Here is a 57,671-nt window from a genome sequence, read left to right on the forward strand (position 1 = left end):
TGGTTTTATCCACAGTCAGGGTGGCGACCACTTCGGTTTCGGTGTCGTTCACGACTACCGAAGCATCGCCGCCGATCACTAGGTTCTCGAAGGATTTGCCGTCAACGGTGGCGGTATCGATGCCCATGGGCACGGTTTCGCCGTCTTTATAGACGTCGTCGCCTTGAGCAGCGCGCTCGTAAGGAACGCTCAACTCGCCAGCCTTGATAACCACGACTGCGCCGTTTTTGAGGGTCACGGTGAGGTCATGGTCGAGTTTTTGGCTGACCGAAACGGTGAATTTCTGTGCTTGGTTCTCGAAGACTGGACCGTCGCCAGTGATCGAAACAGTCACCTTGTCACCTTCGCCGGTCGGCTGATCGGTAACGGTGGTGGTGTGTTCTTTTGGATCGAGGGTCAGTTTTTCAAACTGCTCCACGCCCATGCCTTCAACGCCTACCAGCTTATTAACCAGCGCTGGCTGGCCGCCGGTGAACACGTCATTGGTGGTTTGAACCACGGCAGTGCCGGTGGTTTCGCCGGCCTTAACGTTAATTTTGGTGCCGTCGCTCAGGGTGAAGGTCAGCGGGCCGTGGCTCTCCATCGGCAGGCCGGCTTTGTTGGTCAGCGTGACGGTGTAGGTCACGTCGCCGCCTTCGGTGACGGTGGTTTTATCCACAGTCAGGGTGGCAACCACTTCGGTTTCGGTGTCGTTGATCTGCACCTCGGCGCTGTCGCCGATCACCAGGTTTTCAAAGGTCTTGCCGTCTACCGAGGCGTCGGTGATGCCCAGTTCCACGGTTTCGCCGTCTTTGTAAACGTCGTCGCCCTGCACGGGCAGGGTGTAGGTGGTTTGGGTTTCGCCGGCCTTGATGACGACGCTTTCGCCGTTGCTCAGTTTGACGGTGAGGTCGTGGTCGAGTTTTTGGTCGACTTTGATGGTGAAGGTCGGGGCGGCGTTTTCCAGGACATCGCCGGCGCCTTCGATGGTGACGGTCACGGTGTCTGGGGTGTCGGTGATGGTGGTCACCGCCGGGGTCGGGTTGGGCGCCAGGTCTTCGAAGTTGCCGCCGGTGGTGCCGGTGATGGTGGTTTCGACGGTACTGCCGTTGACGTAGACGTCATTGGCCGGCGTCGGGAAGCTTACGGTGCCGGTGGTTTGGCCCGCTTCGATGGTGATGACCGCGCCGTTGGACAGGGTCACGGTCATCGCGGTGCCGGCCGGGTTGGTCAGGGTCGCGGTGTAGGTGATCGAACCGCCTTCGGCCACGGTATTGGTGGCGGTCAGGGTCAGGCCGGTGGTGTCTTTGGAGTCGGTGATGGTGGTCACCGCTGGCGTCGGGTTGGGCACCAGGTTTTCGAAGTTGCCGCCGGTGGCACCGGTGATGGTGGTGGTGACGGTGCTGCCGTTGTTGTAGACGTCGTTCGGCGCGGTCGGCACGTTGACGGTGCCGGTGGTCTGGCCCGCGTCGATGGTGATGGTGGTGCCGTTGGACAGCGTGACGGTGACCGGCGTCTGAGCCGGGTTGGTCAGGGTCGCGGTATAGGTGATCGCGCCGCCTTCAGTAATAGAAGGGTTCGACGTCAGGGTCACGGTGGTGGTGTCGATGGTGTCGGTGACTTGGGTCACGGCCGGTGTCGGGTCGACGGTCAGCACCAGGCCGCCGCCGCCGGTGGTGCCGGTCACGGTGACGGTGATCTGGCCCGGGTCGATGTAAACGCTGTCGTTCGGCGCCAGCGGCACATTGACGCTGCCGGTGGTTTGGCCGGCCGGGATGACGATGACCGAGCCGTTGGACAGGGTGATGACCAAGTTGGTGGTCGGTGCCTGCGTCACGTTGGCGGTGTAGACGAGTACGCCACCGGCTTCAGTGATGGTCGGCGTGGCGCTGAGGGTCAGGGTCGAGTCGCGCGGCACCAGGGTGTTGCTGGTGTCGGTGGGCTGGCCGCCGAGGATCTGGTTGGTCGCTGCTGCACCGTTACCCAGGCCTTCGGTAGGGAAGCCGATGGTGGGGTCAACCCGGCCTGCGGTGGCATCCAGCACCACGAAGCTGTGGCCGCCGCCTGCCGCACCGCTGTTGCCCGTGCCGGTGTTGCCGGCCGCGGTGGCTTCCAGGTCAGTGGTCGGGTCGACACCCGCGACGATGGCTTGCTGCAGTTCTTCAACTGACGGCGCCGATTGCGCAGTGGCCTGGGCCAGGTCGGTGGTGGAGTCCGGCGCGGTGCCGCTCCACTGGGTGTCACGGCCCAGGTCGAGGGTGCGGCCGTCGGCCAGCTCGAGCGTGGCGGCACCGGACAGGCCGGTGTCTACCTGGTCGCCTGCAAAGAGGCGATCACCTTCAATCAGTACACGCCGAATGCCCTCGGGGGACACAACGAAAACTTGGCCAACAATGCTTTTGACGATGGCAACAACACTGCTCATTGAAGATTCTCCAGGTACCGTTCAGTAGACGTCCATGTGCCTGATGAGCATTGGCCCGATCAGACTGGATGTAAGTTCAAAATGTTTTGACGCTTCTATTCGTCAATTATTTGGCTATATTTTTTAGAAATTAACTTTATGCCAAACTATTGACCTTCTGGGTGCCATCCTAAACAATCGCCCCAGTAATGTCACATTGATATTTACGCGGCGACCTGTCCTACAGTGTGTGATCCAGTTCCGATTTTGAACTTTCCGACATACGGTCATTACGGTTGCTATTTTCCGAGACAGCGCCCCATGGAGCTGTGATTTGAGACAAGAAAGTCCTAGGAATCTTTAACATGCGTTCGCACTTGTTCAAGGCAATACCGTTCGTCCTCGCAGCCGGCTTCGTACAGGCCCAAAGCCTGCCCCAAGCGATGCAGCAAGCGCTGGATGTCCACCCGGAAATCCAGGCTGGCGTAAACAGTCGCCTGGCGGCTGACTATCAGTTGAAAGCAGCCAAGGGCGGCTACCTGCCCAAGGTTGACCTGCTGGCCGGTTATGGCCGCGAAGGCACCGACAGCCCGGGTTCCCGTGCCGGTAGCCCGCGCAACGACTGGGAGACGCTCAACCGCAGTGAGTCGAGCCTGCGCCTGTCGCAAATGGTTTTTGACGGTTTTGCGACGTCCAGCGAAGTGGGGCGTCAACAAGCCAACGTGAACTCGCGCGCCTACTCGTTGCTCGGTTCGTCCGAACGTACGGGTTTGACCGTAGCCCAGGTTTACCTGGATGTCCTGACCCGCCGCGAATTCGTGCGCCTGGCTGAAGACAACCTGAGCAACCACGAACGCGTCTACGACCAGATCAAGCTGCGCACCCAGCGCGGTGTTGGCAGCCGCGCCGACCTCGACCAGGCCGAAGCGCGCCTGGCCCAGGCCCGCAACAACCTGATTACCGAACAGACCAACCTGGCCGATGCCCAGACCAACTACCTGAGCGCAGTCGGCCAGTTGCCCGATCAGCTGGAGCGCCCGGCACCGTTCATGGCGTTGCTGCCGGCGAACCTGGATGAAGCCCGCCGCCAGATGCTGGAAAACAGCCCGATCCTGCGCTCGGCCGAGTCTGACATCGTCGCCGCCGAGAAGCAGTACGAAGCCGCCAAGTCGACCTTCTACCCGCGCTTCGACGCTGAGCTGGGCCGCACCGCCGACAACAACCTGGACGGCACCGAAGGGCACAACAACGAATGGCAGGCCATGCTGCGCATGCGCTTCAACCTGTTCGCCGGTGGTAGCAACAAGGCTGACCTGGAATCGAAGTCCTACCAGTCCAACCAGGCCCTGGATATCCGCAACAACGCCTTGCGCGTGTTGAACGAAGAGCTGGGCCTGGCCTGGAACGCGCTGGAAAACGCCAACGCCCAGGTGCCGATTGCCCAGCAGTATGTGGACTACAGTACAAGCGTTCGCACCGCTTACCAGAAGCAGTTCAGCCTCGGTGAGCGAACCCTGCTCGACTTGCTCGATAGTGAGAACGAACTGTTCACCGCTTCGCGCCGCTTGGCCGAAATCAAAAACACACAGTTATTTACTCAATATCGAATCAAGGCGACCATGGGCGAGTTGCTCAAGAGCCAGGGAGTGGTCGCGCCGATGGCCTCCGTCGTACAGAACGACGTGAAGCCCAAGGTGCAATTGCCTGGGATGAATTGAGTAGAACCTCATTGTCCAATCGGTAGAGAGTGTCCAGCGTGGAATCAGAAGTTAGTCGAGTTCATCTCAGTCATGATCCACGCACGCTGCACGACGATCCGTTACTGGATGGTCTGATGGCGTTGTGCACACTGCATCAGAAGCCTGCCAGCGCGGCGATGCTGACCACCGGTCTGCCATTGCCCGCGCAGCGCCTGAGCGTCGAGTTGCTGCCCCGCGCAGCTGCCCGCGCCGGCCTGCAGGGGCGGGTGTTGCAACGCAAGCTGGAGCAGATCCCCGAAATCGCCATGCCGGCCCTCCTGTTGCTCAAGGAAGGTCGCAGCGCCGTGCTCGTCGGCTGGGACGGCGACAATGCGCGCCTGCTGCTCAGCGAGAGCGATGGCGGCGAAGTCAGCGTCAACCGCGAAAAACTGGCTGACGACTACAGCGGCCAAGTGTTCTTCGCCCAACCCCAACACAAATTCGACGTGAACCACGGCACGCTGATCCCGCGCGCGCGCTCTTGGTTCCGCGACACCTTGAAGCGCTCGCGCTGGCTGTATGCCGATGCGATCGCCGCCAGTTTCCTGATTAACGTCATCGCCATGGCCGCCCCGCTGTTCGTGATGAACGTCTACGACCGCGTGGTGCCCAACCAGGCCGCTGCGACCCTGTGGGTGCTGGCCATCGGCATCACCGGCGCCTATATCTTCGACCTGATCCTCAAGAGCCTGCGCAGCCTGTGCCTGGACCTGGCGGGCAAGAAGACCGACCTGATTATCTCGGCCACGCTGTTTGAACGCATCGTCGGCATGTCGATGAAGTTCCGCCCGGCGCGGGTCGGCAGCTTTGCCCAGAACATCCATGAGTTCCAGAGCCTGCGCGACTTCCTCGCCTCGCTGACCCTGGCCAGCCTGATCGATTTGCCGTTCACCCTGCTGATCTTCATGGTCATCGGCATTCTCGGCGGGCACTTGGTGTGGATTCCGGTGCTGGCCTTCCCGATTGCCCTGGGCATCGGCTACGCCTTGCAGAAACCGCTGATGGCGACTATGGAGCGCACCATGGCCCTGGCCTCGGAGCGCCAGTCGAGCCTGATCGAAACCCTCGCCGGGCTGGACGCGGTAAAGGTCAACAACGCCGAAAGCGAACGCCAGTACCAGTGGGAACAGACCATCGGCACCCTCAGCCGCCTCGAATTGCGCGTGAAGATGCTCTCGGGCCTGGCGATGAACATCACCCTGCTGATCCAGCAACTGGCTGGCGTCATCATGATCGTCTTCGGTGTGTACCAGATCATCGACGGCCACCTCAGCATGGGCGGCCTGATCGCCTGCTACATGCTTAGTGGCCGGGCGCTGAGCCCGCTGGCCTCGCTGTCCGGGCTGCTGACCCGCTACCAGCAGGCCAAGGTGACCATGGTCTCGGTCGACCAGATGATGGAACTGCCCCAGGAGCGCAATTTCGAAGAGCGCCCCCTGAGCCGCAAAACGGTGCAGGGCGCCATCGAATGCCGCCAGCTCAACTTCACCTACCCGAACCAGCAGAACGCTGCGCTCAAGAACATCAACCTGGTCATCAAGCCCGGCGAGAAAGTCGGCATCATCGGCCGCAGCGGCTCGGGCAAAAGCTCCCTGGCCAAGTTGCTGGTGGGCCTTTACCAGCCTGACGATGGGGCTTTGCTGGTGGACGGCGTGGACATCCGCCAGATCGACATCAGCGAGCTGCGCCACAACATCGGCTACGTGCCGCAAGACATCCAACTGCTGGCCGGCACCCTGCGCGATAACCTGGTGTCCGGCGCCCGCTATGTAGAAGACGAACTCGTCTTGCAAGCCGCCGAACTGGCCGGCGTGCACGAATTCGCCCGCCTTCACCCGCAGGGCTACGAGCTGCAAGTGGGCGAGCGCGGGCAGAACCTCTCGGGCGGGCAGCGGCAAAACGTCGCCCTGGCCCGGGCGTTGCTGCTCAACCCGCCGATCCTGCTGCTCGACGAACCCACCAGCGCCATGGACAACACCGGCGAAGAACGCTTGAAGCAACGCCTGCAAGCGGTGGTGGAAAACAAAACCGTGGTGCTGGTCACGCACCGTGCCTCCCTGCTGTCGCTGGTCGATCGCCTGTTGGTGATCGACCGTGGGCAAATTCTCGCCGACGGCCCTAAAGCCGTTGTGATGGAAGCGTTGAAGAAGGGGCAGATCAGTGTTGCTTAAGTCCGGTTGGAAAGATTCGATTCTGCGTTACTTCAAAGGCTCCGATTCCCTGCAAGGCCAGCCGCTGCCGGAGGTCAACAAGGCGTTGATCGAAGACGCCCCGCGCGTGGTGCGCCTGACCATCTACGGCATCATCGGCTTCTTCCTGTTCATGCTGCTGTGGGCCAATTTCGCGGTGATCGACGAAGTGACCCGCGGCGACGGCAAGGCGATTCCCTCGTCCAAGCTGCAAAAAATCCAGAACCTGGAGGGCGGCATCGTCGCCGAGCTGTTCGTCAAGGAAGGGCAGATCGTCGAAGCCGGCGCGCCGCTGATTCGCCTCGATGACACCCGGTTCGTCTCCAACGTCGGCGAGACCGAGGCCGATCGCCTGGCCATGCTGCTGCGGGTGGAGCGCCTGAGCGCGGAGGTCGAGGACCGCCCGCTGAGCTTCCCCGAAGACGTGATGAAAGCTGTGCCGGTGCAGGCCGACAACGAAAAATCCCTGTACGAAAGCCGCCGCCAGCAACTGCTCGACGAGGTCGGCGGGTTGCAGGAGCAGTTGATCCAGCGTCAGCAGGAGCTGCGTGAGTTCAGCTCCAAACAGGCGCAATACCGCCAGCAACTGAACCTGCAACGCCAGGAAATCAACATGTCCGAGCCGTTGGTGGCTCAGGGCGCGGTATCGCCGGTGGAAGTGCTGCGCCTCAAACGCGCCGAAGTCGAAACCCGTGGCCAGTTGGACGCCACCACCCTGGCGATCCCCCGCGCCGAATCGGCGATCAAGGAAGTGCAGCGCAAGATCGACGAAACGCGCGGCAAGTTTCGCAGCGAAGCCTTGGGCCAACTCAACGAGGCGCGCACCGACCTGAGCAAGGCCAGCGCCACCGGCAAGGCTTTGGAGGACCGCGTCAGCCGAACCCTGGTGACCTCGCCGGTACGCGGCATCGTCAAGCAGCTGCTGGTCAATACCATCGGCGGCGTGATTCAGCCGGGCAGCGACCTGGTGGAAATCGTGCCCCTGGACGACACCCTGCTGGTGGAAGCGAAAATCCGCCCGCAGGACATCGCCTTCCTGCACCCGGGCCAAGAGGCGGTCGTGAAGTTCACCGCCTACGACTACACCATCTACGGCGGCCTCAAGGCCAAGTTGGTGCAGATCGGCGCCGACACCATCACCGACGAAGACAAGAAAACCACCTACTACATGATTACCCTGCGCACCGAGCGCAGCCACCTGGGCACTGACGACAAGCCGCTGATTATCATCCCCGGCATGGTGGCCACGGTGGACATCATCACCGGCAAGAAAAGCGTCTTGAGCTACCTGCTCAAACCAATCATCCGCGCCCGCGCCGAGGCCTTGCACGAGCGCTGATGGGGCATTGGAGCGGCGCCCTAGCGGTGGGTGCTGGGTTTGGGGGCGGGGTGGGTAGGGAGGCGTCGGTTCGACTGCGCGGCGGTGGTGCCAGGTTCACGAGGGTTGGGACGGGCCCTTGGCCTTGAGCACCTTGACCACTTCCGTGACCAGGTTCACCACGATCACCCGTTCCTCGGTGGGCAGGCTCTGAATCAGTTCGTTGACGCTCTGTGAGTGGCTGTGGGCATCATTGGCACTGGCGCGTACCAGGTCGCTCAGCGAACACTCCAGCACTTCCGACATCTGTTGCAGGCGCGTCAAGGAGATGGAGATCACTCCGTTTTCCATGCGGCTGATGGTTTCCTTCTCCACTCCAATGGCCTCGGCCATGTAGGCCTGTGTCAGGCCCTTGGCCTTACGGCGAAACGCAATGGTTGCCCCGACTCTATGTGCCACCGTGCGTTCTTTCATGCGTGTTTAACCTCTTGCGTCATCATCCTTATCGTTAAGCGACAGTTTCCGGGCTTACTCCGTTCAAACGAATGATGTAATACGACTATGGTATTGATGCCTTGCGTCATGCTTTATTTGATTCAGATCAAAAAACAGCCGTAGGATTGGCGACATATTAGATAGTGGCCTTTAAATGGCTCCAGCTTTTCGACCATGGGATTTCATCTGCATGCTGACCCATTTGAAGATACGAACAGGGATGCTCTGGGTGTTGGCGCTGTTCGTCTGCGCGTTGCTGGTTTCCTCCCTGACCAGTTGGCGCAGCTCCATGAACAGCGATGCGCAGATCGAACGCCTGCATGAGGTCGGCGTTACCCAGAACAGCCGGGTGCACCTGGCCTACCTGCGTTTGCTGCGCTCACGGGTGGGAATGGCGGGTGCTTTCCTGGAGGCACGCGCCGGCGACAGCGAGAAGGCCGCCGCCAGCCTGCAGCGGGCCAAAACCTTGTTCGAGGAAGCGCTGGTGTTTTTCGAGGCGTTCAGCGCCCAGGAAAAAAAGCACCCGTCGGCCCTAGACATCGCCGCCCTGCAGCAGGCCTTTGCGGTGTATCGCAGCACCCTGAATGAACAGATGCAGGCCCTCAAGGACGGCTCCGAGGAGCGCTACATCGCGGTCAACCTCAAGGCCCGCGCCGCCAACGACAGCTTCGACACCGCCCTGACGGCATTCGAGCAGGCCCTGGATGCGCAAACCGTCGCGATCATGGACGAGGCGCACACGCGCTACAGCGTGGCCCAGGTCCAGGCCGTGGTGTTGCTGCTGATTGCCGGGTTGCTGGCGGCCGGTTGCTGGTGGTTTATCGCCACCCGGGTGCTGCGCCCGCTGCGCGAGGCCGGGCGCCATTTCGAGGAAATCGCCGCCGGGGATTTGCGCCACCCCATCGACGCCCAGTCGAACAATGAAATCGGCCAACTGTTCAACGGCTTACAGCAGATGCAGGCCAGCCAGCGCCAGACCATCGAACAAATCAGCCATTGCGCCCATCAGTTGGCCAGCTCTGCCGAACAACTGAGCCGGGTCACGGTGGAAAGCAATCGCGGCCTGCACCAACAGCACAACGAACTGGAGCAGGCCGCCACCGCCGTGACCCAGATGACGGCGGCGGTGGAGGAGGTGGCGCGTAATGCCGTTTCGACCTCCGAAGCCTCCAGCGCCACCAACCAATTGGCCGGGGAGAGCCGGCGCCAGGTGCAAACCAGCCTCGACGAAGTCGATGCCATGAGCCGCGAGATCAAGACCAGTTCCGACCTGGTGCAAGACCTGGCGGTCCAGACCCGGGATATCGGCCGGGTGCTGGAAGTGATCCGCAGCATTTCCGACCAAACCAACCTGCTGGCCCTCAACGCCGCCATCGAGGCCGCCCGTGCCGGCGATGCCGGACGTGGTTTCGCGGTGGTGGCCGACGAGGTGCGCACCCTGGCTTATCGCACCCAGGAATCGACCCAGGAAATCGAGCAGATGATTGCCGGTATCCAGACCGGCACCCACCAGGCCGTGGAGGCCATGGACGCCAGCACCCGCCGCGCCGGCACCACGTTGCTGGCCACGGAAGCCGCGGGCCAGAGCCTGGAAGAAATCTTCCTGGCGGTGAGCCAGATCACCGAACGCAACCTAGTGATCGCCAGTGCCACGGAGGAGCAGGCCAAGGTTGCCCATGAGGTGGACCGCAACCTGCTCAACATCCGCGAGCTATCGACCGTGGCGGCCGAAGGGGCCCACCAGACCAGTTCCGCCAGCGGCGAATTGTCGCGCCTGGCGTCGGAGTTGAGCGCCATGGTCAGGCATTTCAAGACCTGACCCGGCGGCTGCCACACAGGGCAGTGCAACCGGTATGCAATCCCAGGGGATGGGGCCCGGCGTAAAGATAAAAACAACAGTTGTCAGCAGGACGCACCCATGTCGAACCTCCAAGATCTCTCGCACATCTTCATCCAGACGTTGGAGCAGAGCATTGATAGCGTGGTGGTCATCGATCAGCGCAATCAGGTCATTCTGTTCAACGCCGCTGCTGAAAAGCTCTGGGGCTACCGTCGCGACGAGGTGCTGGGCCACAACGTCAGCCTGTTGGTGCCGCAACTGATCCGCGCCGATCACGACAGCTACATCGACAAAAACCGCGTGACGGGCATCAACCGGATTGTCGGCACCAGCCGCGTCGTGCTGATCGAGCGCAACGACGGCGGGCGGCGCTGGGGCGCGATGTCGATCTCCAAGGTCGAGACGCCCGGGCAACAGCTCTATACCGCGTTTATCAAAGACATCACCGACCAGCATGAGGAGCGCGAGAGGCTGTTTCTGCTGTCGTTGGTGGTCGATACCACGCAAAACGCCATCATCCTCACCGACAATCAATTTCGCATTGTTTACATCAACGAGGGCTTTACCCGCCTGTTTGGCCACGAGGCCGAGCAGGTGCGCGGCAAAAGCCCCTGCCAGGTGATTGCCCCGGACCTCGACCCGCTGGCGCAGACCGCCCTGCATGAGGCCCTGACCCGTGGCCAATCCCACCAATCCCAAGTGGTGGGCTACCACCTCGACGGTTCGCGGGTGTGGTGCGACGTCACCTCCCATCCGGTGTGCGATGCCCAGGGTGTGCTGCTTAACAGCGTCAGCGTCCTCAACGATGTGACCCACTCGCGGATGCCCGAGGTTTTGCGCCACAAAATGCTCGAAGCCATGGTCCAGGAGGCGTGCCTGGAATCATTGATGAGCCTGGCGTGCCGGGAGGTCGAGCGCATCGCTCCGGACGTGATCGCCACGGTGCTCAGTATCGATGCCCAGGGCGCGCTGCATACCCTGGCGGCACCGAGCCTGCCTGCCAGTTACGGTGCGGCCTTGGAAGGGCTGGCCATTGGTCCGGCCATTGGCTCGTGCGGGGCCGCCGCATTTCGCGGCGAAGCCGTGATGGTCAGCGATATTGCCAGCCACCCGAACTGGGAAGACTTCCGCGACCTGGCCCTCCCGCTGGGGTTACGGGCCTGTTGGTCGACGCCGATAAAATCCAGCTCGGGGCGCGTGCTCGGCACTTTTGCCTTCTATTACCGGCAACCCGGCGAGCCCAGCGAGCTGCATCGCTTGCTGGTCAACGCCAGCATTCAGTTGTGTGCCTTGGCCCTGGAGCGTGAAGAGTCGCGCGCCCACATCCGGCAACTGGCCTTCTACGACGAATTGACCGGCCTGCCCAATCGCAACCTGTTGTACGCCCGGGCCGACCAGGCCATCGCCGAGGCGGGGCGCAACCATACGCAGCTGACCGTCCTGTTCGTGGACCTGGACCGCTTCAAGCAGGTCAACGATTCACTGGGGCATGCGGCCGGGGATGAATTCCTGCGCATCACCGCCCGGCGTTTGAGCGAACAGCGCCGCCAGGTAGACATTGTCAGCCGGTTATCGGGCGATGAGTTTGTGCTGGTACTCCCGCGGTGCGGGCCACAGCAGGCAGTGGCGGTGATCGAAGAGCTGCGCAAGAGCCTGGCGACGCCTTGCCAGATCGCCGGCGTGGTGCTGACCCCCTCGGCCAGCATCGGCGCCAGCCTGTTTCCCGAGGACGGGCGCACCATGGCCACGCTCTTGCATCGCGCGGATATGGCCATGTTCCAGGCCAAGACCCGCGCACGCGGCAGTGTGAGTTTTTTCAGCGAGGGGCTGGACCAACTCGCCCGGGGGCGGCTCAACCTGGAAACCGCGCTGCGCCAGGCCATCAAGCAGAAAACCTTTTTCCTCATGTATCAGCCCCAGATCGACCTGCGCACCGGGGCCCTGTACGGCGTCGAAGCCCTGGCCCGCTGGCATCACGCGCAACTGGGGCATATCTCGCCCACCTGTTTTATCCCCCTGGCCGAAGAATGCGGGTTGATCGGCGAGTTCGGGCAGTGGGCGCTGCGCGAGGCGTGCCAGCAGTTGGCGGCCTGGCGGCGCGAAGGGTTGGCGGTGCCCTGTGTCTCGGTGAACCTGTCGCCGACCAACTTCCACAACCGGCAGTTGCCCATGCTGATCGGCGAAATCCTCGCCCAGCATGGGCTCACGGTGGCCGACCTGACCCTGGAAATCACCGAAAGCGTGGTGATGGACAGCAACCCCGATACCCTCACCACCATCAATGAGGTCCACGCCATGGGCATTTGCCTGGCGATGGACGATTTCGGCACCGGCTATTCGAGCCTCAGCTACTTGCGGCGTATCCCGATTCAAGAGCTCAAGCTTGACCGCAGTTTCGTCCACGACCTGGAGCACGACACCACCAGCCAGGCCCTCAGCGAAGCGGTGATCCGTATTGGCGAAAGCCTCAAGTTGCGTGTGGTGGCCGAAGGCGTCGAAACCGCAGCCCAACAACGGGTGCTCCAGCAGCAGGGCTACCAGGTGGCCCAGGGCTACCTGATCTCCCGGCCCCTGCTGGCCGAGGCATTCGGCCCTTGGCTGCAAAGCCGACGGCTGGCGCTGACCGAGGGCGACACGGTGCCTGGTTAGGCAAGCTGCTAGCATTGCGCCTGGCTCAATCTTCAACTTTTGTGAGTGCTTGGCATGCAGCTTCCCGATCTGAACCTACTTGTCGCCCTCGACGCCTTGCTCGACGAGGGCAGCGTGGTGGGCGCCGCGCGGCGCATGAACCTCAGCCCGGCGGCGATGAGCCGCACCCTGACGCGGATTCGCGAAGCGGTGGGCGACCCGATCCTGGTGCGCGCCGGGCGTGGCCTGGTGCCCACGCCCAAGGCCCTGGAACTGCACAACCAGGTGCGCGCCGTGGTGGAGCAGGCGGCGCGGGTGTTCCGCTCGGCCGACCAGGTAGACCTGCGCACCCTGCGTCGGCGCTTCAACATCCGCGCCAATGACTTTTTCGTCGGCGTGTACGGCGGGCGCCTGTTCGCCGCCATGGACCGCGAGGCGCCCCATTGCGAACTGCGCTTCGTGCCCGAGGGCGACGCTGACGACGAGGCGCTGCGCGAAGGGCGCATCGACCTGCGCATCAGCAACTCCCGCCCGCAAACCCCGGAAGTGAAGGTGCAGAACCTGTTCTCCACTACCTTCGTCGGCTTGGCCCGGGAAGATCACCCGCTGTTCGACGGGGAAATCACCGCCGAGCGTTTTGCCGGGTTTGCCCATATCAGCATGTCGCGGCGCGGCATCGCCCGCGGGCCCATCGACACCGCGCTCAACGAAATGGGCCTGGAACGGCGGGTGGCGGTGATCGCGCCGAGCTTCCACGCGGCGATGTTCGCCTTGCCCGACTCGGACCTGATCCTGCCGGTGCCCAAGGAAACCATTTCCAGCGTCACCCGCCTGGGCCTGCGCCTGTGCGCCTTCGACCTGCCGATCCCGTTATCGACCCTGATGCTGACCCAGGCCTGGCATCCGCGCTACGACAAAGACCCGGCCCACAAATGGCTGCGCGAAACCCTCAAGTCCACCTGCGATGAAACCTGGTCGCAGGCGCAGCCAAGGTGAGAAAAGCCTTCACCCACCATGGGAACGGGACCTAAGGCCAGCCCCCACCCCTTGTGGGAGCGGGCCCCGCCCGCGATGAGGCCGGGGCAGGCGATGCACCTGCGGCGGATGGAATACCGCCATCGCGAGCAGGCTCGCTCCCACAGTGGAAAGTGAATACCTGCCACAAATCCCACCCACACCACAGTGGAAAGTGAATACCTGCCATAAATCCCACCCACACCACAGTTGAACTGTGGGAGCGGGCCCGGCCCGCGATGAGGCCGGGGCAGGCGATGCACCTGCGGCGGCTGGAATGCCCCCATCGCGAGCAGGCTCGCTCCCACAGTGGAAAGTGAATACCTGTCACAACTCTCACCCACACCACAGTTGAACTGTGGGAGCGGGCCCGGCCCGCGATGAGGCCGGGGCAGGCGATGCACCTGCGGCGGCTGGAATGCCGCCATCGCGGGCAAGCCCGCTCCCACAGGGTTCATTTGTTACACCGCGGTCATTGTTCCCACAGGGATAGTGTTTAAACCGTTCTGCGCAATTGCTGCGCGGCACGCACTTATAAGCTGCCAATAAGTCAGTTTTCGTCAGCTATCAGCGTTCTTAAACTGCTCCGGTATTTCTCAACCGGAGTTGTGCTGCTTATGAGTTCCCTTGCTGTCGCCGCGCCTGCTGCTGTTGCGGCACCCGCCAAGCCGGCAGCCGCGGCGCCGCCGGTGTTCGGGCCGCGGATCATCATCGGTTTGGTGGGTGTGTTGCTGGCGGTGCTGGTGTCGGGCCTTAACGAGATGGTCACCAAGGTTGCCCTGGCCGATATCCGTGGTGCGTTGTACATCGGTTACGACGAAGGCACCTGGCTGGTGGCCTGCTACACGGCCACGTCCGTGGCGGCCATGGCCTTCGCACCCTGGTGCTCGGTGACGTTCTCCCTGCGCCGTTTCACCCTCGCGGCCATGGGCCTGTTCACCGTGCTGGGCGTGCTGTGCCCCTTTGCCCCCAACTACGAAAGCCTGTTGCTGCTGCGCACTGTGCAAGGCCTGGCCGGTGGCGCGCTGCCGCCGATGCTGATGACCGTGGCCCTGCGTTTTTTGCCCGCCAACGTCAAGCTCTATGGCCTGGCCGGTTATGCCCTGACCGCCACCTTCGGCCCCAGCCTGGGCACGCCGCTGGCGGCGCTGTGGACCGAATACGTCGGGTGGCAGTGGGCGTTCTGGCAGATCGTCGCGCCGTGCCTGTTGGCCATGGCGGCGGTGGCCTACGGCTTGCCCCAAGACCCGCTGCGCCCGGAGCGCTTCAAGCAATTCAACTGGCGCGGCCTGCTGCTGGGGTTCCCGGCGATCTGCATGTTGGTGATCGGCCTGTTGCAGGGCAATCGCCTGGATTGGTTCGAGTCAGGCCTGATCTGCACCTTGCTCGGCGGCGGGGCCCTGCTGTTGGTGCTGTTTCTGGTCAACGAATGGTCGCAACCGATCCCGTTTTTCAAGTTGCAGATGCTGGGGGTGCGCAACCTGTCGTTCTCCCTGCTGACCCTGGCCGGGGTGCTGATGGTGCTGCTGGCGGTCATCCTGATTCCGTCGGCCTACCTGGCCCAGGTCCAGGGCTATCGGCCCTTGCAAACGGCGCCGGTGATGCTGGTGATGGCGCTGCCGCAATTGATCGCGCTGCCGCTGGTGGCGGCCCTGTGCAACCAGCGCCGGGTCGATTGCCGCTGGGTGCTGGGGATTGGCCTGGGGATGCTGGCGCTGTCCTGCGCCGGCGGCACTCAACTGACCTCGGCCTGGATCCGCGACGACTTCTACGTGCTGCAACTGTTGCAGATCTTCGGCCAGCCCATGGCCGTGCTGCCGCTGCTGATGCTCTCCACCGGCAGCATCACGCCCATGGAAGGGCCCTACGCCTCGGCCTGGTTCAACACGGTCAAGGGCCTGGCGGCCGTGGTCGCCACCGGGGTGCTGGACGCCCTGACCACCGCGCGCCTGCACTTTCACTCCACCCACCTGGTGGACCGCCTCGGCAACTCGCCGTGGGTCGAAGGCAACCCTGCCGACCTTGCCCGGCGCCTGCACCAGCAAGCCCTGGTGCTGACCTCGGCGGACTTGTACGCCTGCATGGCCGTGCTGGCCGGCGCGATGATCCTGCTGATTTTCTGGCTGCCGACGCGGATCTACCCACCGCGCGCGCCCATTTGAATGCTTAACGACACAGAAGGTTGTTTATGACGATTTCCACGAAACACAACATCGCCGCTTCGGCGGCGGTTTTGGCCCTGGGTGCGCTGCTCTACGTGCTGGCCCCCGGCCTGTTCGGCCACGGCACGCGCCAGACCACCAACGACGCCTTCGTTGCTGCCGATTTCACCCTGGTGGCGCCCCGCGTGGCCGGGTTCATCAAGGAAGTGCTGGTGGACGATAACCAGCAGGTCAAGGCCGGGCAGTTGCTGGCCCTGATCGATGACCGCGACCTGCGCGCCGCTGCCCTGGCTGCGGCGGCGCAAACCGAAGTCGCCAGCGCCCAGTTGCAAAACGCCCGCGCCACCCTGGAACGCCAGGCCTCGGTGATCGCCCAGGCCCAGGCGCAAGTGGTGGCCGACCGTGCGCAAATGGCCTTCGCCGAGCATGAGTTGGCGCGCTACAACCACCTCGCCGGGGTGGGCGCGGGCACGGTGCAAAACGCCCAGCAGGCGCGCACGCGCATCGACCAGGCCACCGCGCAACTGGCCCATGCCACGGCGGTGCTGGCCGCCGAACGCAAGCAGGTGGAAATCCTCAGCGCCCAGTGCGACGCCGCCGAAGGTGGCCTCAAACGCGCCCATGCGGCGCTGGAGATGGCCAGTTACGAGCTGTCGTACACGCGCATTGTCGCGCCGGTGGACGGCATGGTCGGCGAACGGGCGGTGCGGGTCGGCGCCTACGTTACGCCGGGCAGCAAGATCCTCGCCGTGGTGCCGCTGGAACAGGCCTATGTGGTGGGCAACTTTCAGGAAACCCAGCTGATTAACGTGGCGCCGGGGCAGGTGGTGCAGGTGCGTGTCGACAGCCTCGACGGCGAGGCCCTCAGCGGCCGCGTGCAGAGCATTGCCCCGGCCACCGGCGTGACTTTCGCGGCGGTTAAACCGGACAACGCCACGGGCAACTTCACCAAAGTGGTGCAGCGCATCCCGGTGAAAATCCTCCTCGACCCCGGCCAACCGCTGGTTGAGCGGCTGCGGGTGGGCATGTCGGTGGAGGCGAGCATCGACACCCACAGCTCGGCCACACAGGTGCGCGAGGTGAGCCAGCGATGAAACGCCTCAATCTTCTGCCGGGCCTGCTGACGTTGGCGATGTTGTCGGCCTGCACGGTGGGCCCGGATTTCCAACGCCCCGAGGCGCCGTCCATCGAACGCTGGAACACCCCACCCACCCCGGCCGCCAGCCAAGCGGTGAGCAGCGCCCTGGCCGAACACTGGTGGGAAGTGTTCCAGGACCCGCAATTGGCCAGCCTGAGCCGCCGCGCCCTGAGCGACAACCTGGACCTGCAACTGGCCAGTAGCCGCTTGCAGCAAAGCCGCGCCGTGCGGCAGGTGACCACCGCCAGCCAGTACCCGTCCACCAGCGCCAACGGCGGCTACGCGCGTAAACGTAACAGTGGCGAAGGCCTGAGCGACCCCTCTGGGCACAACGGCAACAGCGCCTTCAACCTGTGGGAGGGCGGTTTCGCGGCGGCTTGGGAGCTGGACTTCTGGGGCCGCGTACGGCGCGAAACCGAAGCCGCCGACGCGACCCTGGAGGTGGCGCAAAACGACCGTCGCGGGGTGTTGCTCGCCGTGCTGGCCGACACCGCACAGAGCTATATCCAACTGCGTGGCGTGCAGAGCACCCGGGCCGTCACTGAGCAGAACTTGGAAGTGGCCAACCGCAGCCTGATGCTCTCGCGCATGCGCCAGGCCGATGGCGTGGCGACCCAACTGGACGTGGCCGAAGCCGCCGCGCAAGTGGCCGCCATCGAATCGCGCCTGCCGGTGCTGCGCCAGCGCCAGGACCAACTGATAAACGCCCTGAGCCTGTTGCTGGGGGAGGGCCCGCAAGCCCTGCAAGCCGAACTGGCCGCCGCCGCGCCGGTGCCCCAAGCCCCGGCCCAACTGGCCATCGGCTTGCCCTCGCAGTTGGCGCGCCGCCGCCCGGATATCCTCCAGGCCGAAGCGCGGCTGCACGCCGCCACCGCCAGCATCGGCGTGGCCAAGGGCGACTTCTACCCGCGCATCACCCTGTCGGGCAGTTTCGGCTCGCAAGCCATGCAGTTGTCGGATTTCGGCACCTGGGGCTCGCGTCAGTTCGCCATCGGCCCACAGTTCAGCCTGCCGCTGTTCGACGGCGGGCGCCTGCGCGGCATGCTCAAGCTGCGCGAGGCCCAGCAACAGGAAGCGGCGCTGGGCTATCAGCACACCGTGCTGCGGGCCTGGCACGAGATCGACGATCAACTGACGCGCTACAACGCCAGCCAGTTGCAGCGCGAGCACCTGGCCGAAGCGGTCAGCCAGAACCGCATCGCCCTGTTGGCCGCGCAGCAGCAGTATGTCGAAGGGGTGGTGGACTTCATCAACGTGCTCACGGTGCAAAGCGCCTTGCTCGCCATCCAGGAACAACAGGTCGAGAGCCAGGTGAACGTGTCGCTGGCCATGGTCGGGTTGTACAAGGCCTTGGGCGGGGGGTGGGAGTCGGTGTACCCGTTGCAGGCCGAGGAAGCAGCTTTGTAGGGCGCTCGCGTAGGGTTGTTCCTGATTCCCTGCTGCTTCACAAAATGCCCGGATGGCGGGCTTAACATCACGGGCCGTTTCCTTCACGAGCCCTTGTAGCCATGCCTACGATCGACCCCCCCTGTGTCCCACCCCTGGCCGACAGCCCTTGCGCGCCGGCCAGGGCGCGGTTTTTCTACGTCGTCGCACCGAGCAAATTCGTCATCCTGTTTGTGGCGACCTTTGGTTTCTACTTTCCGTACTGGAGCTACAGAAACTGGCGGCGCTACCGCGATACCACTGGCATCAAGGTGATCCCGTGGCTGCGGGCGGTGTTAAACGATTTGTTCATCTATTCGCTGGTAATGAAGATCGATCGCCAGGTGCAACGGCTGGCCGAGCCTCCCCGTTGGCATCCTCGGCTGCTTGCCCTGGCGATCATTCTCACCGCTCTGGGCGGCTCGATTCAGGTCTGGGTGCCCGATAACTTGCTGGGGCTGGCCGCAGGCCTGGGGGTGTTCCTGCTGCAAACTTACTGGTTGCTATGCGTGCAAAAAGCCATCAATGCGGTGGAGGGTGACCCGCAAGGGCAGGCCAATGCCCGGCTCAGCGGCCTCAATAGGCTATGGGTGGCGCTGGGGGGGTGTGTCTGGCTCCTCACCTTGGGTTCGGTGGCGTTAGAGCTGAGGTAAACCAAGCCCTCGCGGCGCCTATGGTAAATGGCCCTTTGCCTGCCCCCATACAAAAGTGTAATGATAATTGCTATCAATCATGTGTGTGGACCCTTCCATGGATGCAACCACTGACGGCAAGGCGCAGTTGCATCGCCTTTACCGTGACCACCATGGCTGGCTGCAAGGCTGGCTGCGCAAGCGCCTGGGCGACCGCGAGCACGCCGCGGATGTGGCCCAGGACACCTTCCTGCGCCTGCTGGTGTCGGGGCGTTTTCCGGGGCACCTGGAAAGCCGCAGCTACCTGACGCAGATCGCCCGCAACCTGGTGATCGACCAGTGGCGGCGCCTGCGCATCGAGCGCGCCTACCTGGAAAGCATCGCCCACCTGCCGGAACCGGAGTCGCCGTCCTTGGAAACCCGTGCCTTGATCCTCGAAACCCTGATGCAGATCGACGCCATGCTCGACCGTATGCCGGAAAAAGTGCGCCAGTCGTTCCTGCTTTCGCAGTTCGAAGGGCTGACCTACGCCGAAGTCGCCGAGCGCCTGGGGGTGACGGTCAGTTCGGTGCAGAAGTACATGATCCGCGCCATCCAGGCCTGCTATCAGGTGGTCTACGAGCAATGAGGGCGCAGCGCGAAGCGCCGATTGCCCCGGCGATCGTCGAGCAGGCCAGCGAATGGCTGATGTTGCACTGGGGCGGTGAGCTGGATGCCGAACAGCGCCAGGCCTTCGCCCGCTGGAAAACCGCCCACCCGGACCACCACCGCGCCTGGGCGCGCCTGCAACAGTTGCAGCAAACCCTGAGCGGGGTGCCCGCCGAAAGCGCCCGGGCGGTGCTGCGCGATGCCCCCGACCAGCAGCGCCGCGCCGCCCTCAAACTGCTCGGCGTGCTGCTGGTGGCGGGCGGCGGCTACGCGGTGCAGGGCAGCCAGCCGTGGCGTAACGCCATGGCTGGCGAGCGCACGGCGGTGGGCGAGGTGCGCCACCTGACCCTGGCCGACGGCACGCGCCTGGACCTCAACAGCGACACGGCGGTGGATTTACGTTACAGCGCCCGCGAGCGGCGTATCACCCTCATCAGTGGCGAAATCCTGCTCAACAGCGGCCACGACGCCACCCGCCCACTGATCGTCGAGACCCAGGCCGGCGACATCCAGGCCCTGGGCACCCGCTTTGCGGTGCGTGATGCGCAGGGCGGTACGCGGGTCGATCTCTATGAAGGCCAATTGCATGTACGCCCGCAACATGCTGCTGCGCAGTACCTCAACGCCGGCGACAGCCTGTGGTTCAACGCCGCCCAGACCGGTGCGGTGCGCGCCGCCGACCTCAATGCCAGCACCTGGAGCCAGGGCCGCCTCACCGCCGAACGCCAGCCGTTGGGGCAGTTTATTGCCGACCTGGCGCGCCATCGCCCGGGCTGGCTGCGCTGTGACGCCGCCGTGGCTGGGCTGCTGCTCACCGGCGTATTTCCCCTCGACGACAGCGACGCCATCCTCGCCGCGCTGGAGCAATCGCTACCGGTGCGGGTAGAAGCCGTGACGCGGTATTGGGTGACGGTCAAGGCGCGAGGGTGAGCAAGCGGGCTTGCCCGCGTTGGGGTGCGAAGCGGTCCAAACATCGGTGTGGCGGCCAAGAAAAAGCTTAGGGTTGCTGCGTCCCCCCAGCCCGGGCAAGCCCGCCTGCTACGGGCCCTGCACGCCTTCAAAAAAAATTTCCCAGCGCCTTGTCGGTTTTGCCGAGTTATCCGGGATACCTCTTGAAAGCAAATCAAGAAGCATTCTCATGGGGAGTTCTGGAATGCCACACCGCCCGACGTCGTCTCGTACATTGTCCCGCCACCTGCGCCGTGGGCTGTTTGTCAGCCTGCTGGCCGCCGTGCCGCTGGCGTCCACCCTGGCCGTGGCCGCGTCGGCCCAGGCCGGGGAGGCGCGCCAATACAACATCCCGGCGGGTAACCTCGACCAGGCCCTGAACCGCTTTGCCAGCACGGCGGGCATTTTGCTGTCGGTGGACGCGCAATTGACCGCCGGCAAGCGCAGCCCCGGCCTGCAAGGGCGCTACGACACGGCCCAGGGCCTGGAGCAATTGTTGGCCGGCAGTGGCCTGCTGGCGCTCGAATCCCAAGGCAGTTGGTCGCTGCAAGCCGTGCCCCAGAGCGGTTCGCTGCAACTGGGCGCCACCCGTATCAACGCCGCCGAGGCCGCGGAAAGTGCCTGGGGCCCGGTCGAAGGCATCGTCGCCAAGCGCAGCGCCACCGGCAGCAAGACCGACGCCGCGCTGACGGAAATCCCCCAGACCATCAACGTCGTTACCGCCGCCGAGATCAAGTCCCGGGGCGCGCAAAGCATCGTCGAAGCCCTGCGCTATACGCCCGGCATCACCGGCGGTGGCTTTGACGACCGGGTGAAGTTCTTCGACGAACCGACTTCGCGCGGTATTTCTCCTACACCTCTTTACCTCGACGGCTTGCACCTGCCCTACGGCGGCGGCAGCACCGGTGGTGCGTTGCAGATCGAACCCTATTCCCTGGAGCGCATCGAGGTGCTCAAGGGGCCGGCCTCGGTGCTCTACGGGCAGAACCAGCCTGGCGGCATCGTCAACATGGTCAGCAAACGCCCAACCGAAACCGCCGTGCGCCAAGTGGTGTTGGAGGCAGGCAGCTACGACCATAAAAGCGTCGCCGTTGACCTCGGTGGGCCGCTGGACGAGGAGGGCAAGTTCCTCTATCGCCTGACCGGCCTGGCCAACGACTCCAATGGCGAGATCGACTACTTCGAGCAGAAGCGCCAGTTCCTCGCCCCCAGCTTTACCTGGAACGCCAGCGACGACACGCGCCTGACCGTGTTCGCCCAGTACCAGAAGGACGACGGCGTGCCCGAGGCCCAGGGCCTGCCGGCCTCCGGCACCCTGTTCCACAACCCCAACGGCAAGATCGACCGCGACGTGTTCATCGGCGAGCCGGGCATCAACAAGTACAACCGCGAGCAGTACGTGCTGGGCTACGAGTTGTCCCATCGCCTCAACGACGTCTGGACCCTCAAGCAAAACGCCCGTTACGCCACGGTCGACGACCACTACCGCGCGCCGTTGCACGGCTACCGCTTCGTCACCAACCCCCTCACCGGGGCCAACGACCAGCGTTACCAATCGCGCTTCGGGGTCAACTGGAAGCAGGAAAACCAGGTGTTTGGCGTGGACAACATCGCCCAGGCCGAATTCGACACCGGCGCCCTGAACCACACCGTGATCCTGGGCGTGGACTACTACCACTCCAACTCCGACTTCCACGGTTTGTATGACCGCAACGGCGCGGCCATCGACCTGTTCACCCCCACCTACGGCCAACGCATGAACTGGAGCGGGCCGCAGAGTTGGGACCGCACCATCGACCAGACCGGCTTCTACGCCCAGGACCAGATCAAGCTCGACCGTTGGGTGTTCGTCATCGGCGGGCGCTACGACCTGGCCAAGGGCGACAACTACCAGACCCTGTCGGCGGTGGAAACTCACTCCACCACCCGCGACGAAAAATTCAGCGGCCGGGGCGGCATCGTCTACCTGTTCGATAACGGCATCGCGCCGTTTGTCAGCTACAGCGAATCCTTCCTGCCGCAACTGGGCACTGGCGTGGGCGAAAAACCCTTTGAGCCGACCACCGGCAAGCAATACGAAGCGGGCGTGAAGTACCAACCACCGGGGCAGAACAGCTTCGTGCAGATCTCGGCCTACCAGATCGACCAGGAAAACATGCTCACCCCAGACCTGGCCAACCCCGGCCATAGCAAACAGGTCGGCGCGCTGCGTTCCAAGGGCATCGAGCTGGAAGCCAAGGGCGAAATCAGCGAAGCCTTCAACGTGATCGCCTCGGTGTCGCGCAACGACGTCAAGTACACCAAGGACAACGACGGCCGCGAAGGCCGCCACCCGGCCAACCGCCCACCCGTGACCGCCGCGTTGTGGCTTAACTACACCCTGCTGGGCGACACCCCATTGGCCGGCCTGGGCGCGGGCATCGGCGCACGCTACGTGCGCGGTAACTACGGCGACGACTACGACGGCGCGTTCCAGATCCCGTCCTACACCGTCTACGACGCCAACATGAGCTACGACCTGAGCCAATCGCCGCTCAAACTCAAAGGCGTGAAACTGGGCCTGACCGTGCAAAACCTGGGCGACAAAACCTACGTCGCCAGTTGCGGGAGTTCGGTGGACTGCTACTACGGCGAAGGCCGCACCGTGGTGTCGAACTTGACGTATGACTGGTAAGGGCCACCCGCGCCGGGCGTGATGGCGGGCGCCTTGCCCGTGGCAACCCGTAACGCAAACTGACGCGCCTGGGGCACCTCGTGGTTGACCAGGCGCCGCCTCCAGCCAACGGGGCGGGTGGCGGGTGTTTGAATTCGGGGCAGTGCAGGCCAGGCGGGTTCGCCTGGCCTGCATTTAACGATCAAAGTGCTGGCCTGGACTGGTCCGGGCTCCAGAGCCAGAAGGTGTAGCCGTAGTCGCCTTCCAGCTTGGGAAAAATTGCGCCATCACGGAAATACTGCCGCGAACCTTCACGGGCGGGGCTGAACCACCAACCGGCGTGGGGGCACGGCTCGCCGCTGGCTTTGCGCGGCGGGTGCTGCGGCTCGCTGCCGGGCGCGTCGGCCATGGCGTCGGGGTCGCTGTCTTCAAACTCGCCTTCGAGAAGTTCGACGAAGTACCATTTGCAGGGGCGTTCGGTGAAAGAGTGAACTTGTACTCGGGTACGAGCGTAGAAGTACGACTCTTTAAAGACGCCTTTATAGGGCGATTGCTCAATGAACCTTGCAAGCCCGTTTTCATCGCCCCACAAGCCTGCGCGTCCCAAGGTTTTCAAAGCGTCCAGGCCTATATCATTGAATGTTTTACATTCTTTCAGTGTTTTCCACATACCTTCGCCGCCTCCGGTCCAGGCAAATTGCAGGGCACCCAGAGGATCATCCTGAGAGACATAGACACCGGTACGTGGCGGAACTTTCCCGGTTTCACCTTCAATATTCATATGCACTTTAAATTTCGGCAAGCGCGCAAAGTGCCCTTTAACTTGCTGCCAAATAACCCAAAAAATCACATCGTTCCAGCCCCGTTCCATGACACCGTCAATCTTAAAACCGTAGGAAAACACCTCGTTGGCCCGCTCGCGAAAAGCTTTCTCCTGTTCTGCAGTGGCCCATTGCATTGAAAACTCACCCAGCATATGGGCGCATTGATTGGTTCCCGTGATGCCGTAGCACTGGTCGGCGCGTTTGGCCATATGCCACATTGTGCTTTGCCTGTAGGCAATCAAGGCCGGAAAACCGCCGGTGCTCCAGTTGGCTGCGGTATCGCGTACACCCCAGCGTTCGCTGACCATCAGGGGGTCGAGAATCGAACGGCGTTCTAAAAGCATCTCGGCCATGACGATCAACTCTTCGATCTTCGGCAACAACGCGTCCAAGTAACTTTGCGACGAGTAGTAATAGAGCATGGCTGCCTGGCGTTTTTGCCAAAGCGACAGGTGATAAGTCGGGGTCATCGGATAAAGCGGATTCATTTTTTAAACTCCGTTACTTGGCCGGGTAAGTTGGGCAGGCCGAGACGCACGTTATTAAGTTGGGTATCAAAGTCGGTCATGCCCCAGGCGGTATCAAAGGGGCCGCTGATGGCGGGGTGATTGATTTTTTCGCGCAGGCACTCATAGAACTCCTGCTCTTGTGGCGACAGGTTCTTGTAACGCTCGTAGTTCATGTCCGGGGCAGGCTCCATGCGACCGGTCTGGCGATCCACGCGGTAGTAGGTCAGGGTGTCGAAGGCTTCAGCGGTGCTTTCGCCCGCGCTATTACGGATGAACTTGGAGTCGAACTTGATTTGTTCCCAGCCGCCTTCCAGATAGCGGTCACCTAGTTCCATTTCCCCATCCTTGACTTGGGACGCCGCGGGGCCTTTCCAGACCTTGAGGGTTTCCCCGGCCTTGAGTTCGTACACCACGAACTGGCCATTGACGTTCCAGTCCGGCCACACGGCCAGGTACTTGCGCCAGGCAGACTTGGGGTTGGCTGAATCCATGATTTGCTTGAACACGGCTTCCGTGACCCAGTCCTGGGCGCTGGCGACACTGCCGGGGCCTATGATGCGGTAAAGGCGTAGGGGGCCTTTGAGTTCAGCCGCCACCATGCCTTCGGCGAAGGTTCTCATCTGCTTGTCATCGAGGCGCGGAAAGCCCAGGGCGGCTCTTTTGTTTACCTCGTCTATGTAAAGGTCCGGGTTCAACGGCTTAAACAGCCCCGGCTCCCCCCGACTCAACCACCCCGGCAACGGCTTCGCATCCCGCATCAATTTCACCGCCCGCGCCTCGGGCAATCCGCCGTGAAAGTGCACATTCACCGTGTTCAGGATCGCCCGATGCTGCATCAGGTCTTCCATCTCCAACCGGCGGATCACGATGTCGAGGGCGTCGCGTATCGGTTGCAGGGCTTTGCCGATATGGGCATTGGCTTGCAAACGCACGGCCTTGACCATGTTCAGGGTTTGCTCGGCCTTGGCGGCGGCCCCGGGGACGTATTTGACTTTGCCCAGCAAAGTGTTGAGCAGGGCAATGCCCCGGTCGAAGGCGTGCAGCAACCTCAAGACGTCTATTTGGTTGCGCACCTTTTTGATGGCGTCAGCCAGTGTCTGGAATACCTGGCCCCATTTCATGCCACGCCAGTACTTCACCACTTCCTTTTTACGCAGCAGGGTGATGACCCAGGTCATCGCCTCGTCCACGGCCTGCTCCACGGCATGGCCACCGGAGCGGCGGATGAACAGGAAGAAGATCTTCAGCACACCCTTGACCAGGGAACCGAGCACCGGAAACAGGCCGATCAGGGTCAGGCACAGGCCGACCCAGGCCCAGGTGTTGCTGTGGTCTTTTTGCAGTTCGCGGCAGTTGGCGACCAAGTCGCGCATGTCGCAGACCTGGTCCACCAAGGGCACCATGGAGACCGCCGCGTCGAAGGCGATTTGCCCGGTGCTGCGGTCTTGGTTGAAGTCCCCCTGGATCGCCTCCCACACCCAAAGGGCGGTATCGACACTGGCGTCGAAGAGTTTTTCCGGGGCACCGGTGATGTACGCCAGGGCGACGCGCATGTTGTCGGCGGGGACAGCGGTGTCTGGGGGAGAGGATGGCGGCATGGCACGCACTCGCGCAGGACAAAACGCGATGCTAGCGAGGCAATTTATTGCGCGAAATCAGACCAAACGGACGCGATTGGTGGGAATCGGCCTACGACAATTCGTAACGCTGGCCGTGGTTATTGCGAGCAGGCTCGTACACAAGGGGCCCTTGGCGATGAGTACAAGGGTGAAAGCCTCCAGGGCCCCAGGCTGAGCTACTCCCCCCGTGCCAACGCCAACAACTGCTCGCGCCACCGCGCGTTGGCCGGCAGGGCCAGGAAGGAGCCGTTGAGCAGGGTGGCACGGGCCGGGTAGCAGAAGGGCGCGCCGTCGAGGTCGAGCACTTCACCGCCCGCGCCTTCGAGCACGCCTTGGGCGGCGGCGGTGTCCCATTGCGAGGTGGGCGCCAGGCGCGGATAGCAATCGGCCGCGCCTTCGGCCAGCAGGCAGAATTTCAGCGAGCTACCGATATTGGCCAGGTGCAGTTCACCCAGGCTGGCGCCCAGGCCTGCGAGCAGGCGTTCCTGCTCGGGGCTGGAGTGGCGGCGGCTGGCGACCACGGTGAACGGCTGTGCGGGCGGTGGTGTGTCGCGTACCCGGATCGGTTGCGCCTCGGCGCCCGGTTCTGCACGCCAGGCGCCTAGGCCCGTACCGCCGAAGTAGCAGCGGCCGTTGCTGGGCATCGACACCACGCCAAACACCACGCGGCCCTGTTCGATCAGGGCGATGTTGACGGTGAATTCCTCGCTGCCGCTGATGAACTCCTTGGTGCCGTCCAACGGGTCCACCAGCCACCAGCGCTGCCACGTGGCGCGCACGTTTTGGGGGATATCGGCGTCCTCTTCGGACAGCACCGGGATGCTTGGGTCCAGCGCCGTCAGGCCGGCGAGGATCAGGTGATGGGCGGCGAGGTCGGCGGCGGTTACCGGCGAGTCATCGGCCTTGGCGGTAACGGCCACATCGGCACGCCAGAACGGCAGGATCGCTTCGCCCGCCTGGTGCGCGAGCTCAATCACCGGGGCCAGCAACGGGTGGGGGAAATGTGGGCTCATGGCTGGAACACTCCGCGTTCGATCAGCAGGTCGCGGGCCAGGTACAGCGCGGCGAGGGCGCGGCCTTCGGTGAAGTCGGGGTTTTGCGCCAGGGCCGAGAGTTCGCGCAGGTTGACCCGGTCAACGCGCATCGGCTCCGGCTCGTCGCCTTCGAGGCGCTCGGGGTACAACTCGGTGGCCAGTACCACCTGGATTTTCTGGCTCATGTAGCCGGGCGACAGCGACAGCTCGGTCAGGTGCTCCAGTTGATGGGCGCCAAAACCGGCCTCTTCCTTCAACTCGCGCACCGCAGCGGCGAGGATGTCTTCGCCCGGCTCGATCAGGCCCTTGGGCAGCGACAATTCGTACTCGCCCGTGCCGCCGCAGTACTCCTCCACTAGCACCGCGTGCTCGTCGTCCACCATTGCCACGATCATCACCGCGCCATACCCGACCCCTTTGCTGACCAGCCGCTCATAGGTGCGTTCCACGCCGTTGGAGAAGCGCAACTGCAACTCTTCGACGCAAAACAGGCGGGTGGTGGCGACGACTTCGCGGGCGAGGACGGTGGGTTTCTGGCGCATGGCGGCTCCTATACATGAACGCGGTACTATACCCCGGCTTTTGTGAATGTCTGTGCCCCGTCTACCGTGCGAGAACCTCCCCATGCCCTTATTGCCCTGGCGCGACATCGATACCGTTCTGCTGGATATGGACGGCACGCTGTTGGACCTGCACTACGACAACCACTTTTGGATGGAACACCTGCCCGAGCGCTACGCCCAGCTGCATGGTGTGAGCCGGGCCATGGCCGAGTTGGAGTTGCAGCCGTTGTTCGAGCGCAACGCCGGGCAGTTGCAGTGGTATTGCCTGGATTTTTGGAGTGCGGAACTGAAACTGCCGGTGCGCGAACTGAAGCTGGAAACTGCCCACCTGATCGCCCTGCGCCCGGACGCCGACACCTTCCTGGCGGCCCTGCGCCGGGCCGGCAAGCGTGTGGTGCTGATTACCAACGCGCACCGCGACTCGCTGTCGCTGAAGCTGGAAAAGGTCGAGCTGGCGCCGTATTTCGAGCGGCTTATCAGCTCCCACGACTACGGCTTCGCCAAGGAGAGCCCGCACTTTTGGGATGCTTTGCACGCCGACATCGGTTTTGACCCGGCCCGCAGCCTGTTTATCGACGACACCTTGCCCATTCTGCGCAGTGCTCGGGACTACGGCGTGGCGCACTTGCTGGCGGTCAGCCAACCCGACAGCCGCAAAGGCCCCAAGGACACCGCCGAGTTCGCGGCGGTGGGGGATTATCGGGAATTGATCGAGGGTTTGTAGGCCGCAAGGGCCTAGCCAAAAACACTGTGGGAGCAGGCCCGCTCCCACAGGTTCAGATCTGCTTCAAGTGCAGGTTTATGCCTTACTGCGGCGGAATCCGCAGGCTCTGGCCCGGGTAGATTTTGTCCGGGTGCGAGAGCATCGGTTTGTTGGCTTCGAAGATTTTGTTGTAGAGGTTGGCGTCGCCGTAAACGGTCTTGGAGATCGCGCTCAGGGTGTCGCCTTTTTTCACCACGACGAAACGGGTGGCGGCCACGATGGGGGCGGCGCTGGTGACGGTGATCTGGTCATCGACCGTTTCCACGCCGGCAATGTTGCCCACGGCCAGCAGGACTTTCTCTTTCTCTTCCTGGGTGGCGACTTCGCCGGTGAGGGTGACGGTGCTGCCATCGACCTCAGCGTGCACGTTAGGGTTGCCCAGCCCGACCTTGCTGATGTGCTCTTTCAACTGCTCGCTGGCGTTGGCATTGCCGGGGGTCAGCAGGTCGATCAGTTTTTCGCCGGCTTCTTTCACAAAGCTGAAAAGACTCATGGTCACGCTCCTTAGGTTGAGGTCCGGGGTTGTTGCCCAGTCGCAGAAGACTAGACCAGCGGCGCGGGGCTAAGTTGCGATCCGACCAAATGCCTCGCTCACCTCCCAAGCGCGCTAGAATCCCCGGCCACTCGCGCCCAGGAAGTGAAGATGGACATCAAGCAGCTCAAATTCCTCATCGCCCTCGACGAAACCCGGCATTTCGGCCAGGCCGCAGCGCGGTGCCATATCACCCAGCCCACCCTGTCGATGCGCCTGCGCAGCCTGGAAGAAGAATTGGAGCTGCCGCTGGTCAATCGCGGCCAGCGCTTTGAAGGCTTTACCGCGCCGGGCGAGCGCGTGCTGGCCTGGGCGCGCACGGTGCTGGCGGCCTACGACGGTTTGCAGGCCGAGGCGGCGGCGTGTCGCGGCAACCTGGTGGGCACCTTGCGCCTGGGCGTGGTGCCGCTGTCGAGCTTCGACCCGCTATCGCTGATGCAGCGCCTGCACGCCGAGCACCCGAGCTTGCGTTTCGAGCTGTCGGCCTTGAGCTCGGAGCAGATCCTGGAGCAACTGGCGAGCAATCGCCTGGACCTGGGCGTGTCGTACCTCGAGCGCCTGGATACCGAGCGTTTCGATGCGCTGGCCCTGGGCGAAACCCGCATGGGCCTGCTTTACGATCAGCGGTTTTTCAGCTTCGGCGAAGCGCCGCTGAGCTGGGAAGCGCTGATCGAACTGCCCCTGGGCATGCTCACCAGCGGCATGCACTTTCGCCAATCCATCGACCACAACTTCCACAGCCGTGGCCTCAACCCGCAGCCGCTGCTGCAAACCGACGCCGTCCATCAGTTGCTGCAAGCGGTACACGGTGGCCTGTGTTGCGCAGTGATGCCGCTGGACGGCGGCCTCGAAGCGCTGACCGACCACCTGCGCCTGCAACCGATCGAACAGGCCAAGACCCTGGCGCGCCTGGGCCTGATTATGCGGCGCGGGGCGCCACGCTCGGCGTTGGCGGAAGCCTGTTTTGCGCTTTACGGGAAATCGGACGAGGCTGTTTGATCGACCGGATCTATCGGCACATCGGTAGTAGCAATTAGACGCGACACTTTGACGCGCCTAGGCTTACCGCTACTTAACCTGCCGGTACGCCCCCCATGAACGCCAAGCGCCCGGTTTGCGCGGCGCCCGCCCTGCCTGTGGCCGCGCCCGCCGCCAGCCAGCCCTACCAGTACAGCGACATTACCCAACACCACCAGGCCGGCACCGACCTGGCCGAAGAAGTGGCGCTGGCCATCGCCTACAACGGCATCAGCCAGGCCGTGATGCTGGTCACGCCCACCGACCTTGAAGACTTTATCGTCGGTTTCAGCCTCGGCAGCGGCATCGTCGAAGACGTTCACGACATCTATGACCTGCAACTGAGCGGCGACGGCTCCGCCCGCTACGCCCAGGTGCAGATCGCCAGCCGTGCCTTCTGGAACCTCAAGCAACAACGCCGGCAATTGGCCGGCACCAGCGGTTGCGGCCTGTGCGGCGTGGAAGCGGTCGAGCAGGCGCTGCCCGACCTCGCCGTGCTGCCCGGCGCACCGTTGCCACCGGCCCATTGGCTTGAAGGCTTGCGCCAACGCATCGGCCAATTCCAGCCCCTGGGCCAGCACTGCGGCGCGGTGCACGCGGCGGTGTTCATGGACGGCCAGGGCCAGTTGCTGTTGGGCCGCGAAGACATCGGCCGGCACAACGCCCTGGACAAACTTATCGGCGCCTTGGTGCGCCAGAACATTCCCATGGCCGGGGGGCTGGCGATTGTCACCAGCCGCTGCAGCCTGGAATTGATCCAAAAAGTGCTGCGCGCGGGCATCCAAACCCTCGTCAGCCTGTCGTCGCCCACAGGCCTTGCCGTGCAATGGGCGCGCCGACATCAGCTCAACCTCATCCATTTGCCGCAAAAAAGCGCACCGCGGGTGTATAGCCCCGCGCAGGAGACGCCCGCGTGAGCAATCATCATCAAGCCGATATTCCCCCCACCCCGCGCTACAAGCCCTACAAGGGTGCCGCCGGCGGCTGGGGCGCGTTGGTCAGCGTGGCGCAAGCCTGGTTGACCAGCGACAACGCCCTGAAAAACCTGCGCATGATGCTCAAGACCAACCAGAACGGCGGTTTCGACTGCCCCGGTTGCGCCTGGGGCGACTCGCCGGAAAGCGGCGTGGTCAAGTTCTGCGAAAACGGCGCCAAAGCCGTCAACTGGGAAGCCACCAAGCGTCGGGTCGATGCCGCGTTCTTCGCCAAACACAGCGTCAGCGCCTTGCTGGAGCAGAGCGACTATTGGCTTGAATACCAGGGCCGCCTCACCGAGCCGATGCGCTACGACGCCGCCACCGACCGCTACGTGCCCATCACCTGGGACGCGGCGTTCGCCCTGATCGGCAAGCACCTGCTCAACCTCGACAGCCCCAACCAGGCCGAGTTCTACACCTCGGGCCGGGCCAGTAACGAGGCGGCGTACCTCTACCAGTTGTTCGTGCGTGCCTTTGGCACCAACAACTTCCCGGACTGCTCCAACATGTGCCACGAGGCCAGCGGCGTGGCCCTGGCGCAGAGTGTCGGGGTGGGCAAGGGCACGGTGACCTTCGATGACTTCGAGCACGCCGACGCGATTTTCGTCCTGGGGCAAAACCCCGGCACCAACCACCCGCGCATGCTCGAACCGCTGCGCGAAGCGGTGAAGCGCGGCGCCCAGGTGGTGTGCGTCAACCCGCTCAAGGAGCGCGGCCTGGAACGCTTCCAGCACCCGCAGCACCCCATCGAGATGCTGACCAACGGCGACAAGCCCACCAACACCGCCTACTTTCGCCCGGCGTTGGGCGGCGACATGGCGCTGCTGCGCGGCATGGCCAAGTTCCTCCTGCAATGGGAGCGCGAGGCGCAGTTGGCCAACGCCCCGGCGGTGCTCGACCACGACTTTCTCAACGCCCACACCGCCGGCGTGCTGGAGTACCTGGCGGTGGTCGATGCCACGTCCTGGGAGGCGATTGTCGAGCAGTCCGGCCTGAGCCTGGCGGACATCGAGCAAGCGGCGCGCATGTACGCCAAAGGCAAGAACGTGATTATGTGCTGGGCCATGGGCATCACCCAGCACCGCCATTCGGTGCCGACCATCCAGGAAATCGCCAACCTCATGCTTGTGCGCGGCAACCTCGGCCGCCCGGGCGCGGGCCTGTGCCCGGTGCGCGGCCACAGCAACGTGCAGGGCGACCGCACCATGGGCATCAACGAGCGCCCGCCGGCGTTCTTTCTCGATGCCCTGGAGCGGCGCTTTGAGTTCAAGGTGCCGCGGCAACATGGCCACAACGTGGTCGAAGCCATCCACGCCATGCTCGATGGCCGCGCCAAGGTGTTTATCGGCCTGGGCGGCAACTTCGCCCAAGCCACGCCGGACAGCCCGCGCACCTTCCAGGCCCTGGGCAATTGCGATTTGACAGTGCAGATCAGTACCAAGCTCAACCGCAGCCATCTGGCCCACGGCAAGGAGGCGCTGATTTTGCCGTGCCTGGGCCGTACCGATATCGACGTGCAGGCCCAAGGCCCGCAAGCGGTGACGGTGGAAGACTCGTTCAGCATGGTCCACGCCTCCAACGGCCAGTTGCAGCCGCTTTCAGCGCAGATGCGCTCGGAACCGGCGATCGTCGCCGGCATCGCCGCCGCCACGCTGGGCGCCCACCCGGTGGACTGGAATTGGTTGGTGGCCGACTACGGGCGCATCCGCGACCTGATCGCCGACACCATCCCAGGCTTCAAGGACTTCAACGAGCGGGTGCGCAACCCCGGTGGCTTCTACCTGGGCAACTCGGCCGGCGCGCGGCGCTGGAACACCCCGTCGGGGCGCGCCAACTTCCGCGCCAACGCCTTGCCGCTCGACTTGGTGGACGAACGTACCCGCGCCACGGGGGTGCTGCCGGACCTCATCATGCAGTCGATGCGCTCTCACGATCAGTACAACACCACCATTTATGGCCTGGACGACCGCTATCGCGGGGTCAAGGGCCAGCGCAAGGTGCTGTTCGTCAACGAAGCCGACATCATCCGCCTAGGCTTCAAGCCGGGGCAGAAGGCCGACATCGTGTCGATCTGGAACGATGGCCGCGAACGCCGGGTCAAGGGTTTTACCCTGTTGGCCTTCGACATCCCCGCCGGGCAGGCCGCTGCGTATTACCCGGAAGTGAACCCGTTGGTGCCCCTGGAAAGCACCGGCGACGGCAGCCACACCCCCACCTCGAAATTCGTCGCCATCCGTTTGGAAGCGGCGAGCGAGACGGGGTTGATAATGGCCAGGTCGGCTTAGGCGAGGGGAGGCGGCGGGTGATGGCGCTCTCAGGATCGCCATCGCGGGCGAGCCCGCTCCCACAAAAAAGGCCGCTTCCTGTAGGAAAGCGGCCTGTCGCAAGCAGTAAAAGACCGACTGAAAAGTATTAAGTTCCATAGTTAAAACAATAACTTAGTGAATTGTGTACAAGTCGTGCTACTCGTCGGATTTCGATTGTAAGCCCCCCGCCACAGCCTCAGGATCGCGCCGTCATTCCCTTGAGGTTTCCCTGATGAAGTTCTCCTCGATTCTCTTGTTGTCCCTTAGCCTGGCCAGTGGCGTCGCCGCTGCCGGTGGCACCACCGAAGCAGGCGTGGGCGGCGCATTGGGCGGGGTTTTAGGCTCGGTGGTCGGTCAGTCTTTGGGCGGCAACACCGGTTCGACCATCGGCGCGGCGCTGGGTGGCGCGGGCGGTAGTGCGGTGGGTGCGGACAAACGCAGCCGCGGCGAAGCGGCCATTGGCGGCGCCCTGGGCGCGGCTGGCGGCAACGTGGTTGGGCGCAGCGTAGGTGGCAGCACCGGCAGCCTGATCGGCGCAGCCGCTGGCGGCGGCGCGGGCGGTGCGTTGGGCAACTACATGGGCAACAAAAGCGATGACGACGACCGCCGCCACAGCAGCAGCCGTGGCCGTGATGACCGCCGTTACTACCGCGACGACCACCCCGGCCGCGGCCACGCCTATGGCCATCGCAAGCACAAGAAGCACGATCGTCATCGTTGAGTGCATAACTGCCTGCCACACCCTTGTGGGAGCGAGCCTTGCTCGCGATGGCGGTGTTTCATGACGGCCTGATAGGCCGCCATCGCGAGCAGGCTCGCTCCCACCGGGGGGCGCCATGCCCCTCCTTAACAATCACCCCACCAACCGCTCCATCGCTTCGCGCAGGCGCGCCGGGATGGGCACCGGTTGGTTGCTGGCGCGGTCGACGAACACGTGGACAAAGCGCCCCGCCGCGCAGGCGTCGGTTTCGCCGGCCTTGAACACGGCCAATTCGTATTGCACTGAGCTGTTGCCCAACTTGCCCACCCGCAGGCCAACCTCGATGGGCTCGGGGAAGGCGATGGAGGCAAAGTAGTCGCAGGCCGAACTCACCACAAAGCCCACCACCTCACCGTCATGGATATCCAGCCCGCCCACTTCGATCAGGTAGGTGTTCACGGCCGTGTCGAAAAAGCTGTAGTAGGTGACGTTGTTCACATGGCCATAGGCATCGTTGTCGTGCCAGCGCGTGGTGATGGGCTGGAAGTGGCGGTAGTCGGCGCGTTGCGGCATGGAGTCGGGCATGGGCGTCTCGGCGAGGGAAGGTGGCCCAGCACATTCGCCGATTGCCCCGCGCAACTCAAGCGCGGCACTGCACCAGGGTCTGGCGTTGCCCGCCGTCGACCTGGTTGGCGTCCGCCAGCCAGCGCTCAAACCCGGCCCTTACCGTTGGCCATTCGCCGTCGATGATCGAGTACCACGCGGTGTCGCGGTTTTGCCCCTTGACCACCATGTGTTGGCGGAACACCCCCTCGAAGGTGAAGCCCAGGCGTTCGGCAGCCTGTTTGGAGCGGGCGTTGGCGTTGTTGCACTTCCATTCCAGGCGCCGGTAGCCCAGGGCGAAGGCCTCGCGGGCCAGCAGGTAGACCGCCTCGGTGCTCTTGGGCGAGCGCTGCATCGGCGCGCCGAAGGCGACGTGACCGATCTCGATGCGGCCCTGGGCCGGGACGATGGACATCAGGCTTAACAGGCCCTGCGCCTGGCCACTGGCGCGCTCGACCACGGCGAAGCTGTACGGCTCGCTGCCCGCCGCGTGGTTGGCCAGCCAGGCATCGAACGCCGCGCGCTCGGCAAACGGGCCGTAAGGCAGGTAGTCCCACAGTTTCGGGTCGGCGCCGGGGCCTTGCAGGGCGCGCCACAGGTCATCGCCATGGCGCGGGGGGTCGAGTTTTTCCAGGCGGATAAAACGCCCATCCAACAGTTGGGCCGAGGGCGGCGGGGCGCCCTTGAAGTCAGCGGGTGAAGTGCTCATGCAACTCTCCTAGAGGGCGTGGCGGAACTGGATAAAGCCTGGGCGCTCGGCCATGCGTTCGTACAGCGCGATGGCGGTGGCGTTGCTCTCGTGGGTCAGCCAGTGAACCTTGGCGCAGCCTGCCGCGGCCGCCGTGGCGTAGACATGCTCGATCATCTGGCGGCCCACGCCGGTGCCGCGGGCGGCGGCGCTGACGAACAGGTCTTGCAGGTAGCACGAGTTGCCGATGCTCCAGTTGGAGCGATGGTAGATGAAGTGCACCAGCGCCAGTGCCTGCCCGTCGCGCCAGGCGAGGGCGGCGTGGGTCGGCTCGGCGGGGTCGAGCATACGCTGCCAGGTGCTGTGCATGACGGCCTCTTCGAGTTCGGTGTTGTAGAACTGCAAATAGGCCTGCCACAGGGGTAGCCACGCGGCGTGGTCGGCGGCGGTGACGGGGCGGATCTCAATGGGATGCATGTTGGCTCCTTAACGCATCAGGTGGGCGAGGCTGTGGTCACGTACATCGGTGCTGGCGCCTAGGCCTTCACGCACGCCGGCGATGTCGGCCGCGCTGCGCTGTTGGCCAAGCTTGCGCAGGCCCTTGAGGCGCTGGATGGGCAGGGCGAAACCGACGATGGCCTTGAGCATGCCATCGATGTACTCGGGCGGCGCGTCGCTTACCGCCCAGGGCTGGGCGCGGCCGCGTTCGTGGTGGTCGGTGAGGCGGCTGACCAGCGCCAGTAAACCGTGGCGGTCGCTGAACAGCTTGGCCTGGCCATGGGCGTGCACGGCGGTGAAGTTCCAGGTGGGCACCACTTTGCCGTGCTCGGCCTTGCTCGGGTAGAACGAGGGGCTGATGTAGGCGTCGGCACCGGGGAAGACCACCAGCACCGGGGTGCCAGCGGCCAGGTCGCGGCTTTGCGGGTTGGCCTTGGCCAGGTGCCCGTGCAGCGTGCCGTGCTCGCCTTGGCTGGGCTCGAACAGCAGCGGCACATGGCTGGCGTGCAGGCCTTGCTCGCCGTGGGTGATGACGATCGCCAGGCGTGTGTCGTGGATGTGCTGGTGCAGGTGCGCCAGGTCGAACTCGGCGGCGTCGGGAGGCGTGGTCATGGAGAAACTCCTTGGCGAATGCCTGCATCCTAGGCAGGCTAATGGTCCGTTGTAAGAGCCACTTAGGCGCTATTTCATAGGTCCAATGCCATGAGCCAGCCACCGCTGTCCTTCAACCCCGCCGGGATCGAACTCGACCGCCGCCAGGGCCTGAGCCTTCAGCTTTACCAGGCATTGCGCCAGCGCGTGCTGGACGGGCGCTTGAGCAGCGGCACGCGGCTGCCGGCCAGCCGCGACCTGGCCCTGGCCTTGACGATTTCGCGCAACAGCGTGGTGCGTGCCTATGACCAGTTGTATGCCGAGGGCTTTATCGAGAGCCGGGTCGGTGATGGCACTTATGTGGCGCAACTGCCGCAACGGCTGAGCCCAGCGAACGTGTTATCCACAAAACTATCCACAGGGTTTTCAACAGGCTTATCCCCAGGGTTATCCACAAAGCCGGCGGTTTTGCCTGGCTTTTCATCCAGTAAAGTTATCCACAGCAGTGCCCTGGAGCGCCTTGATCGGCACTATTTGCCCGCCCCGGCCAGTGGCGCGCCGAAGGCGTTTCGGGTGGGTGTGCCGGCCTTCGATCTGTTCCCGTTCGAGGTGTGGGCCAAGCTGAATGCGGCTTTCTGGCGCAACCCGGATCTAGAGCAACTGTGTTATGGCGACCCGGCGGGGGACATGCGCCTGCGGGAAATGATCGCCGCGTATTTGCGTAACTCCCGCGGTTTGCAGTGCCGCGCTGAGCAAATAGTAATCACCAGTGGCGCGCAGCAAGGCATTAGCCTTTGTGCACAGCTGCTGGTGGAGCCTGGCGCCGGGGTGGCTGTGGAAAACCCCGGCTACCGCGCCGCTGGCCATGCCTTCGCTATTGCCGGGGCGCGGCTGCACGGCGTGGCGGTGGACAGCGAAGGCCTCGATTGCGCGGCGCTGGCGCGTTTAAGCGATTGCCGCCTGGCCTACGTGACGCCGTCGCACCAGTACCCCACGGGGGTCATCATGAGCCTGGCCCGGCGCCTGGAGTTGTTGGCCTGGGCCGAGCGCAGCGGGGGCTGGATCGTCGAAGACGACTACGACGGCGAGTACCGCTTCAGCGGCGCGCCCTTGGCGCCTTTGGCGGCGCTGGATCGCCAGGGCCGGGTGCTGTACGTCGGCACGTTCGGCAAAGTGGCGTTCCCGGCGCTGCGCCTGGGTTACCTGGTGCTGCCGCCGACCCTGGTGGACGCCTTCTCCCGGCGCCGGGCGCTGGATGTGCGGCATTCGGAGGTCAGCACCCAAGCGGTGATGGCCGAGTTTATCGCCGCCGGGCATTTCCAGCGGCATATCCGGCGCATGCGCCGCGCCGCGCTGAGCCGGCGTAACGCCTTGCTGGCGGGGTGGCCGGCAGACATTCCCGGCGTCGCCAACCTGCCCAGCGTGGCGGCGGGGTTGCACGTGATGGTGCGGGTCCAGAGCCTGGCCCGCGAGCAAGAGCTGTTGGCCCAAGCCGCACGCGTGGGGGTGGAAATCAATGGCCTGAGCAGCTATTGCCTGGGGGACGGGCCGCCCCAGCACGCGGGGCTGGTGCTGGGGTTCGCGGCGGTGCCCGAGGCGGCCATCGCCGATGCGCTGGCGCGCCTGCGCCGGGCCTGGCGCTAGGGCATAACCGGTTACCGCTGGCGGGCGGGTGGGCAGGGCTAAGTTGGCGGTTCCTATCATTGACGGAGCCTGCCGATGGAGCAGCCTGAAACCGCTATACCGAACGCCCCTGTGGATAACGCCATCTACCTGTCTGCGCGCTTGCCCCTGGAGCGCACCTTTGCTGCGCGCCCGACTTTGGCCGATACCGCGCGGGCTTTTTTGCAGCAACAACTGGCCGAGGACTTCCCCGAGCTGAACATCGACGTCGCCAAGGCGCAGCTATTGCTGCCGCAATGGGGCCAGGAGCAGGGCCGCGCGGTTTTCCTGGGCTACACCACATTGACGTTGGTTGAGGTGCTGATCCAGCAGTTTCTCCAGGTGGCCCCTGCGACTTGGCCACCCGACAGCCTGTTGTCGTTGACGCCCATGCTGGAAGCCCCGGTCGGTGTCGCTGTCGACTTGGCCGACCTCAAGGCCTGCCTCCAAGAGTGGGCGCCCCTGTTGCTGGAGCACTACCAGCAACGCCTGGTGGATTACTGGGGCGAACCGATGGACGACGGCTTTAGCCCCTGGTTGTGGATGTCCAACCTGTTCAAAAGTGATGTGCAACAAGCCGCCGGGTTGCTCGACCCCCTGGGTCAGGAGACGGTCCAGGCTGTCCTGGACTTCCCCCTGGCCTCGGTGCGTCAGCAACAGCCTGGGCTGGAGACGAGCCAGGCGTACATCTGCCTGGTGGATAACGCCGACCGTGGCCCGGTGGGTACGGTCATGGGGCTGGTGTTGACGCGCACCTTTGGTGAGCATGAGCGGGTCTTGCTGTACACGCCGGTGGCCGGGCTCGAGGTGTTCGGCTCTCTTGAGGCGCTGGAGGACACCTGGCTGGGCCAGCCCAGTGACGCCGACCTGCGCTTGCACAATTACGAGACGCCGAACGACATTTTCGACACCCTCGCCTTGCAGTTGCTGGAGCGCCAGTTGCGCCTGATCGAGGCCATCGAACCCAGCCATTACGCCGACAGCGCCGCCCTGGGCCAAGTTTTGGCCGAGATCGGCAGCGTGGTGAGCCTGTTGGGCGGGTTTGGGGTTGGCCATCAGCCTGCGGGCGGGTCGATCCCGCCGTGGTTGAGGCAGGCCGAGCCGGGCGAGCGCCAGGCAGTCAGCCGCCAATTGACGGCGTTGGCGCAGATTGCCGAGCACTCGGGCGGGCAATCCTACCTGCGGGGCATTCCAAGCATTGGCGACTATGGCGCCAAAGCCCTGAAAACCGAGTTGCTCAAGCGTTATCCGGGGCAGGTGGACCTGCGCATCGATGACATCGAAATCACCCTGTACCACGTCGTCAACACGCCATTTGAGGCCATGGACCCGCCGTTCCCGCCAGTGCGTTATGAGCCGCGCACGTCGGGGCTGGTGGAACTGGCGCTGCACAGTGCCAGCGGCTTTCCCCAGGTACGCGCCAGCGTCCGCTATGGCGGTGGTGAAGCGCCGCCGTGGCTGACCTACGATTTTTTACGCGAGTGGGCGGTGGCGGCCGATATCGGCGCGCACTACCCGGCGTTGTTACAACAGCGCCTGTTGGACGATCCGGCCGAGCGGACCTGGCGCCAGCAAGTGTTCTGCGACCACATGCAGGTGTTGCTGCCGTTGCAGGCGCTGGAACTCAAGGCCAAGGGCCAGCTCACCCCTGCCCAGTACGAGGCCGTGGTAGCGGTGTTGCGGCCCGATGCGGCCCAGCGGCGAGTGGGCGGCGTGGAGCAAGTAGTGCGGCCTTTGGCCTTTGGCCTGTCGGGGCTTTCGCGGCGTGACGAGGTGCGCGCGACGTTTTTGGTCGGCCCCAGGGACGTGCGCCAAGGCCCGTGGGTGCTGTATCAAGCCGGCCACGGGGGCGCCATGCGGGGTTTCGCGGCACTGGGCCAAGTGCTCGATGCGCTGCGCGAGGAGCCGATGCTGGCGGCCAGTGTGCTGGCCGCCATGACGCCCGAGGGGCGGGTCGTTTATGGCAACGACGGTTTTCGTCAGCCGCACCTGGCGCGCCTGCTGGAGAGCGATTGGGAGGTGAGCATACAAGCGCCGCAGGTCGAGTTCGACACCACGCTCCTGGCGCAGGATTTCTGCACTTCGCTGTACCGGGATGTCGCGGTGAAACTGGTGGAACAGGCCCGCCAGAGCGCGCTCTCGAGTGCCGACGACCGTTGGCAGCGCTATGAAAACCTGGCCTGGACCCTGTTTGACCTGTTTTTGCCCCTGGCTACGGGTACACCGGCCCGCTTGGGGTTACTGACGCAACTGGCGGCCAGCCTGAAGGCCTCTACCGATCCGCAGATCGAGCAGGCCCAAGGCATTGGCATGACCGTCGGCGTGCTGCTCAACCTGGCGCTGTTGCTGAGCCACGAACACCCGGGCGGGGTGCTTGCCGAGGAAGTGCCGGCGATGCCCCCCAGGTTATCCGCAGCGCAATTGCGTGAGGGCTTGCCCGCCGTGCTGGCGCGGCATCCGGGGGGCCAGGGGCGGCTGCTCTACGAGTACACCCAAGACCAAGGCGTTGCTTCGCCACGCCAGTTGCTGAGCTTGAACACCTTCCGTGCGCCAGTGGGCCCGCGCACGGGAACACGGCTGGAGGAGGACGGGCTCAAAGGCCTTTACCGTGAAGGCACGCAACTGTTTGCCCAGGTCGATGGTTACTGGTTCTACGTGGTGTCCACGCCCAACGGGGTGGTAATGGCCGACGCGCTCAACGGTCATCGCCGGGGCCCTTACCTGCAAGCAGATACCGCTGGCCGCTGGACGCTGGCCTCCGTCCCGCGTTTGCTGGGTGGGGTGAGCCAGAGGCAGCGCCTGGTGAAGCGTCTCGATAGCCTGGAGTTAGAGGGGCGAAAATTGCTCGCCAGCGTGAACGGAGAGATGGACGAGGCCCAACGCCTGGCTGATGCCGGGCACCTGAGTGCCGATGTGCAAGACATCCTCACGAGTAAGGTAACGACCTTGCGCAGCAAGGCGACGGATCTTGAGTCACTCGTTCCCCGCCTGGGCGACAAGGTGCCCGTGGCCCTGATCGACGGGTTGCGCAAGGGGGCCGCCCGCCTCGAAACGCTGGCGCAGGATCTGGTGGTGAGCATGGCGTTGAGTCGCCCGCCGAGCATCGCTGCGCTGTTGCGGCTGGGGGAGCTGCACCAGATCCGGAGTGTGCGCAAAAAAGGCGAGCGGGTGGACCTGTCCCAAGGCTCGGTGGGCGACTTTTTACAGGAGTACGAAATTCGCCTGCCCCAAGGCGTGTGCTGGTATGCCCACTTTCACTATCGACAGCGTGATGCGAACGTGCAGGACTATTTCGCCGGGCATCTGAAAACCGCCGCGCAGCGCGGCCAGGGCGTGGAGTACCAACGGGCGCAGCAGGCACAGGGCCGGGTGGTGGAACCGATTCTGCGGGTGCCGATCAGCAATGACGTGGCCCAGCGTCTGATCTTCAATCCGGCGTCCGAGCCACGCTAGCCAGGCCCGGGGCGTGCGCGGCACGCCCCGGGTACCTCAACTCTTGACGTTGAAAAACAATCGGGTGGCCTGCTCTAGATTGATTTCACTGCGGTAGTAGGCGATCCGTTGTTGCTCATCCAGCCCCTGCAAGGGCTCGGGGGCTGGCACCCAGATGCGTTCGCTGGGGGCGATCAGACGTGCGGAAATGAAGGCCTTGGCCGGTGTCCACGAAGTGGAATAGCGAAAGTGCGCGTACCACAGGACCTGGTGGGTCTTGGCGTCGCTGATGCTGTATTCGTCGAGGAAGTCGGGCTGTGGCGCCTTGATATGGCGCCGGGTGACGTTTTTCTCAATGATGATCCGCCCTTGGTTGTTCAACCATTCGAGGTTGGCTATGGTCGGCGGTTGGCGCTTGAGCATCGTCAGCATGTGGGTGTTGGCCTGTTGGTAGAGGCTGTCGATGGATTCATCCAGGGCCTTCTGGATGTTGGCTGCTGACAGTGAGCCGCTCTCGGTGGCATTGCTGCGGGTCAACGCCTGTTCGATGGCGTCGCGGACCGTCTCCAGGCGCTGGGCGTGTTGGTGAAACAGGAACTCGATACCGATGGCGGTGCGGCCCGGCAGGCTAGCAAGGGCGTTGGCGCGCTGCTTGAAGTCGGCCAGGCTGTCGAGCAGGGACTGGCCTGCGTTGAGGCTGGTGTCCAGATCCGGGGTGGCGGTGGGGGTGTCGACGGTTTCCAAGTGCTGGACCCAGATGCCCGGTTGTTTTTCATGGAAGGTGGCGATCACCTTGTTAGTCAACGGCGAGGTGATGTCCACCAGGCCGGTTTCCAGGCCGATCGCCGAGATCCGTGGCTCGCCGATGAGTACGCCGTTGTAGCGGGTTCTGATGAACTTGCGTCGTGGCCGTGGCGCGACGGACGGCGGGCGGGCTCGAGTGCGCAGCAGGCTGCGTTCGTTGTGCAGCCGCGCCAGGCGTCGGGTGGCGTGTTTGCGATATTCCTTGAGCCGCGTGCGCAGGTGGTCAAGCGATGCCTGAACGACGTGTTCCGTGTAATCCTCGGGTAAATCGATAATGCGTTCATCGAGTACGTCAAATTGCTCAATCAGGCTGCCCAGGGTTTCGATGCGTTCATCCAGGCGGCTTTCGTTACGCTCTTGTGCAGTGTCGCGCAGGCTCTGGATGGCGATGTCGGCGGCATCAACGATCTGGTCGAGGGTGGTCCAGGCAGCCGGCATGCTGTGCACCGACTCCGGGGCCAGGCACAGATTGCGGGCCAGGGTCACTTGCAAGGCCTTGAGGTCATCGCTGCTGTAGGCGGGCAGGTGGCGTTGGGTTTCGCGCACCAGCAGCATGCCGTCGCGGGCCAGTTCCTTGAGTTCGGTGAAGCGTGATTGCACGTAGTCCAGGCGCGCGATCATGTCCTGGCACATCTCGTTCATTTCCCGGGCGTCGTCGATATGGCGTTCCTGGGGCGCCTGGGCCTGGCGCTCGATCTGTTCGAGGACAGCTTTGATCCGCGGGGTGAAAGTGATGAGGCGCTCCTGGATGCCGGCACCCGTGAGTTCCAGTTGGACACGTAGGTAGCCGATGGACTTTTGCTGATAGTCGGCTGTAGTGGCGAGGACATTGAGCGCCTTGAGCTTTTGCAGAGCGTTCTCGTAATCGGTGCGCTGGCGCTGGAGGGTTTGCAGGTACGCCTCGCGCTGGGCCGTGGCCGATGTGGACGGGGCATCGAGCAGTTCCTGGCGGCTTTGTTGCAGTTGCTTGCGGGCTTGGGCTTTGTTGCGCTCGAAGGTGGTGAGGTCGTTGCGCAGCGCCGTGGCCTGGGCTTGGGCCTCGGCCCGGGCTTTGACGATGATGGCCTTGGGGCCGCCGCCGCGCAGGCGCAGGCGGACATCGACGAACCATTCGCCCTTGGCGTTATGGGTCAGCAGTGGCCCGGTGCGGCCCTCCTGCCGGGGGTTGTGGATCATCACGTTGCCGTCTTCCTCCTGCACCTGGAACCAGCGTTCGCCTATAGGCGCGTAGAGCTTGTTATCGAGGCGGTAGAGATGCTGGTAAGGGCCGGGTGTGCGGTCTGGCTGGGCCAGGCCTTCGGGCGGGGCCACCCCCAAACCGTCGAGCAGCCTGACCAGGTCGTTGGGTGCCCGGTTAAGGGCTCCGCTGGTGACGAGCGGCGGGATGTGCCCGGGAGGGAGGTCCTGGGCGGGCATGGTAGCCAGTTGCCGAACCGGGCCTTTTTCCGCCTTGCCAAGCGGTTCGCTTTCTGGCGCGGCGCGCAGGGCGGGGCGATTGCGTTGGGCGATGTGCAACGTGATCGCCATTCCCAAATTGAGAAACAGGTCAGCCAGGACACTCCATTGGACAGCGGTGTCGTGCTGCTCCTGGGCGTCGGCGAGGGCTTGCAATTGATCCAGCACCTGCCAGATCCAGGCGCCGATGCCCACGGTGGGGCCCAGGAACGGCAGGGCGCAATTGAAGATCAACCAACCGGCGTGCTTGAAGGTGGCCCAGCGGCTATCGGCGTTGGACACCGACTGGCGGTTGGCCAGTTCCACCAGCGCCTTGGCGTTTGCGGTGAACAGAGCTGCGAAGATGTCGCCCGCCACGGTGTCTTCGCCCAAGGCCAGGGGGCCGCTCATGCTCCAGAGTTTGTCCGGTTCCACGAGGACATCCACGACGGTCCAGGGCGAGGGTAATGGTGGGGGAAAGACGTAGCGAGCGTAGTCCTCGCGCACCGCATCCGGCAGCCAGGCCAGCACCGATTCGCGCAGGCTGGCCGATTGCTGGATGGCATAGATCAGGTTGGCCGGCGATGGGTATTGGCTCAATGGCTGGTCCAGGAGCGGGCGGTACAGCAGGCACGGGCCGCTGGTCATGTCCCGGGGGCCGATGACGAACATGTTGGCGACCACGTCTGCGGGTTTGCCGGTGCGGCGCGAAGGGGCGAAGGCCAGCGGCCGGATTATGATGGTTTGACCGTTGACCCGCTGATCGGATGCTTCGCTAGCCATCAGCGCCACTACGTAGCGATAGCCGCGTTCGTCTATTCCCGCCTCGTTGCAAATCTTGCTTTGCAGGGCCAGGAGCGGCAGTTGGATGCGCAGGTGGTTGCTGAACAGCGCCTGGCGCCGTAGGGATTGCTGGGGGTCGTCGAGCAGCTTTTGCTTGACGAGCGCCGGGTAGGCGCTGCCCAGGTCCATGGCGGTGACGAGACCTTCGATGTAGTCCACGGTCATCCAGTTGGGCACGCTGACTCCCTCGGCGCCCTGGATGCTTTTATTGCCCAAGGGCAGGGCAATCAAGTTCTGCAAGGCCAGGTCGGCGAAGCTCAACAGCGTGGTTTGCACCTGGCCCGGAATAAATGAGCCCCACATCACCAGGCTTTCGACGCGCATCCGGTAGCGCTCCAGTTGCAGGGTCGTGGCTTGCGGATGGTCTTTGAGGATGGCGGCGCGCAAGGCGTCCAAGGCATAGGTGTGGATCGGCGGGATGTCGTCTTGGTAGGTTCGGCCCGCGTTGCCGCGGTGCAGGGCGGCAAGGTCCTTCAGGTGCCTTGAGTAAAAGGTCAGGTCGGCGGTTGAGGCGTCGGTCAGCCACTGCGGCATGGCGCTGTAGAACCACGACAGGTTGGGCTCTGCTGCAGCGCTTTGGCCCTCGCTACTGACCGGGCTGCTGAGCACGGCCTGGCCTGCGTCAAGCGGATGATCGGGGGAAAACCCGATGCGCTTGATGGCGTCGATCTGGTAGGCAATCAGGGCGCAGGCCTGCTGGTCGAAAAAATTTCCCTCGGGCTCGACCAGCCGCCACTTCAGTTTCTGGTAGGACAGCGATGAATCCAGATGCCCGGGCAGGGACAATTCCAGCTCCGCCATGGACTTGAACCATTCGTAGCCGTTCAGCAGGGAGTAGGTGAGGATGATGCGCCGGTCGTAAGTGTCGCCGATCAGCACCGCGATAGGGGGGGCTTCCAGGTGTTCGTTCTGGCTTTGTACCACCCGGTCGAAATCGATCAGGTACGCCCTGCTGTTGAAGGGGTCGTTAGCCTGGCGGTCGATGCGGTTCGGGTATTCGTGCAGCTTGCGCGCCAGGCTGCACTCGAGGTCGTTCCAGGTGTCGCTTTTTTCCACGCCCCACAGGCTGCGCAAGGAGCCGGCCAGTTCATGCCAGCGCGGTTGGCCATCGCTGTTAAGGCTGTTCCAGTATTCGATCTGTTGTTCCTGGTAAGCGCTGAGCATGACGGGGGCGAGGACGTTTATCAGGTTGGCGATTTCGCAGATGCGCACAGGCAACTGGGCCGCAGGCTCTACAACCGGTGGTTGGGTGAGGAAGTGGACGCCTTCGATGTAGATCAACGGGATGTCTTGCACCGACTGGCGGGCGAGGATGTTGGCCAGGGTTTCGTACTGGGTAGGCGTGGCGACGACCTGATCTTCGACAATGTCCCAGGCGGGGCTGCCGACCAGGGTGGTGGCCGGGTCGATTTCCAGGGTTGGATACAGCTGCTGCAAGGGTTCGAGCAGCAATTTTGCCGCAACCTCACGAAAGGCCGGGCCGACGCACAATTGGGTGACGATGGCTTCTGTAGAGATCAGCGGCGAAAGGTGTTGAGGGGCGGGTGGGGTTGGTATGGGCATCGAGTATTCCTGTCTTGCCGTTGGGAATGGGGCACCGAAGGACGGATTGCGGTTTCCCAAGGCTAGGCAGCGGCAAGACAGGCACGGCGGTAACTATTTAGTGGCCCGGTTGCAGCTCCCCACACAGGTCCAGCTCCACCAGGCGCCGCACCTCGGCGGTCGGCAGGCTCGCCCCCAGCAGCGCGTGTAATTTGCCGAACGCCGCTTCGCGGGTCATGCCGCCGCCAGACAGCACGCCGACGCCGCGCAAACGGCTGCCAGCCTCGTAGACGTCCAGCGTCACGCCTCCTTCATGGCACTGAGTGATGGCCACGACCACGATCCCGGCGTCATGGGCCCGTTGCAGGCTGGCGAGAAAGGAGGGGTCGTCGCTGGGCCCGGTGCCGCTGCCGAAGCATTCGAGCACCAGCCCGGCGATACCGCTGCCCAGCACGGCGTCGAGGGTGGTGGCGCCGATGCCGGGGAACAGCGGCAACACGGCAACACTGGCTAGTTGCCTGGGTTGGCGATAGCCCAGCGCTGCGGGAAGGGACGAAGCCGGCACGCCGCCGCCCTGGCGGTTGAGGCGGGCGAACGGGTGGCGGCCGAAGCTGCGGATTTTCGCGCAGTGGGTGGGGGCCAGCAGTTCACCGTGGAAGTACAACTGCACCCCCGGCGCCAGGCCCTGGCCGAGGGCGACCAGCGCACCGCCGAGGTTTTCCCAGGCATCGCTGTCGGCCACGCCGGCCGGCAGCATGGAACCGGTGAACAGCACCCGCGCCGGCAGGCCGAGCAACTGGAACGCCATGGCGGCGGCGCTGTAGGCCAGGGTGTCGGTGCCGTGCAGGATCAGCACACTGTCGCAGCCCTGGCCATCCACCGCCTCGATCACCGCTTCGCGCAGTTGCTGCCAATACGCGGGGTTCATGTTGGCGCTGTCGATCAACGGCGTAATTTCGCGAAAGTGCCACGCCGGCACCACGAGGTCGGGTTGGCTGTGCAGGTGTTCGCGCATGCGCGCTTCAAAACCGGCTGCCGGGGCCAGGCCATGGGCGCTGGCCTGCATGCCAATGGTGCCGCCGGTGTAGAGCACCATCACGCGCTGGGCGGCGGGGTAGGCGTTGGGAAGCATGGGCGAGTCTCCGCGAGAGATGACGGGGGAGCGGGCCGGGCGGCGCTCTGCTTGCGCGCGATGGCGGTGTATCAGGCACGCGAGGGGCCGATTGGCCTGGCCACATCGCGGGCCAGCCCGCTCACAGAGGGTGCACTTTAGCTGAGGAGGGCGCCAGGGATCGACAGGCAAAAAAAAGGGCTTGGAGAGTGATCTCCAAGCCCTCAAAAGGTGAGAGGTGTCTAGTCCCTCAACCTGGTGAGCGGTGCAACAGCGTTTAGGCCTTCAGGGGCACCAGACGCGGGGCGATCATGTTTTCCGGGCGCAGGATGTCGGCGAGCATGGCGTCGTCGAGCAAGCCTTCTTCGCGCACCAGTTCCAGCACGCCGCGGCCACTTTCCAGGGCGATGCGGGCGATGCGGGTGGCGTTTTCATAGCCGATGTAGGGGTTCAGCGCGGTGACCAAGCCGATGGAGTGCTCCACCAGTTCGCGGCAGCGCTCTTCGTTGGCGGTGATGCCAACGATGCAGTGCTCGCGCAGCATGTCCATGGCGCGTTGCAGCAGGCGGATCGAGTCGAAGATCTTGAACGCGATCAGCGGCTCCATCACGTTGAGTTGCAACTGGCCGCCTTCGGCCGCGATGGTCAGGGCCAGGTCGTTGCCGATGATCTGGAACGCGACCTGGTTGACCGCTTCCGGGATGACCGGGTTGACCTTGCCGGGCATGATCGAGCTGCCGGGTTGGCGTGCTGGCAGGTTGATCTCATTGATGCCGGTACGCGGGCCGCTGGACAGCAGGCGCAGGTCGTTGCAGATCTTCGACAGCTTGACCGCGGTGCGCTTGAGCATGCCGGAGAACAGCACGAAAGCGCCCATGTCGGAGGTGGCTTCGATCAGGTCGGCGGCCGGTACCAGCGGCTGGCCGCTGATGAGTGCCAGGCGCGACACGGCCAGGTGCTGGTAGCGCGGGTCGGCGTTGATGCCGGTGCCGATGGCGGTGCCGCCCAGGTTGACTTCGGTCAGCACTTCCGGGGCCAGGGTCTTGAGGCGCGCCAGGTCTTCGCCAAGGGTGGTGGCGAAGGCGCGGAATTCTTGGCCCAGGGTCATCGGCACGGCGTCTTGCAGTTGGGTGCGGCCCATCTTCAGGACGTGGCTGAACTCTTCACCCTTGGCGGCGAACGCCTGGATCAGGCTGTCGAGGCTGGCCAGCAGCGCGTCGTGGCCCAACAGCAGGCCCAGGCGGATGGCCGTCGGGTAGGCGTCGTTGGTGGACTGCGCCATGTTCACGTCGTTGTTGGGGTGCAGGTATTGGTATTCGCCTTTCTGGTGGCCCATGGCCTCCAGCGCGATGTTGGCGATCACTTCGTTGGCATTCATGTTGGTTGAAGTGCCAGCGCCGCCCTGAATCATGTCCACCACGAACTCTTCGTGGAAGTCGCCGCGGATCAGGCGCGCACAGGCTTCGCTGATGGCCGCGTGTTTGGCCGCACTTAAGTGGCCCAGTTCACAGTTGGCGTCGGCGGCAGCCTGCTTGACCATCGCCAGGCCCACGACCAGCTTGGGGTAGTGCGAGATCGGAACACCGGAGAGGCGGAAGTTGTTCACCGCCCGCAGGGTTTGGATGCCGTAGTACGCTTGCGCGGGTACTTCGAGTGCGCCAAGCAGGTCTTTTTCAGTGCGGAATGATGCAGCAGAGGACATGATGGAAACCATCTCAATATGGACCCGGTCTGTGCCGGAACGCTGCCAATGCTAGGCTTGGCGGCATTTTTGGGCCAATGCCATTAAATACTGGCCTATGCACAAACGGCATACGGTGGGTGTGACCCGGGTATGATGCCGAGCGTGTGACCTAAATTGGTGCGTGTGTCCGGGAGGACGTGATGAATCTGGAAAGTAAATGGCTCGAGGACTTTAGCGCCCTGGCCGCCACCCGCAGTTTCTCCCAAGCAGCGGAGCGACGTTTCGTCACCCAGCCCGCGTTCAGCCGGCGCATCCGCAGCCTGGAGGCGGCGCTGGGCCTGACCCTGGTCAACCGCTCGCGCACGCCGGTGGAACTGACGGCGGCGGGGCAGTTGTTTTTGGTCACCGCGCGCACGGTGGTCGAACAGTTGGGTGAAGTGCTGCGCCATTTGCATCACCTCGAAGGCGGGCAGGGCGAAGTCATGCAGGTGGCGGCCGCCCACTCCCTGGCGCTGGGTTTTTTTCCGCGTTGGATCGCCCAATTGCGCAACGAAGGCCTGAACATCGCCACGCGGCTGGTGGCTACTAACGTTGGTGACGCGGTGCACGCCCTGCGCGAGGGCGGCTGCGACCTGATGCTGGCCTTCTATGACCCCGATGCCGCGATGCAGATGGACCCGGAGATTTTTCCCTCCCTGCACCTGGGACACACCGAGATGCTCCCGGTGTGCGCCGCCGACGCCAGCGGCAAACCGCTGTTCGACCTCGAAGGCGAGGCCAGCGTGCCGTTGCTGGCCTACAGCGCCGGGGCCTTTTTGGGGCGTTCGGTGAACCAGTTGCTGCGCCAGCGGGCGCTGCGCTTCACCACCATTTATGAAACCGCCATGGCCGACAGCCTCAAGAGCATGGCCCTGGAAGGCCTGGGCATCGCCTGGGTGCCGCAATTGAGCGTGCGCGCCGAGTTGGCGCGGGGTGAGTTGGTGGTGTGCGGCGGGCCGCAATGGCACGTGCCGCTGGAGATCCGCCTGTACCGCTGCGCCCTGGTGCGCAAGGCCAACGTACGGTTGTTGTGGCGCAAGCTTGAAGGGGGCGCGGCGCACCCTCCGGCGAGCCAGCCCCCAGAGTGATTTTGTGGTGCCTGTACTGACTTCACGGTCAATAAAACCGCCACTTTGCGCCGTTTGACGGATGGTCAGCAAAGGGGCTGTTTATCTGTTTCATTGCGGTATACTGCGCGGCCTTCGGCCGGCTCGACTGGCCATAATTCGTACAACAAGCCACGCACATTGCGTGGCTTGTTGTTTTTTGACGCGCCTGCGGGCGCCCAGAGAGAAGAGGCACGACGATGAGTGCATTGGTTGGCGTCATCATGGGCTCCAAGTCCGATTGGTCCACCCTTAGCCACACCGCCGATATGCTGGAAAAACTCGGCATCCCCTACGAGGTGAAAGTGGTCTCCGCCCACCGCACCCCGGACCTGCTGTTCCAGTACGCCGAAGAAGCTGAATCGCGGGGCATCGAGGTGATTATCGCCGGTGCCGGCGGCGCGGCCCATTTGCCGGGCATGTGTGCGGCCAAGACCCACCTGCCGGTGCTGGGCGTGCCGGTGCAGTCGGCCATGCTCTCGGGCGTCGATTCGCTGCTGTCGATCGTGCAGATGCCGGCCGGCATCCCGGTCGCCACCCTGGCCATCGGTAAGGCCGGCGCGATCAACGCCGCGCTGCTGTCGGCGAGTATCCTGGGCGCCAAGCACCCGCAGTTCCACGCGGTGCTCAAAACCTTCCGTGCTGAGCAGACAGACAGCGTGCTGGACAATCCAGACCCACGCATCGCCTGAGGTTATTGACGATGAAGATCGGTGTAATCGGTGGCGGCCAACTGGGCCGCATGCTGGCCCTGGCGGGTACCCCGCTGGGCATGAATTTCGCTTTCCTAGACCCGGCGCCGGACGCCTGCGCCGCCACTTTGGGCGAGCACCTGCGGGCCGACTACGGCGACCAAGACCACTTGCGCCAATTGGCCGACGAAGTGGACTTGGTGACCTTCGAGTTCGAGAGCGTACCGGCTGAAACCGTGGCCTTCCTGTCGCAGTTCGTGCCCGTGTACCCGAGCGCCGAAGCGTTGCGCATCGCCCGTGACCGCTGGTTCGAGAAGAGCATGTTCAAGGATTTGGGCATCCCCACGCCGGCGTTCGCCGACATCCAGTCCCAAGCCGACCTGGACGCCGCCGTGGCCGCCATCGGCCTGCCGGCCGTGCTCAAGACCCGCACCCTGGGCTACGACGGCAAGGGCCAGAAGGTTTTGCGCAGCGCCGCCGATGTGGTCGGCACCTTCGTCGAACTGGGCAGCGTTGCCTGCCTGCTCGAAGGCTTTGTGCCGTTCACCGGCGAAGTCTCACTGATCGCCGTGCGGGCCCGCGATGGCGAAACCCGCTTCTACCCGCTGGTACACAACAGCCATGAGAGCGGCATCCTCAAGCTCTCCGTGGCCAGTACCGACCACCCGTTGCAGGCCCTGGCCGAAGACTATTCCAGCCGTGTGCTCAAGCACCTGGACTACGTGGGCGTGATGGCGTTCGAGTTCTTTGAAGTGGACGGCGGCCTCAAGGCCAACGAGATCGCGCCACGGGTGCACAACTCCGGGCACTGGACCACCGAAGGCGCCGAGTGCAGCCAGTTCGAAAACCACCTGCGCGCCGTTGCCGGCCTGCCGTTGGGTTCGACCGCCAAGGTCGGTGAAAGCGCGATGCTCAACTTCATCGGCAGCGTGCCCGACGTGGACAAGGTGCTGGCCATCGACGATTGCCACCTGCATCACTACGGCAAGGCGTTCAAGGCCGGGCGCAAGGTCGGCCACGCCAACCTGCGCTGTGCCGATGCGGCCACGCTGGAGCGCCAGATCCTCAGGGTGCAGGCGCTGATCGCCGAGTAACCCGTGTGGCATAGCGGGAACCATTGCGGCCCCGCCGCCCTCTGATGGCAGGATGCCAAAGTCTGGCTAGGCTTGGATCTATCTCACTTATCCAGAGGGCAATGCCATGGGAATTATCGGAACCATTTTTATCGGCCTGATCGTCGGCTTGCTGGCACGTTTCCTCAAACCGGGCGACGACAGCATGGGCTGGATCATGACCATCCTGCTGGGCATCGCCGGTTCGCTGGCGGCCACTTATGGCGGCCAGGCGCTGGGCATTTATGAAGCAGGCCAGGGTGCAGGCTTCCTCGGTGCACTGGTGGGCGCCGTGGTGCTGCTGGTGATCTACGGCCTGGTGAAAAAGAACTGATTCATCGCAACAAGGCCCTCTGCGCTGCGCAGGCGTTGAGGGCTAGAATGCCCGGCGACCGTTCCTTCCTCTATTTGCCGAGCCCTTCATGCGCCGTCTTCTCCTGACTTTCCTACTCCTGGGCTGCGGCCTGGCCCATGCCAGCGAACTGGCGGAAACCGACTGGCTGGAGCTGATGCCCAAGTCGGACCAGCTCGCCCTGGAACAAATGCCGGACATCGACCACAACTCCCCCGAGGCCAATGGCACCTTCAACGAAAAGGGTGGCTTGAAGCAGAGCAAGGGCTTGCCGGCGGTGATGTACTCGAACAAGACCGTGGCGGCGATGAACAACAAGGCCATTCGCCTGGGCGGCTACCCGGTGCCGCTGGAAACCGACGCCAAGGGCCGTAGCACGTTGTTTTTTCTGGTGCCCTACCCGGGCGCGTGCATCCACGTGCCGCCGCCGCCGCCCAATCAACTGGTGCTGGTGCGCTACCCCAAGGGCTTGAAACTGGAGGACATCTACACGCCGCTGTGGGTGACCGGCACCCTCAAGGTTGAAGCGGTCAGCAACGACCTGGCCGACGCAGCCTATGCGCTGGACGCGGCCAAGGTGAAGGTGGTGCAGGAGGCGGATTTGTAGGGGAAGGCTCTGTCATGAGTGGGAGCAGCGTCTGTGGGAGTGGGCGAGCCCGCTCCCACAGTGGATTGCCGCTGTAGTTGCGCACCCACAGAGTTGGCGCCGGTTACAGGGCAATGCCCATAACACTCACCCCCAGCGTATGGCTGGCCCCCGGCGCCAAGGTCACCACGTCGTCCAGCACATTGGCGGTTTCGATGCACAGCATGCGCTGCCAGCCGTCGTCGGCCATGTCGGCCAGGTGGGCGGCGCGTTCGCTCCAGGGGTTCCAGACCACTGCCGAGCGTGAGCCGCGGCTGGTCAATTGGATGCGGCGCTGCCAGTGCGGGTCGAGGATGCTCAGGTGTGGGGGCGCATCGAGGTAGATGCGGTCGGTTTCCCCGGCAAAGTGCAGGTCGCCCCGTTGGGTGAGGGTTTTCCAGTCGTCCAGGGTTTCGATGTAGCGGAGCCCGTCCACGCCTTGCACCTGCACATTGCGCACGTCGCTGACGGCGAAATAGGTGTGCAGCGCCTGGCTGAGGGTCACCGCGTCGGCGCCCAGGTTATGGCTGGTGAGGTCAATGTGCAGTTGCTCGTCGAGGCGGATGCTCAGCTTCAGCTCGACCCGGTGCGGCCAGCCCGGTAGGCCGGTTGCGGCTTGGGGCAGGGCGAAGTCGATCTTCAGCGCCTGGCCTTCGCTTTCGATGCCGCTCAGTTCCCAGTCCATGGCACGTACCAAGCCGTGGGCGCTGGCCGGTTGTTCGCCGCTGTACATCGCCTGCACGCTGTGCGGGTTGCGTGCCAGGTTGCCGAACCACGGCCAGCACACCGGTACGCCGGCGCGGATGGCTTTGCCGGTGGTGAAGGTGGCGCGGTCGTTGAGCCACACCAGCGGCGGTTGCCCGGCCCGTTGATAACTGAGGATATGCGCGCCTTGCTGGGCCACCAGCAATTCGGCCCCCGCATGGCGGATGCGCCAGCAGTTCAGCTCATCGAGTTTTACCGCTTCAACAGTGGGCGTGGGCATGGTGCGCATCTCTTGGCAGGCAGGGGCGGGCGTTGGTTCAGCGGGCCCGGGAAGGTACCGAACGGGTGCGCCCGCTGCCGTCGATGGCGACGAACACGAACACCGCTTCGGTGACTTTGCGCCATTCGCTGGACAGCGGATCGTCGCTCCACACCTCGACCATCATCTGGATCGAGCTGCGGCCGATTTCCAGGGCCTGGGTATAAAAGGACAACTGCGCGCCCACCGCCACCGGCACCAGGAATGCCATGCGGTCGATGGCCACGGTCGCCACGCGCCCGCCTGCCACCTTGCTGGCCATCGCCGTGCCGGCGAGGTCCATCTGCGCCACCAGCCAACCGCCGAAAATATCGCCAAAACCGTTGGTTTCACGGGGCAGGGCGGTGATTTGCAAGGCCAGGTCGCCTTGGGGGATTGGATCTTCTTGTTCGAGCTCTATCATGCCGGAGGGCCTCTGACCCGTAATACATCAGGAGAATAGCCGTCTTCAGGAAAAACGATTCAGCCCCGAACATACTGCGTTCGTCACGTTCTTCATAAGGCGAACTAAGGAAAACTCTGCGAAACCGCCTGGCCCGGTGCCCGGGGGCGTCATTAGGCGTTTTCGCACAGCAATCCTTTGAGGTAGCAAGGCAGCGAGTATATCGGTGGATAGACCCCGCGACGACCGTCCGGTTCGCATTTTGGCCCTCTATTACGCGGCTGTATGTGCTTTTTAGAACAATTTGCTATCGTGCCGAACCCGCCCAGGCTTCAACCAGCGTTGTTGAGCTTGCAGAACCGACTATAAGAGAAGCCTTGCCATGACCAGCGTGCCTTCCAGCACTGCACAGCCTGTGCAGCCCGCCCGTCCCTTGACGCGCAACGATTACAAGACTTTGTCCCTGTCCGCCCTGGGCGGTGCGCTGGAGTTCTACGACTTCATCATCTTCGTGTTTTTCGCCACGGTGGTGGGCAAGCTGTTCTTCCCCGCGGACATGCCCGAATGGCTGCGCCTGATGCAGACCTTCGGCATCTTCGCCGCCGGTTACCTGGCGCGGCCCCTGGGCGGCATCGTCATGGCGCACTTCGGCGACCTGCTGGGGCGCAAGAAGATGTTCACCCTGAGCATCTTCATGATGGCCGTGCCGACCCTGATTATGGGTTTGCTGCCCACCTACGCGCAGATCGGCATGTGGGCGCCGATCCTGCTGCTGGTAATGCGCGTGATCCAGGGCGCGGCCATTGGCGGCGAAGTGCCAGGGGCCTGGGTGTTCGTGTCCGAACACGTGCCACAGCGCCATGTCGGCTACGCCTGCGGCACCCTGACGTCGGGGCTGACGGCGGGGATCCTGCTGGGCTCGCTGATGGCCACGGCGATCAACAGCCTCTATACCCCCGAGGAAGTCGCCGCCTACGCCTGGCGGATTCCGTTCCTGATGGGCGGCGTGTTCGGCCTGTTTTCCGTGTACCTACGCCGCTGGCTGCACGAAACCCCGGTGTTCGCCGAGCTGCAACTGCGCAAGGCCCTGGCCGAAGAAGTGCCGCTGCGGGCGGTATTGCGTGACCATCGCGGTGCCATCGTCATTTCGATGCTGCTGACCTGGCTGCTGTCGGCCGGGATCATCGTCGTGATCCTGATGACGCCCACCGTGTTGCAAACCGTCTACCACTTCGCGCCCACCACCGCGTTGCAGGCCAACAGCCTGGCCATCGTGTTCCTGAGCCTGGGCTGCATCGCCGCCGGCGCGCTGGCGGACCGCTTCGGCGCCGGGCGGGTGTTCGTGGTGGGCAGCGGTTTGCTGTTGCTCAGTTCCTGGACCTTCTACCACAGCCTGTTCAACCACCCGGACTGGCTGTTCCCGCTGTATTCGCTCACCGGCCTGTTGGTGGGCACCATCGGCGCCGTGCCCTATGTGATGGTCAAGGCGTTCCCGGCGGTGGTGCGCTTTAGCGGGTTGTCGTTCTCCTACAACCTGGCCTACGCGATCTTCGGTGGCCTGACCCCGATGGTGGTGACCCTGCTGCTCAAGGAAAGCCCGATGGGCCCGGCCTATTACGTGGCAATCATCTGTGGCGTGGGGATGCTGGTGGGTGCGTACCTGTGGAAGCAGGGGCGCTAGCAGTGAGGGCTTATCGCGGGCGGGCCCGCTCCCACACAGGCCTGCGTTGAACCTGCGGGCTCGCCCGCGATGAACGATGCCTCGGTAGCCGGCCCCTAGCCAGATAATGGCCTTTCATCTAATTGTCATATTCCAGCCATAGAGTGTTCACACGGCCTGCTGATACTTGGCCCCGAATAACACACCCTATCTGCTAGGAGTAAGGCATGAAACTGAAGCGTTTGATGGCGGCAATGACGTTTGTCGCTGCTGGCGTAGCGACTGCCAATGCGGTTGCCGCTGTTGACCCTGCTATCCCGAGCTACACCAAGACCACTGGTGTGTCGGGCAACCTGTCCAGCGTCGGTTCCGATACCCTGGCCAACCTCATGACGTTGTGGGCCGAGCATTACAAAAAAGAATATCCGAACGTCAACATCCAGATTCAAGCCGCTGGCTCCGCCACCGCGCCACCTGCGCTGACCGAAGGCACCTCTAACCTGGGCCCGATGAGCCGCAAGATGAAGGACACCGAACTGGCGGCCTTCGAGCAGAAGTACGGCTACAAGCCGACCGCCATCCCGGTGGCAGTGGATGCCCTGGCCGTGTTCGTGCACAAGGACAACCCGATCAAGCACCTGACCATGGAACAGGTCGATGCGATCTTCTCCTCCACTCGCCTGTGCGGCGCCAAGGCTGACGTGAAAACCTGGGGCGACCTGGGCGTGACCGGCGACCTGGCCAACAAGCCAGTGCAACTGTTCGGCCGTAACTCGGTATCCGGCACCTACGGCTACTTCAAAGAAGAAGCCCTGTGCAAAGGCGACTACAAGCCCAACGTCAACGAGCAACCAGGCTCGGCGTCGGTTGTGCAGTCGATCAGCTCTTCGCTCAACGGCATCGGTTACTCGGGCATCGGCTACAAGACCGCCAGTGTGAAAACCGTGGCCCTGGCCAAGAAGGGCGGCACTGACTTCATCGAAGACACCGAAGAAAACGCCCTGAACGGCAAGTACCCGCTGTCGCGCTTCCTCTACGTGTACATCAACAAAGCCCCGAACAAGCCTCTGGCCCCGCTGGAAGCCGAGTTCGTGAAACTGGTGCTGTCCAAGCAGGGCCAGGAAGTTGTGGTCAAAGACGGCTACATCCCGCTGCCAGCCAAAGTCGCCGCCAAGGCACTGGCTGACCTGGGTCTGAAATAAGGCGCATAAGCCTGCATTACCCGGTGTAGCGCCGGGCCCACCCAGGTCCGCCTACACCCTTCAATTTTTCGGTCCGCTGCCAGTACCCACGGGCGGCGGATTTGTTGCGTCACTGCATTGTCATCTTTCTGTCATACAGGATCGCTAGGGTGTGCGCATGAATGATCTGGCCAATTCCCCCATGACTACGACTTCTCCTCCCAAGCGAATTGATTTCAATACGCCTGAGCTGCAACGCAAGCGCCGCATCCGCGCGTTTAAAGATCGCCTGACCCGCTGGTACGTCCTGGTGGGCGGGCTGGCCGTTCTCGCGGCGATCACCTTGATTTTCTTCTTCCTCGGCTACGTGGTGATGCCGCTGTTCCAGGGCGCCGACCTGACCGCCAAGGACCCGCTCGCCCCGGCCTGGATGCAGGACGCCGGCAAGCCCCTGATGATCTCGCTCGAAGAGCAGAACCAGGTTGCCATGCGGGTTTCCGACAAGGGCCAGGCCCTGTTTTTTGACCTCGACAGCGGTGCCGAACTGAGC

General features: G+C 63.8%; 44 protein-coding genes (1 of these 44 running past the window's edge). 28 read left to right on the forward strand and 16 right to left on the reverse strand.

Translation table 11 applies throughout. The annotated features are described in order from the left end of the window. A partial coding sequence (locus tag AC19YT_RS17435) for a retention module-containing protein (protein WP_500610704.1) occupies window positions 1–2,404 on the reverse strand: 2,404 nt, incomplete at its 3' end. Between the two features lie 344 nt (window positions 2,405–2,748). Between AC19YT_RS17435 and AC19YT_RS17440 the strand changes: the two genes are divergently transcribed. From AC19YT_RS17440 to AC19YT_RS17450, 3 genes are read left to right on the forward strand one after another with little or no spacing between them, the layout of a single operon-like run. Further along, window positions 2,749–4,101, forward strand: a complete 1,353-nt coding sequence (locus tag AC19YT_RS17440) for a TolC family outer membrane protein (protein ID WP_095108614.1) — start codon at window positions 2,749–2,751, stop codon at window positions 4,099–4,101. 38 nt (window positions 4,102–4,139) lie between these two features. Then, complete coding sequence (locus AC19YT_RS17445) at window positions 4,140–6,293, forward strand: type I secretion system permease/ATPase (protein ID WP_500599494.1); 2,154 nt, start codon at window positions 4,140–4,142, stop codon at window positions 6,291–6,293. Then, the gene (locus tag AC19YT_RS17450) at window positions 6,283–7,650 is read left to right on the forward strand and encodes an HlyD family type I secretion periplasmic adaptor subunit (RefSeq protein WP_095108615.1); all 1,368 of its coding nucleotides are present in this window, start codon (window positions 6,283–6,285) and stop codon (window positions 7,648–7,650) included. The genes AC19YT_RS17445 and AC19YT_RS17450 overlap by 11 nt, the downstream gene beginning before the upstream one ends. 96 nt (window positions 7,651–7,746) lie before the next feature. Here AC19YT_RS17450 and AC19YT_RS17455 read toward each other — a convergent pair whose 3' ends face one another. After that, window positions 7,747–8,103: a helix-turn-helix domain-containing protein gene (locus AC19YT_RS17455; protein WP_095108616.1), complete on the reverse strand. Its 357-nt coding sequence runs from the start codon at window positions 8,101–8,103 to the stop codon at window positions 7,747–7,749. Window positions 8,104–8,314: 211 nt separating this feature from the next. Here AC19YT_RS17455 and AC19YT_RS17460 point away from each other — a divergent pair, with 211 nt between their 5' ends. The 10 genes from AC19YT_RS17460 (at window position 8,315) to AC19YT_RS17505 (ending at window position 23,233) form a co-directional block, all read left to right on the forward strand. Further along, window positions 8,315–9,943: a methyl-accepting chemotaxis protein gene (locus AC19YT_RS17460; protein WP_095108617.1), complete on the forward strand. Its 1,629-nt coding sequence runs from the start codon at window positions 8,315–8,317 to the stop codon at window positions 9,941–9,943. A 99-nt stretch (window positions 9,944–10,042) separates the two neighbouring features. After that, a complete protein-coding gene (locus AC19YT_RS17465) occupies window positions 10,043–12,613 on the forward strand; it encodes an EAL domain-containing protein (protein ID WP_500610705.1) in 2,571 nt (856 codons plus the stop codon). Between the two features lie 54 nt (window positions 12,614–12,667). Further along, a complete protein-coding gene (locus AC19YT_RS17470) occupies window positions 12,668–13,588 on the forward strand; it encodes a LysR family transcriptional regulator (RefSeq protein WP_500610706.1) in 921 nt (306 codons plus the stop codon). 635 nt (window positions 13,589–14,223) lie between these two features. Then, the gene (locus AC19YT_RS17475; RefSeq protein WP_500610707.1) at window positions 14,224–15,768 is read left to right on the forward strand and encodes an MFS transporter; all 1,545 of its coding nucleotides are present in this window, start codon (window positions 14,224–14,226) and stop codon (window positions 15,766–15,768) included. Between the two features lie 26 nt (window positions 15,769–15,794). After that, window positions 15,795–16,862, forward strand: a complete 1,068-nt coding sequence (locus tag AC19YT_RS17480) for an HlyD family secretion protein (RefSeq protein WP_500610708.1) — start codon at window positions 15,795–15,797, stop codon at window positions 16,860–16,862. Then, entirely contained in the window at window positions 16,859–18,313 is a 1,455-nt protein-coding gene (locus tag AC19YT_RS17485) for an efflux transporter outer membrane subunit (RefSeq protein ID WP_500610709.1), read from the forward strand. Before AC19YT_RS17480 ends, AC19YT_RS17485 begins: the two co-directional genes overlap by 4 nt. Window positions 18,314–18,414: 101 nt before the next feature. Beyond that, on the forward strand, window positions 18,415–18,984 hold the full coding sequence (locus tag AC19YT_RS17490; protein WP_500599481.1) for a hypothetical protein: 570 nt from the start codon (window positions 18,415–18,417) through the stop codon (window positions 18,982–18,984). A 97-nt stretch (window positions 18,985–19,081) separates the two neighbouring features. Beyond that, window positions 19,082–19,591: a sigma-70 family RNA polymerase sigma factor gene (locus AC19YT_RS17495; protein WP_095108624.1), complete on the forward strand. Its 510-nt coding sequence runs from the start codon at window positions 19,082–19,084 to the stop codon at window positions 19,589–19,591. Next, on the forward strand, window positions 19,588–20,541 hold the full coding sequence (locus tag AC19YT_RS17500; RefSeq protein WP_500610710.1) for a FecR domain-containing protein: 954 nt from the start codon (window positions 19,588–19,590) through the stop codon (window positions 20,539–20,541). Before AC19YT_RS17495 ends, AC19YT_RS17500 begins: the two co-directional genes overlap by 4 nt. 223 nt (window positions 20,542–20,764) lie before the next feature. Beyond that, window positions 20,765–23,233 carry a TonB-dependent siderophore receptor gene (locus AC19YT_RS17505; RefSeq protein WP_095108626.1) on the forward strand — a complete coding sequence of 823 codons (2,469 nt, stop codon included), beginning with the start codon at window positions 20,765–20,767 and terminating at the stop codon, window positions 23,231–23,233. A gap of 181 nt (window positions 23,234–23,414) precedes the next feature. Here the strand turns inward: AC19YT_RS17505 and AC19YT_RS17510 are convergent, their stop codons facing one another. The 4 genes from AC19YT_RS17510 to nudE form a co-directional block, all read right to left on the reverse strand. Then, complete coding sequence (locus tag AC19YT_RS17510) at window positions 23,415–24,524, reverse strand: hypothetical protein (protein ID WP_500610711.1); 1,110 nt, start codon at window positions 24,522–24,524, stop codon at window positions 23,415–23,417. Continuing rightward, complete coding sequence (locus tag AC19YT_RS17515) at window positions 24,521–26,143, reverse strand: hypothetical protein (RefSeq protein ID WP_500610712.1); 1,623 nt, start codon at window positions 26,141–26,143, stop codon at window positions 24,521–24,523. Before AC19YT_RS17515 ends, AC19YT_RS17510 begins: the two co-directional genes overlap by 4 nt. A gap of 197 nt (window positions 26,144–26,340) precedes the next feature. After that, on the reverse strand, window positions 26,341–27,177 hold the full coding sequence (cysQ, locus tag AC19YT_RS17520) for a 3'(2'),5'-bisphosphate nucleotidase CysQ (RefSeq protein ID WP_500599473.1): 837 nt from the start codon (window positions 27,175–27,177) through the stop codon (window positions 26,341–26,343). Further along, complete coding sequence (nudE, locus tag AC19YT_RS17525) at window positions 27,174–27,740, reverse strand: ADP compounds hydrolase NudE (RefSeq protein WP_095108630.1); 567 nt, start codon at window positions 27,738–27,740, stop codon at window positions 27,174–27,176. The genes cysQ and nudE overlap by 4 nt, the downstream gene beginning before the upstream one ends. 82 nt (window positions 27,741–27,822) lie before the next feature. On the opposite strand from nudE, the gene yrfG reads away from it, so the two are divergent. Continuing rightward, window positions 27,823–28,485, forward strand: coding sequence for a GMP/IMP nucleotidase (gene yrfG / locus AC19YT_RS17530; protein ID WP_095108631.1), 663 nt, complete (start codon window positions 27,823–27,825; stop codon window positions 28,483–28,485). An 82-nt stretch (window positions 28,486–28,567) separates the two neighbouring features. Here yrfG and lysM read toward each other — a convergent pair whose 3' ends face one another. Next, window positions 28,568–29,017, reverse strand: a complete 450-nt coding sequence (gene lysM / locus AC19YT_RS17535) for a peptidoglycan-binding protein LysM (RefSeq protein ID WP_095108632.1) — start codon at window positions 29,015–29,017, stop codon at window positions 28,568–28,570. A 150-nt stretch (window positions 29,018–29,167) separates the two neighbouring features. Here lysM and AC19YT_RS17540 point away from each other — a divergent pair, with 150 nt between their 5' ends. From AC19YT_RS17540 to AC19YT_RS17555, 4 genes are all read left to right on the forward strand, one after another. After that, on the forward strand, window positions 29,168–30,055 hold the full coding sequence (locus AC19YT_RS17540; RefSeq protein ID WP_095108633.1) for a LysR family transcriptional regulator: 888 nt from the start codon (window positions 29,168–29,170) through the stop codon (window positions 30,053–30,055). Between the two features lie 95 nt (window positions 30,056–30,150). Continuing rightward, entirely contained in the window at window positions 30,151–30,990 is an 840-nt protein-coding gene (fdhD, locus tag AC19YT_RS17545; RefSeq protein ID WP_095108634.1) for a formate dehydrogenase accessory sulfurtransferase FdhD, read from the forward strand. Then, entirely contained in the window at window positions 30,987–33,335 is a 2,349-nt protein-coding gene (locus AC19YT_RS17550; protein ID WP_500599471.1) for an FdhF/YdeP family oxidoreductase, read from the forward strand. The genes fdhD and AC19YT_RS17550 overlap by 4 nt, the downstream gene beginning before the upstream one ends. Window positions 33,336–33,588: 253 nt before the next feature. Continuing rightward, window positions 33,589–34,077 (forward strand): glycine zipper domain-containing protein, encoded by a 489-nt coding sequence (locus tag AC19YT_RS17555; protein WP_095108636.1) that lies wholly within the window; start codon window positions 33,589–33,591, stop codon window positions 34,075–34,077. 132 nt (window positions 34,078–34,209) lie between these two features. Here the strand turns inward: AC19YT_RS17555 and AC19YT_RS17560 are convergent, their stop codons facing one another. Genes AC19YT_RS17560 through AC19YT_RS17575 form a run of 4 tightly spaced genes read right to left on the reverse strand, consistent with a single transcriptional unit; the run spans window position 34,210 to window position 36,457 of the window. Continuing rightward, window positions 34,210–34,641, reverse strand: coding sequence for an acyl-CoA thioesterase (locus tag AC19YT_RS17560; RefSeq protein WP_095108637.1), 432 nt, complete (start codon window positions 34,639–34,641; stop codon window positions 34,210–34,212). 55 nt (window positions 34,642–34,696) lie between these two features. Beyond that, window positions 34,697–35,368 (reverse strand): GNAT family N-acetyltransferase, encoded by a 672-nt coding sequence (locus AC19YT_RS17565; RefSeq protein WP_500610713.1) that lies wholly within the window; start codon window positions 35,366–35,368, stop codon window positions 34,697–34,699. Window positions 35,369–35,377: 9 nt separating this feature from the next. Then, entirely contained in the window at window positions 35,378–35,824 is a 447-nt protein-coding gene (locus tag AC19YT_RS17570) for a GNAT family N-acetyltransferase (protein ID WP_095108639.1), read from the reverse strand. Window positions 35,825–35,833: 9 nt separating this feature from the next. Next, window positions 35,834–36,457, reverse strand: a complete 624-nt coding sequence (locus AC19YT_RS17575) for an FMN-binding negative transcriptional regulator (RefSeq protein ID WP_500610714.1) — start codon at window positions 36,455–36,457, stop codon at window positions 35,834–35,836. A gap of 90 nt (window positions 36,458–36,547) precedes the next feature. Between AC19YT_RS17575 and pdxR the strand changes: the two genes are divergently transcribed. Both pdxR and AC19YT_RS17585 read left to right on the forward strand, forming a co-directional pair. Next, window positions 36,548–38,080: a MocR-like pyridoxine biosynthesis transcription factor PdxR gene (pdxR, locus tag AC19YT_RS17580; RefSeq protein ID WP_500610715.1), complete on the forward strand. Its 1,533-nt coding sequence runs from the start codon at window positions 36,548–36,550 to the stop codon at window positions 38,078–38,080. A 75-nt stretch (window positions 38,081–38,155) separates the two neighbouring features. Continuing rightward, on the forward strand, window positions 38,156–41,551 hold the full coding sequence (locus tag AC19YT_RS17585) for a dermonecrotic toxin domain-containing protein (RefSeq protein WP_500610716.1): 3,396 nt from the start codon (window positions 38,156–38,158) through the stop codon (window positions 41,549–41,551). Window positions 41,552–41,587: 36 nt separating this feature from the next. Here the strand turns inward: AC19YT_RS17585 and AC19YT_RS17590 are convergent, their stop codons facing one another. The 3 genes from AC19YT_RS17590 to AC19YT_RS17600 all read right to left on the reverse strand — a co-directional run bounded on the left by AC19YT_RS17590 (window position 41,588) and on the right by AC19YT_RS17600 (window position 48,966). Continuing rightward, window positions 41,588–46,174: a hypothetical protein gene (locus tag AC19YT_RS17590; RefSeq protein WP_500610717.1), complete on the reverse strand. Its 4,587-nt coding sequence runs from the start codon at window positions 46,172–46,174 to the stop codon at window positions 41,588–41,590. A 97-nt stretch (window positions 46,175–46,271) separates the two neighbouring features. After that, a complete protein-coding gene (locus AC19YT_RS17595; RefSeq protein WP_500610718.1) occupies window positions 46,272–47,285 on the reverse strand; it encodes an asparaginase in 1,014 nt (337 codons plus the stop codon). 256 nt (window positions 47,286–47,541) lie between these two features. Continuing rightward, window positions 47,542–48,966, reverse strand: coding sequence for an aspartate ammonia-lyase (locus AC19YT_RS17600; RefSeq protein ID WP_095108998.1), 1,425 nt, complete (start codon window positions 48,964–48,966; stop codon window positions 47,542–47,544). Between the two features lie 182 nt (window positions 48,967–49,148). Between AC19YT_RS17600 and AC19YT_RS17605 the strand changes: the two genes are divergently transcribed. From AC19YT_RS17605 to AC19YT_RS17625, 5 genes are all read left to right on the forward strand, one after another. Continuing rightward, the gene (locus AC19YT_RS17605; RefSeq protein WP_095108645.1) at window positions 49,149–50,075 is read left to right on the forward strand and encodes a LysR substrate-binding domain-containing protein; all 927 of its coding nucleotides are present in this window, start codon (window positions 49,149–49,151) and stop codon (window positions 50,073–50,075) included. Between the two features lie 218 nt (window positions 50,076–50,293). Continuing rightward, a complete protein-coding gene (gene purE, locus AC19YT_RS17610) occupies window positions 50,294–50,785 on the forward strand; it encodes a 5-(carboxyamino)imidazole ribonucleotide mutase (protein ID WP_007920220.1) in 492 nt (163 codons plus the stop codon). An 11-nt stretch (window positions 50,786–50,796) separates the two neighbouring features. Continuing rightward, window positions 50,797–51,879 carry a 5-(carboxyamino)imidazole ribonucleotide synthase gene (locus AC19YT_RS17615; protein ID WP_500610719.1) on the forward strand — a complete coding sequence of 361 codons (1,083 nt, stop codon included), beginning with the start codon at window positions 50,797–50,799 and terminating at the stop codon, window positions 51,877–51,879. A 106-nt stretch (window positions 51,880–51,985) separates the two neighbouring features. Further along, window positions 51,986–52,231: a GlsB/YeaQ/YmgE family stress response membrane protein gene (locus AC19YT_RS17620; RefSeq protein WP_095108647.1), complete on the forward strand. Its 246-nt coding sequence runs from the start codon at window positions 51,986–51,988 to the stop codon at window positions 52,229–52,231. 88 nt (window positions 52,232–52,319) lie between these two features. After that, the gene (locus tag AC19YT_RS17625; RefSeq protein ID WP_500610720.1) at window positions 52,320–52,856 is read left to right on the forward strand and encodes a DUF3299 domain-containing protein; all 537 of its coding nucleotides are present in this window, start codon (window positions 52,320–52,322) and stop codon (window positions 52,854–52,856) included. 103 nt (window positions 52,857–52,959) lie between these two features. On the opposite strand, the gene AC19YT_RS17630 is transcribed toward AC19YT_RS17625, so the two are convergent. Together AC19YT_RS17630 and AC19YT_RS17635 are read right to left on the reverse strand one after the other, a co-directional pair. Further along, window positions 52,960–53,859 carry a D-hexose-6-phosphate mutarotase gene (locus tag AC19YT_RS17630; RefSeq protein WP_500610721.1) on the reverse strand — a complete coding sequence of 300 codons (900 nt, stop codon included), beginning with the start codon at window positions 53,857–53,859 and terminating at the stop codon, window positions 52,960–52,962. A gap of 37 nt (window positions 53,860–53,896) precedes the next feature. After that, entirely contained in the window at window positions 53,897–54,301 is a 405-nt protein-coding gene (locus AC19YT_RS17635) for an acyl-CoA thioesterase (protein ID WP_003176975.1), read from the reverse strand. A 361-nt stretch (window positions 54,302–54,662) separates the two neighbouring features. On the opposite strand from AC19YT_RS17635, the gene AC19YT_RS17640 reads away from it, so the two are divergent. The 3 genes from AC19YT_RS17640 to AC19YT_RS17650 form a co-directional block, all read left to right on the forward strand. Then, a complete protein-coding gene (locus tag AC19YT_RS17640) occupies window positions 54,663–55,961 on the forward strand; it encodes an MFS transporter (protein ID WP_095108649.1) in 1,299 nt (432 codons plus the stop codon). Between the two features lie 206 nt (window positions 55,962–56,167). Next, window positions 56,168–57,142 carry a phosphate ABC transporter substrate-binding protein PstS gene (locus AC19YT_RS17645; protein ID WP_095108650.1) on the forward strand — a complete coding sequence of 325 codons (975 nt, stop codon included), beginning with the start codon at window positions 56,168–56,170 and terminating at the stop codon, window positions 57,140–57,142. Between the two features lie 409 nt (window positions 57,143–57,551). Next, window positions 57,552–57,671, forward strand: the 5' portion of a protein-coding gene (locus AC19YT_RS17650; protein WP_500610726.1) for an ABC transporter permease subunit. 1,914 nt of this gene lie beyond the right edge of the window; the window shows 120 of its 2,034 coding nt (coding positions 1–120); the start codon lies at window positions 57,552–57,554; its stop codon lies off the right edge, out of view.

The sequence above is a fragment of the Pseudomonas sp. MF08875 genome (genome assembly GCF_059862525.1).

Coding starts and splice junctions, on each gene's coding strand:
- AC19YT_RS17510 (WP_500610711.1), bottom strand. CDS start 24,524: ATGAATCCGCTTTATCCGATGACCCCGACTTATCACCTGTCGCTTTGG.
- lysM (WP_095108632.1), bottom strand. CDS start 29,017: ATGAGTCTTTTCAGCTTTGTGAAAGAAGCCGGCGAAAAACTGATCGAC.
- AC19YT_RS17625 (WP_500610720.1), top strand. CDS start 52,320: ATGCGCCGTCTTCTCCTGACTTTCCTACTCCTGGGCTGCGGCCTGGCC.
- AC19YT_RS17600 (WP_095108998.1), bottom strand. CDS start 48,966: ATGTCCTCTGCTGCATCATTCCGCACTGAAAAAGACCTGCTTGGCGCA.
- AC19YT_RS17465 (WP_500610705.1), top strand. CDS start 10,043: ATGTCGAACCTCCAAGATCTCTCGCACATCTTCATCCAGACGTTGGAG.
- AC19YT_RS17595 (WP_500610718.1), bottom strand. CDS start 47,285: ATGCTTCCCAACGCCTACCCCGCCGCCCAGCGCGTGATGGTGCTCTAC.
- AC19YT_RS17560 (WP_095108637.1), bottom strand. CDS start 34,641: ATGCCCGACTCCATGCCGCAACGCGCCGACTACCGCCACTTCCAGCCC.
- fdhD (WP_095108634.1), top strand. CDS start 30,151: ATGAACGCCAAGCGCCCGGTTTGCGCGGCGCCCGCCCTGCCTGTGGCC.
- AC19YT_RS17575 (WP_500610714.1), bottom strand. CDS start 36,457: ATGACCACGCCTCCCGACGCCGCCGAGTTCGACCTGGCGCACCTGCAC.
- purE (WP_007920220.1), top strand. CDS start 50,294: ATGAGTGCATTGGTTGGCGTCATCATGGGCTCCAAGTCCGATTGGTCC.
- AC19YT_RS17635 (WP_003176975.1), bottom strand. CDS start 54,301: ATGATAGAGCTCGAACAAGAAGATCCAATCCCCCAAGGCGACCTGGCC.
- yrfG (WP_095108631.1), top strand. CDS start 27,823: ATGCCCTTATTGCCCTGGCGCGACATCGATACCGTTCTGCTGGATATG.
- AC19YT_RS17485 (WP_500610709.1), top strand. CDS start 16,859: ATGAAACGCCTCAATCTTCTGCCGGGCCTGCTGACGTTGGCGATGTTG.
- pdxR (WP_500610715.1), top strand. CDS start 36,548: ATGAGCCAGCCACCGCTGTCCTTCAACCCCGCCGGGATCGAACTCGAC.
- AC19YT_RS17460 (WP_095108617.1), top strand. CDS start 8,315: ATGCTGACCCATTTGAAGATACGAACAGGGATGCTCTGGGTGTTGGCG.
- AC19YT_RS17515 (WP_500610712.1), bottom strand. CDS start 26,143: ATGCCGCCATCCTCTCCCCCAGACACCGCTGTCCCCGCCGACAACATG.
- AC19YT_RS17555 (WP_095108636.1), top strand. CDS start 33,589: ATGAAGTTCTCCTCGATTCTCTTGTTGTCCCTTAGCCTGGCCAGTGGC.
- AC19YT_RS17645 (WP_095108650.1), top strand. CDS start 56,168: ATGAAACTGAAGCGTTTGATGGCGGCAATGACGTTTGTCGCTGCTGGC.
- AC19YT_RS17475 (WP_500610707.1), top strand. CDS start 14,224: ATGAGTTCCCTTGCTGTCGCCGCGCCTGCTGCTGTTGCGGCACCCGCC.
- AC19YT_RS17620 (WP_095108647.1), top strand. CDS start 51,986: ATGGGAATTATCGGAACCATTTTTATCGGCCTGATCGTCGGCTTGCTG.
- AC19YT_RS17565 (WP_500610713.1), bottom strand. CDS start 35,368: ATGAGCACTTCACCCGCTGACTTCAAGGGCGCCCCGCCGCCCTCGGCC.
- AC19YT_RS17470 (WP_500610706.1), top strand. CDS start 12,668: ATGCAGCTTCCCGATCTGAACCTACTTGTCGCCCTCGACGCCTTGCTC.
- AC19YT_RS17630 (WP_500610721.1), bottom strand. CDS start 53,859: ATGCCCACGCCCACTGTTGAAGCGGTAAAACTCGATGAGCTGAACTGC.
- AC19YT_RS17570 (WP_095108639.1), bottom strand. CDS start 35,824: ATGCATCCCATTGAGATCCGCCCCGTCACCGCCGCCGACCACGCCGCG.
- AC19YT_RS17585 (WP_500610716.1), top strand. CDS start 38,156: ATGGAGCAGCCTGAAACCGCTATACCGAACGCCCCTGTGGATAACGCC.
- AC19YT_RS17605 (WP_095108645.1), top strand. CDS start 49,149: ATGAATCTGGAAAGTAAATGGCTCGAGGACTTTAGCGCCCTGGCCGCC.
- AC19YT_RS17480 (WP_500610708.1), top strand. CDS start 15,795: ATGACGATTTCCACGAAACACAACATCGCCGCTTCGGCGGCGGTTTTG.
- AC19YT_RS17590 (WP_500610717.1), bottom strand. CDS start 46,174: ATGCCCATACCAACCCCACCCGCCCCTCAACACCTTTCGCCGCTGATC.
- AC19YT_RS17640 (WP_095108649.1), top strand. CDS start 54,663: ATGACCAGCGTGCCTTCCAGCACTGCACAGCCTGTGCAGCCCGCCCGT.
- AC19YT_RS17495 (WP_095108624.1), top strand. CDS start 19,082: ATGGATGCAACCACTGACGGCAAGGCGCAGTTGCATCGCCTTTACCGT.
- cysQ (WP_500599473.1), bottom strand. CDS start 27,177: ATGAGCCCACATTTCCCCCACCCGTTGCTGGCCCCGGTGATTGAGCTC.
- nudE (WP_095108630.1), bottom strand. CDS start 27,740: ATGCGCCAGAAACCCACCGTCCTCGCCCGCGAAGTCGTCGCCACCACC.
- AC19YT_RS17440 (WP_095108614.1), top strand. CDS start 2,749: ATGCGTTCGCACTTGTTCAAGGCAATACCGTTCGTCCTCGCAGCCGGC.
- AC19YT_RS17615 (WP_500610719.1), top strand. CDS start 50,797: ATGAAGATCGGTGTAATCGGTGGCGGCCAACTGGGCCGCATGCTGGCC.
- AC19YT_RS17505 (WP_095108626.1), top strand. CDS start 20,765: ATGCCACACCGCCCGACGTCGTCTCGTACATTGTCCCGCCACCTGCGC.
- AC19YT_RS17540 (WP_095108633.1), top strand. CDS start 29,168: ATGGACATCAAGCAGCTCAAATTCCTCATCGCCCTCGACGAAACCCGG.
- AC19YT_RS17455 (WP_095108616.1), bottom strand. CDS start 8,103: ATGAAAGAACGCACGGTGGCACATAGAGTCGGGGCAACCATTGCGTTT.
- AC19YT_RS17490 (WP_500599481.1), top strand. CDS start 18,415: ATGCCTACGATCGACCCCCCCTGTGTCCCACCCCTGGCCGACAGCCCT.
- AC19YT_RS17500 (WP_500610710.1), top strand. CDS start 19,588: ATGAGGGCGCAGCGCGAAGCGCCGATTGCCCCGGCGATCGTCGAGCAG.